This window comes from Streptomyces sp. NPDC048473, from assembly GCF_043200155.1.
Lineage (GTDB): Bacteria > Actinomycetota > Actinomycetes > Streptomycetales > Streptomycetaceae > Streptomyces.
This window is the reverse complement of record NZ_JBICXE010000047.1, coordinates 1-47,754: the sequence shown is the minus strand read 5'-3', so window position 1 is coordinate 47,754 and position 47,754 is coordinate 1. Positions and strand designations below refer to the sequence as shown.

General features: G+C 69.4%; 41 protein-coding genes and 3 pseudogenes. 27 read left to right on the top strand and 17 right to left on the bottom strand.

Annotation, left to right across the window (positions count from 1 at the left end):
* Positions 1–33: 33 nt before the first annotated feature.
* A complete protein-coding gene (locus ACGFU7_RS40205) occupies positions 34–270 on the bottom strand; it encodes a hypothetical protein (protein ID WP_393702927.1) in 237 nt (78 codons plus the stop codon).
* 62 nt (positions 271–332) lie between these two features.
* Between ACGFU7_RS40205 and ACGFU7_RS40200 the strand changes: the two genes are divergently transcribed.
* Positions 333–689: a hypothetical protein gene (locus ACGFU7_RS40200; protein WP_393702925.1), complete on the top strand. Its 357-nt coding sequence runs from the start codon at positions 333–335 to the stop codon at positions 687–689.
* Between the two features lie 673 nt (positions 690–1,362).
* Here ACGFU7_RS40200 and ACGFU7_RS40195 read toward each other — a convergent pair.
* Genes ACGFU7_RS40195 through ACGFU7_RS40185 form a run of 3 tightly spaced genes read right to left on the bottom strand, consistent with a single transcriptional unit; the run spans position 1,363 to position 7,237 of the window.
* A complete protein-coding gene (locus ACGFU7_RS40195) occupies positions 1,363–6,084 on the bottom strand; it encodes a putative T7SS-secreted protein (protein WP_393702924.1) in 4,722 nt (1,573 codons plus the stop codon).
* Positions 6,084–6,731: a hypothetical protein gene (locus tag ACGFU7_RS40190; RefSeq protein ID WP_393702922.1), complete on the bottom strand. Its 648-nt coding sequence runs from the start codon at positions 6,729–6,731 to the stop codon at positions 6,084–6,086. Before ACGFU7_RS40190 ends, ACGFU7_RS40195 begins: the two co-directional genes overlap by 1 nt.
* Entirely contained in the window at positions 6,728–7,237 is a 510-nt protein-coding gene (locus ACGFU7_RS40185; protein WP_393702920.1) for an SseB family protein, read from the bottom strand. Before ACGFU7_RS40185 ends, ACGFU7_RS40190 begins: the two co-directional genes overlap by 4 nt.
* 220 nt (positions 7,238–7,457) lie before the next feature.
* On the opposite strand from ACGFU7_RS40185, the gene ACGFU7_RS40180 reads away from it, so the two are divergent.
* The gene (locus tag ACGFU7_RS40180; protein ID WP_393702919.1) at positions 7,458–8,054 is read left to right on the top strand and encodes a hypothetical protein; all 597 of its coding nucleotides are present in this window, start codon (positions 7,458–7,460) and stop codon (positions 8,052–8,054) included.
* 55 nt (positions 8,055–8,109) lie between these two features.
* On the opposite strand, the gene ACGFU7_RS40175 is transcribed toward ACGFU7_RS40180, so the two are convergent.
* The 3 genes from ACGFU7_RS40175 to ACGFU7_RS40165 all read right to left on the bottom strand — a co-directional run bounded on the left by ACGFU7_RS40175 (position 8,110) and on the right by ACGFU7_RS40165 (position 9,711).
* Positions 8,110–8,448: a hypothetical protein gene (locus ACGFU7_RS40175; RefSeq protein ID WP_393702917.1), complete on the bottom strand. Its 339-nt coding sequence runs from the start codon at positions 8,446–8,448 to the stop codon at positions 8,110–8,112.
* Positions 8,449–8,485: 37 nt separating this feature from the next.
* Positions 8,486–8,776 carry a hypothetical protein gene (locus ACGFU7_RS40170; protein ID WP_393702915.1) on the bottom strand — a complete coding sequence of 97 codons (291 nt, stop codon included), beginning with the start codon at positions 8,774–8,776 and terminating at the stop codon, positions 8,486–8,488.
* A 662-nt stretch (positions 8,777–9,438) separates the two neighbouring features.
* Entirely contained in the window at positions 9,439–9,711 is a 273-nt protein-coding gene (locus ACGFU7_RS40165) for a hypothetical protein (RefSeq protein WP_393702913.1), read from the bottom strand.
* 209 nt (positions 9,712–9,920) lie between these two features.
* On the opposite strand from ACGFU7_RS40165, the gene ACGFU7_RS40160 reads away from it, so the two are divergent.
* The 3 genes from ACGFU7_RS40160 (at position 9,921) to ACGFU7_RS40150 (ending at position 12,684) form a co-directional block, all read left to right on the top strand.
* On the top strand, positions 9,921–10,517 hold the full coding sequence (locus ACGFU7_RS40160) for a helix-turn-helix domain-containing protein (RefSeq protein ID WP_393702912.1): 597 nt from the start codon (positions 9,921–9,923) through the stop codon (positions 10,515–10,517).
* Positions 10,518–10,633: 116 nt separating this feature from the next.
* Positions 10,634–11,449, top strand: a complete 816-nt coding sequence (locus tag ACGFU7_RS40155) for an SAM-dependent methyltransferase (protein ID WP_393702910.1) — start codon at positions 10,634–10,636, stop codon at positions 11,447–11,449.
* Positions 11,450–11,520: 71 nt separating this feature from the next.
* A complete protein-coding gene (locus ACGFU7_RS40150) occupies positions 11,521–12,684 on the top strand; it encodes a serine hydrolase domain-containing protein (RefSeq protein ID WP_393702908.1) in 1,164 nt (387 codons plus the stop codon).
* A 27-nt stretch (positions 12,685–12,711) separates the two neighbouring features.
* Here the strand turns inward: ACGFU7_RS40150 and ACGFU7_RS40145 are convergent, their stop codons facing one another.
* Positions 12,712–13,191 (bottom strand): GNAT family N-acetyltransferase, encoded by a 480-nt coding sequence (locus ACGFU7_RS40145; RefSeq protein ID WP_393702906.1) that lies wholly within the window; start codon positions 13,189–13,191, stop codon positions 12,712–12,714.
* A gap of 50 nt (positions 13,192–13,241) precedes the next feature.
* Here ACGFU7_RS40145 and ACGFU7_RS40140 point away from each other — a divergent pair, with 50 nt between their 5' ends.
* Positions 13,242–14,057: an exodeoxyribonuclease III gene (locus tag ACGFU7_RS40140; RefSeq protein WP_393702905.1), complete on the top strand. Its 816-nt coding sequence runs from the start codon at positions 13,242–13,244 to the stop codon at positions 14,055–14,057.
* Positions 14,058–14,126: 69 nt separating this feature from the next.
* Here the strand turns inward: ACGFU7_RS40140 and ACGFU7_RS40135 are convergent, their stop codons facing one another.
* Entirely contained in the window at positions 14,127–14,777 is a 651-nt protein-coding gene (locus ACGFU7_RS40135) for a MerR family transcriptional regulator (RefSeq protein WP_393702931.1), read from the bottom strand.
* A gap of 168 nt (positions 14,778–14,945) precedes the next feature.
* On the opposite strand from ACGFU7_RS40135, the gene ACGFU7_RS40130 reads away from it, so the two are divergent.
* From ACGFU7_RS40130 to ACGFU7_RS40115, 4 genes are all read left to right on the top strand, one after another.
* Positions 14,946–16,472 (top strand): flavin-containing monooxygenase, encoded by a 1,527-nt coding sequence (locus tag ACGFU7_RS40130; RefSeq protein ID WP_393702904.1) that lies wholly within the window; start codon positions 14,946–14,948, stop codon positions 16,470–16,472.
* The gene (locus ACGFU7_RS40125) at positions 16,469–17,419 is read left to right on the top strand and encodes an alpha/beta fold hydrolase (protein ID WP_393702902.1); all 951 of its coding nucleotides are present in this window, start codon (positions 16,469–16,471) and stop codon (positions 17,417–17,419) included. The genes ACGFU7_RS40130 and ACGFU7_RS40125 overlap by 4 nt, the downstream gene beginning before the upstream one ends.
* Entirely contained in the window at positions 17,416–18,309 is an 894-nt protein-coding gene (locus ACGFU7_RS40120) for an SDR family oxidoreductase (RefSeq protein WP_393702900.1), read from the top strand. The genes ACGFU7_RS40125 and ACGFU7_RS40120 overlap by 4 nt, the downstream gene beginning before the upstream one ends.
* Positions 18,310–18,394: 85 nt before the next feature.
* Positions 18,395–18,589 (top strand): hypothetical protein, encoded by a 195-nt coding sequence (locus ACGFU7_RS40115; protein WP_393702898.1) that lies wholly within the window; start codon positions 18,395–18,397, stop codon positions 18,587–18,589.
* A 315-nt stretch (positions 18,590–18,904) separates the two neighbouring features.
* On the opposite strand, the gene ACGFU7_RS40110 is transcribed toward ACGFU7_RS40115, so the two are convergent.
* Positions 18,905–22,243, bottom strand: coding sequence for a S41 family peptidase (locus ACGFU7_RS40110; RefSeq protein WP_393702897.1), 3,339 nt, complete (start codon positions 22,241–22,243; stop codon positions 18,905–18,907).
* Positions 22,244–22,414: 171 nt separating this feature from the next.
* Here ACGFU7_RS40110 and ACGFU7_RS40105 point away from each other — a divergent pair, with 171 nt between their 5' ends.
* Together ACGFU7_RS40105 and ACGFU7_RS40100 are read left to right on the top strand one after the other, a co-directional pair.
* Positions 22,415–22,987 (top strand): TetR/AcrR family transcriptional regulator, encoded by a 573-nt coding sequence (locus ACGFU7_RS40105; RefSeq protein WP_393702895.1) that lies wholly within the window; start codon positions 22,415–22,417, stop codon positions 22,985–22,987.
* Positions 22,988–23,106: 119 nt separating this feature from the next.
* Positions 23,107–25,317 (top strand): MMPL family transporter, encoded by a 2,211-nt coding sequence (locus ACGFU7_RS40100; protein WP_393702893.1) that lies wholly within the window; start codon positions 23,107–23,109, stop codon positions 25,315–25,317.
* 184 nt (positions 25,318–25,501) lie between these two features.
* Here the strand turns inward: ACGFU7_RS40100 and ACGFU7_RS40095 are convergent, their stop codons facing one another.
* A complete protein-coding gene (locus ACGFU7_RS40095) occupies positions 25,502–25,864 on the bottom strand; it encodes an SsgA family sporulation/cell division regulator (RefSeq protein ID WP_393702892.1) in 363 nt (120 codons plus the stop codon).
* A gap of 182 nt (positions 25,865–26,046) precedes the next feature.
* Here ACGFU7_RS40095 and ACGFU7_RS40090 point away from each other — a divergent pair, with 182 nt between their 5' ends.
* The 5 genes from ACGFU7_RS40090 (at position 26,047) to ACGFU7_RS40070 (ending at position 30,662) form a co-directional block, all read left to right on the top strand.
* Complete coding sequence (locus tag ACGFU7_RS40090; protein ID WP_393702890.1) at positions 26,047–27,105, top strand: energy-coupling factor ABC transporter permease; 1,059 nt, start codon at positions 26,047–26,049, stop codon at positions 27,103–27,105.
* A gap of 1 nt (position 27,106) precedes the next feature.
* Positions 27,107–27,868: a cobalt ECF transporter T component CbiQ gene (gene cbiQ / locus ACGFU7_RS40085; protein ID WP_393702889.1), complete on the top strand. Its 762-nt coding sequence runs from the start codon at positions 27,107–27,109 to the stop codon at positions 27,866–27,868.
* Positions 27,865–28,635, top strand: coding sequence for an energy-coupling factor ABC transporter ATP-binding protein (locus tag ACGFU7_RS40080; protein WP_393702888.1), 771 nt, complete (start codon positions 27,865–27,867; stop codon positions 28,633–28,635). The genes cbiQ and ACGFU7_RS40080 overlap by 4 nt, the downstream gene beginning before the upstream one ends.
* 66 nt (positions 28,636–28,701) lie before the next feature.
* On the top strand, positions 28,702–29,865 hold the full coding sequence (locus tag ACGFU7_RS40075; RefSeq protein WP_393702929.1) for a serine hydrolase domain-containing protein: 1,164 nt from the start codon (positions 28,702–28,704) through the stop codon (positions 29,863–29,865).
* Positions 29,862–30,662, top strand: coding sequence for an SDR family NAD(P)-dependent oxidoreductase (locus tag ACGFU7_RS40070; RefSeq protein ID WP_393702886.1), 801 nt, complete (start codon positions 29,862–29,864; stop codon positions 30,660–30,662). The genes ACGFU7_RS40075 and ACGFU7_RS40070 overlap by 4 nt, the downstream gene beginning before the upstream one ends.
* 178 nt (positions 30,663–30,840) lie before the next feature.
* Here ACGFU7_RS40070 and ACGFU7_RS40065 read toward each other — a convergent pair whose 3' ends face one another.
* The 4 genes from ACGFU7_RS40065 to ACGFU7_RS40050 all read right to left on the bottom strand — a co-directional run bounded on the left by ACGFU7_RS40065 (position 30,841) and on the right by ACGFU7_RS40050 (position 35,855).
* Entirely contained in the window at positions 30,841–31,692 is an 852-nt protein-coding gene (locus ACGFU7_RS40065; RefSeq protein WP_393702884.1) for an EamA family transporter, read from the bottom strand.
* A complete protein-coding gene (locus ACGFU7_RS40060) occupies positions 31,689–32,186 on the bottom strand; it encodes a YbaK/EbsC family protein (protein WP_393702882.1) in 498 nt (165 codons plus the stop codon). Before ACGFU7_RS40060 ends, ACGFU7_RS40065 begins: the two co-directional genes overlap by 4 nt.
* A gap of 114 nt (positions 32,187–32,300) precedes the next feature.
* Positions 32,301–33,938 (bottom strand): penicillin-binding transpeptidase domain-containing protein, encoded by a 1,638-nt coding sequence (locus ACGFU7_RS40055; RefSeq protein WP_393702880.1) that lies wholly within the window; start codon positions 33,936–33,938, stop codon positions 32,301–32,303.
* Positions 33,939–34,088: 150 nt separating this feature from the next.
* A complete protein-coding gene (locus ACGFU7_RS40050) occupies positions 34,089–35,855 on the bottom strand; it encodes a dolichyl-phosphate-mannose--protein mannosyltransferase (RefSeq protein ID WP_393702878.1) in 1,767 nt (588 codons plus the stop codon).
* A 53-nt stretch (positions 35,856–35,908) separates the two neighbouring features.
* Here ACGFU7_RS40050 and rsmI point away from each other — a divergent pair, with 53 nt between their 5' ends.
* The 6 genes and pseudogenes from rsmI to ACGFU7_RS40020 all read left to right on the top strand — a co-directional run bounded on the left by rsmI (position 35,909) and on the right by ACGFU7_RS40020 (position 40,819).
* Entirely contained in the window at positions 35,909–36,805 is an 897-nt protein-coding gene (rsmI, locus tag ACGFU7_RS40045) for a 16S rRNA (cytidine(1402)-2'-O)-methyltransferase (RefSeq protein WP_093893252.1), read from the top strand.
* Between the two features lie 158 nt (positions 36,806–36,963).
* Complete coding sequence (locus ACGFU7_RS40040; protein WP_393702876.1) at positions 36,964–37,353, top strand: hypothetical protein; 390 nt, start codon at positions 36,964–36,966, stop codon at positions 37,351–37,353.
* Positions 37,354–37,386: 33 nt separating this feature from the next.
* Complete coding sequence (locus ACGFU7_RS40035) at positions 37,387–38,253, top strand: TatD family hydrolase (RefSeq protein WP_393702875.1); 867 nt, start codon at positions 37,387–37,389, stop codon at positions 38,251–38,253.
* Between the two features lie 174 nt (positions 38,254–38,427).
* A pseudogene (locus ACGFU7_RS40030) lies at positions 38,428–38,892 on the top strand (ubiquitin-like domain-containing protein); the annotation flags it as partial.
* 71 nt (positions 38,893–38,963) lie between these two features.
* Positions 38,964–39,929: a 16S rRNA (adenine(1518)-N(6)/adenine(1519)-N(6))-dimethyltransferase RsmA gene (rsmA, locus tag ACGFU7_RS40025; protein ID WP_393702873.1), complete on the top strand. Its 966-nt coding sequence runs from the start codon at positions 38,964–38,966 to the stop codon at positions 39,927–39,929.
* Positions 39,926–40,819: a 4-(cytidine 5'-diphospho)-2-C-methyl-D-erythritol kinase gene (locus tag ACGFU7_RS40020; protein ID WP_393702871.1), complete on the top strand. Its 894-nt coding sequence runs from the start codon at positions 39,926–39,928 to the stop codon at positions 40,817–40,819. The genes rsmA and ACGFU7_RS40020 overlap by 4 nt, the downstream gene beginning before the upstream one ends.
* Positions 40,820–40,831: 12 nt before the next feature.
* Here the strand turns inward: ACGFU7_RS40020 and ACGFU7_RS40015 are convergent.
* Positions 40,832–41,092: pseudogene (locus tag ACGFU7_RS40015) on the bottom strand (Txe/YoeB family addiction module toxin); the annotation flags it as partial.
* Positions 41,089–41,340, bottom strand: a complete 252-nt coding sequence (locus tag ACGFU7_RS40010; protein WP_393702869.1) for a type II toxin-antitoxin system Phd/YefM family antitoxin — start codon at positions 41,338–41,340, stop codon at positions 41,089–41,091. The pseudogene ACGFU7_RS40015 and the gene ACGFU7_RS40010, both read right to left, overlap by 4 nt.
* Positions 41,341–41,474: 134 nt before the next feature.
* Between ACGFU7_RS40010 and ACGFU7_RS40005 the strand changes: the two genes are divergently transcribed.
* From ACGFU7_RS40005 to ACGFU7_RS39990, 4 genes and pseudogenes are all read left to right on the top strand, one after another.
* Positions 41,475–43,292 (top strand): ABC-F family ATP-binding cassette domain-containing protein, encoded by a 1,818-nt coding sequence (locus tag ACGFU7_RS40005; RefSeq protein ID WP_393702867.1) that lies wholly within the window; start codon positions 41,475–41,477, stop codon positions 43,290–43,292.
* Positions 43,293–43,400: 108 nt separating this feature from the next.
* Positions 43,401–45,161 (top strand): PQQ-binding-like beta-propeller repeat protein, encoded by a 1,761-nt coding sequence (locus ACGFU7_RS40000; RefSeq protein ID WP_393702865.1) that lies wholly within the window; start codon positions 43,401–43,403, stop codon positions 45,159–45,161.
* Between the two features lie 244 nt (positions 45,162–45,405).
* Positions 45,406–47,274, top strand: a complete 1,869-nt coding sequence (locus ACGFU7_RS39995) for a PQQ-binding-like beta-propeller repeat protein (protein WP_393702863.1) — start codon at positions 45,406–45,408, stop codon at positions 47,272–47,274.
* Between the two features lie 64 nt (positions 47,275–47,338).
* Positions 47,339–47,754: pseudogene (locus ACGFU7_RS39990) on the top strand (hypothetical protein); the annotation flags it as partial.

Here is a 47,754-nt window from a genome sequence, read left to right as displayed (position 1 = left end):
CTCCGCCACACCGGCCGCGACTACCACCGGCCCCTACGAGCCCTCGGTCTCACGTGACGAACCCAGACAGATCTCGATCATGCAATGACCCTGGCGGGCAATGCCGCGCTCGGCGTACATGGCCAGACCGGAGAGAGCCAGCATCACTTTCGGGACTGGATATGGGACGGAATCGCAGGTCGCGGCGGCCACCATGCGAACGCCATCGGCGACCAAGGGCCACTCCGATGGCTTTTCCAACGGCTGGTAGCCGAGGATCGCGCCGCTCATAGCCGTCTCCAAAGGAACGCACCACGAAAAAGTGGCTACACAAGTGGCCACCTGTTTCGTGAGTGTGCGGCCTTGCCTCCTACGCACGGCTGGCGCTGGAGCGGGTCGCGGCCCACATCGCGGAGCTTGCCGCGGCTTCAGGCCCGCGCACGGTTCTCCTCGCACACCGGGCCGGGCTGGTCGCTCGCTACTGGGAGGTGGGAGGCCGGGAGCTGTTGGTCGCGCTGCAGAACGCGGCCGGACACCCCGCCGTTGCCCCGCATGGTCTGTGGCTGCTCGTTCCCATGGAAGATCCTGAGGCTTCACCGGCTCTGGACGGCCGCACGGTGGACGTGGTGGACCGGGAGACCCAACGAGTGGTGCTCGACGGGTTGTTCCTGAAGGAGCTGAAGTCAGGGATGTGGGAGAAGACGGACTGACCGGGTGCCTGGTCCGGAGGCTGCTGTGCTGGGTGTGGGCCGGGCCGGCAGCTTCCTGGCCATGCGTCCACAGTGGTGCAGTCAGCCGGGGGCTGACGCTCCACACGTCACCATGTTCCAGCTATTCGCCGCGTTCCTCGTGATCATTGCTGACCGGGACGGGCCCCCTTGTTCCTGATGCGCAGTACTCCTGAAATCACCCTGGTTGATATTCTGCAGGAAGGGAGCGCTCGGAATATTGGAGAACTCACTGTACGACTCATCGCATGCCAGGCATCAGGGGAAGTTATCCGCGTCGCTACGCGCCGCCGACCGGAAATATCGCCACGGCCGCCAGCGCGAGCCAGACTGCCCGGTAATCGTGCTGAAACCGCGACAGTCATGAGCGAACAGCGAGATTCAGGGAACTTCCGAGAGGATCGAACCCCGGCCCAAATTTCCTACGGAGTTTCCGGTAAGGGACACCCTGGCAGTGCCCGGCGGATCAAAAAAGTCGACATTTTGTCTGTATCGTTCAATCCTTGTAAGTGTGATGTTCGAGTCGGCATGCGCATCCTCGGTGGTGTCATCGGATGCGAATACCTGGCCGATGCGGGCGATGCCAGCAATGCATCTCACGGTGCAAACGCCACCCTGGTCATCCGCACGTTCAACCTCGTAAATCTGCAGCCTGCTAGGTCCGTCCATGCTTGTACGCCTCCGCAACGAACTGTGATATTTGTTCTGGTGAGAGCTTGGGTACGTCCCATTCTAGCGCGTCAGTTATACCGCCAATGCTGTGTATCTTGGGCACCTGTATTCCCATTCGGTTAAGAATATCTGCGGCTGCACTAGAGGGAAGCTCGATGCTGGCAAGCTTGGATAGCTGCGACGCAGGCAGGCCTACGGCAACCTCGGCTTCGGCTCGAATAACACCCCGCTCAAGCGGTACGCCCTCGAGGGCGCTGCGTGGGAAGAGTTGGACTATTCCTTCACCGAACTGATCCGAGTGCCTGGCGAACAGAGTGGCGACTCCGGGGTCCGTTGACGTGGGAGTGTAGCCGGACGCCTGGGTTCCGTCGCTGGCGTTGTATCCGCGAGTTGTTCCACGGAAGAGATGTTCCTCTTCGGGGCAGCCGAAGAGGCCGTAAGGGTCGATCGAAGCGTGCGGGTTTGACACGTAGACCGTAGGATTGGGCGCCGGGGCGAGCCCAAGTGGGTCCGGCGTAAGATATTGCGCAGTTTGTGGATCATAGTATCGGTGAAAATTATAATGAAGTTCACTCTCGGGATCAAAATACTGCCCCGGAAAGCGAAGTGGCGTGTATGCGGTGCTGTCGATCGGCCAGGAGGTGGCCCCCCATAGTGTGCTCCGCGCGCGCCACGCGAGGGCTCCGCATTCGTCTACCAGTTCACTCGGGCTACCAACAAGATCGGTGATGATCGCGAAGAATCGCTCATCGATGACCTTCTGTGATGAATGGGGCGCAAAAACGCGTTCCTGCTGACTCATCGGCCGCAAGCCATCGTGATCCCACGTCAGTGCTATGACGTTGGACGAGTCGTTGGCCTGGGTGATTTGTTCGCACAGGGTGGGGCCATCCCAGGTGAAGGTGATTTGTTCCAGGGCGGTATGCCCGTCCTTGCTCATCCGCTGTTTGGCCGTCCTACGGCCGAGGGCGTCGTATTGATAACGCCATACAACTTCGTCGGGTGTGGTTGCTGAGCGCATGCGGCCCTCAGCGTTCCACTCGTACCGCCACGTATCGGGTTTGCGAGAGAGGCGGGTCTTCTGGCGGAGGGTGATGCGGCCGAGGGCGTCGTGCTCGTAGCGGGTGCTTCCCGCACGAGTGATCGTGGTGCCTGCATATTCGCGGGAGCCCCTGGCCGCTTGGCCGGGGTGCTTCGTCGGCCACGAGGCTTCGCTCTGGTTGCCGGCCTCGTCGTAGGCGTAGCGCTCGGTCCAGTCGGGGGCCTGGACCTCGGTGACACGGCCGACCGCGTTGAGGCCGAAGCTTTTGGATCCGGAGAGTTGGTCGGTGAGGCCGATCAGGTGACCATCGGCGCGGTACGCGTAGTCCCGGCGTTGCAGGCTCCGGCCCGACCCGGTGATCTGCTGACTGGCGAGACGGCCCATTGTGTCGAAGCGCGAGGTGAGACTGATGTTGTCGCCGATATGACGTGCTGTTTCCTGGCCTGTGGCGTCGTGTTCGAAGGCGAGGAGGCGTCCCGAGGTGGTCAGGGAGGAGCGTCGCCCTGCCGCATCGTAGGCCCACGTGCTGACGACACCGCTGGGGGTGGTCCGGCCGATGCGACGCCCGATCTCGTCGTACGCGTAGGTCATCGTTCGGTCGTTGACGGTCTCGGATCGCAGGCGTCCAAAGCGGTCGCGCAGGTAGGTGACGGTGGCGTCTGCGTTGACGGCTTCGGCGAGTTGGTCGAAGAGGTCGTAGGCGAAGGAGGTTATGGCTCCTGCTGCATCCGTGGTGACGATGCGGTCGAGGTCGTCCCGTTCGTAGCGGGTGGTCTGGCCGAGAGCGTCGGTGCGAGTGGTGAGACGACCCGCTGTGTCGCGTTGGTAGGTGAGGGAGCGGTTGTCGAAGTCGGACTCGGAAGTGAGACGTCCGGCTAGGTCGTAAACGTAGTCCCAGGTGCGGCCTTGAGGGTTGCGGACCTGGATCAGGCGGAGCTCGTGGTCGTACGCGAACTCGTAACGCACGCCGTCGGGGCCGGTGCGGGCGCTCATGAGGTCGAAGTGGGTGTACTCGAAGCGGGTGACAGCGCCCAGGGCATCGGTGTGGGTGAGGCAGTTGCCCTCGCCGTCGTATGTCCAGGACTGTGTGGTGCCGTCCGCGTCGGTGCGACGGGACGGTTTGCCCTCCACGGCCCATTCGAGGTGGGTTACCGCACCAAGGGGGTCGGTGAGCCGGACGGGGCGACCGAAAGCGTCCCTCACGATCCGGGTGATCGCGCCGAGGGGGTCAGTGATCTCGATGGGCAGGCCTGCAGCGTTGCTGCGGATGTGGGTCGTGTTGCCGAGCCCGTCCGTCACGGAAGTCGCGTGACCGGCCTCGTTATAGGTGGTGCGTGTCGCAGTTCCGGACGAGTCGGTGACAGTAATGCAGTTGCCGCGCTCGTCCCACTCCTGACGGACCACGGTTCGGTCCGGATTGGTGACGCGGACCGGCAGCCGCAGGTCGTTGTACTGCACCGTCATTCCCCGCCCGTCCGGGCGGACCGTCGAGGTCAGCTGGCCTGATCCGTCGTATGCGAAGCGGTTCGTGCGGCCGAGCGGATCGGTGCGGGACAGCAGTCGGTTGTAGTGGTCGCGTTCGAAGCGAGTGACAGCGTTCAGCGGGTCGATCTCTGCGACTACCTGGTAGCTGTCATTGACGACGTAGCGGTGGACGGCTCCACTACTGCTGGTGACGGTGGTGACACGCATCCCACTCGCCGGATCGGTACCGTCGTAGTCCAGGCGTACGGCCATGTGACCCGCGGCGCCGCCTTCGGCTATGCACCGGTCCTGATCGTCGTAGGCGTACTCGTACCGACTGCCATTGGTGTCGGCCCAGGAGGTGACCCGGCTACGCCCGTCGTAGGTGAACCGGAGTGGAAGACCCGAGGAGTTGACGACCTCGGTGAGATGACCGTCGGTGTAGCCGTAGCGGAGGATCTCCTGGTCGGTACCGTCCGGGGCGGCTCCTGCGAGGTGGAGTGCGGTGATTCGGCCTTCGCTCGTGGTGAGCTTCACGTGATAGCCGGCACCGTGAATGATCCCTGCTGGCGCTCCGGTCTCGTCGTATTCGAACTGGATCCAGTTGCCGTTGCGGTCATCGATCTGCACCAGCAGTGCGATGTCTCCAGAGCGCGGGCTGAAGTGCCGTATTCGGCCGCTGTCCGGATCGGTGATCGTGTAGTGGCCTGTTGTGTCCACGTCGAGGGGCCAGCGGGAGCCGTGACTCGGCATGACCGGCACGCCTGGCGCGGGGTGCGGGTAGGTTAGCAGCAGGCCGTCCTCACAGACGAAGACGATGCCCTGGGAATCGATCTCAAGTCGCTGGTCGGCCGTGGAGGACCAAGAGGGCCCGAACCAACGTCCCGCACGGTAATTGGAAGCGACCCGGCGACGGAAGACCAACGGGAGCCTTCCTGGCAGATCGATGTCCGTCTGCGGCAGGTACATCGTTCCCGTGGCCAGGTCGACCGGGTCCGTGGGGTCCTTCTCCACTCCCTTGTCGGGCTTTGATGTCTTCGCAGGATCGTCGACGCCCTTGCGTGCGGCGCTCTCCACTCCGTCCTTCAGTCCGTGGCGAGCGAGGCCCTTGATCAGGCCCCCGCCCTTGGTGCCGACCAGCTCGGGGAGAAGTCGGCCGATGAATTCGGAGGGGTCCCCCTTGGCGGCGTCCCAGGCGTTCTTCAGCGCGCGGTCGGGGTTGGCGGCGGTGGAGACGAGGCCGGCGAGCGTCATGTTGACGCCCTTGTAGTACTCGGCCGGGTGCGTCAGGTTGTACGGGTCGGTCGGGTTGACCGAGCGGACGAAGTTCACCAGTCCCGCGGAGGCCTTGATGACACCGCCGCCGACATGGGCCAGCTCGATGGACTGGCCGATCCCATAGTCGATGAGTTCCTGCTTGGCCCGGTCCAGGCCGGTGGGCTCCTTCGGAGCGTGCGCCAACGCGGCGGTGATCGCACCCTTGGCAGTTTCGGCAGCGTCGTTTCGCACCCGGCGGGCGCGCTGAAGGATCTCCTGCGCGTGCTGCCTCTTGGCTGTGCCCGGGTCGGAGAACTTTCCCGGATGCGGGAGGGGGTGGTCGGTGTTGCGGACCGCGTTGTACGCCTCCGCCTTCTCCTTGAAAGCGGCCGCCGCAGTCTCGTAGTCCTGCTTGCCCTCCTTGTACAGAGCGATCGCCTCACCGGCCTTGGCCTGCGCGCTGATGACCGTCCTGGCGAACGTTTCCAGGGCCGTGGCCGCGTCCTCGAATGCATCCGCCGCGCGCAGCCAGTCGGTGGGCAGCGTCTGGAACTTGGCGCGGAAGGCGTCGGCGGCCTCTCCCTTCCAGTGACCGGAGTCGAGCTTCTTCATCCCGCCGCCGACGAGGTCGAACGCCTTCTGGAAGTCGCGGAGGTTCTTCACCGCCGCACTGATCTTCTCCGGTCGGCCATGGATCAGCTCGTTCGCTTCCTCGGTCTGACCGAGCTGCTGTTCCCTGACGTCCGCACCCAGCGATGAGGCGGTCTCATCGCCCCAGTCCTCGACCTTGTCGGCCCACTCATCGGCACCGACCTTCTCCAGGCCCGAGCCGAGCACATCGGTGCCCTTGTCGATGCCTGTGCCGACGATCTCCTTGCCCTTGTCGACCAGATCGCCCGCACCGTCGTAGAGGGCGTCGCCCCACTTCCCCCAGTCCACCATCAGCGACTCTCCCCCCACCGCGGCTGCTCAGCCTGCTCGATCGTCTCCTGCGACGGATCAAGCTGCTCCCGCAGCCGCTCATCCGCCTCCGCCCGCACCTCAGGGTCCACCAGCCCGTTGCGCTCCATCGAGTCGAGTGCGGCGTCCTCCACGTCGTAGGCGGTGTTCTTCCAGGTCTGGTTCACCTCGTCCTGGGCCTGGCTCATCGACTCCCAGCTGTAGTCCGCGTTGTCGTACGCGGACTGGGTGCTGATCGTGTCCCAGCTCATCGCCTTGACCTCATCCTCGGACGCATGCGGATTCCCGTTCAAGGAGTTCACACCGATCTTGAACGAGTCCCTGACGTACTGCTCCTGCTCCGCATACGAACCCGCCGACAGGCCCACCCCGAGGGCGAAGCCGTTCCCCTTCTGCGTCAGGGCCCGCACACCCCACTCCCAGCGGTTGCAGAACGTCTCGAACTCCGACGTCAGCCCGCCATGCCCCAGCTCCAGCCCGGACAGTGCCAGATCCGAGAACCCCCGGCCCGTCGACGCTTCCCCGATCATGCCGAGCTCCTTCAGCTCCGCATGCGCCAGATCGATCCCTTTCGCGATCTCAGCCAACGCCTGGGGCGGAACTTCCAGGTCAGAACCCTCACCGCTCATTGAATCCCCCCGAGATCCACCGCAACCGCGTCCGGCACGATGCCCGCCACCGGCGGGAACAACATCCCGCCGCCCACACTGCCCGCATCCAGCGCAACCCCGGCAGGACCCGGCAGCAAAGGCACCATCACATCCAGCAGCCGTGCACCCAGAACGGTCTGATAGGTCCATTCCCGCCCGGCCTCACCACGGGCCAGCGCGAATCGGGCCAGCGCCGCCTCATCCGAGAACGCACAGATCCAGCGCACACCGTTCTGCTCCGCCGACCACAGATCACCGACCTCATCGAGCGGCACCAGCACCGCCGTTCTCCGGAACTCACCGAGCAACACGGCAAATTCGTGTCGAGCAGACGCCGTCGGGTCGACCTCCGGCGCTCTGGCGGAGGCCGTGCCCGACGCTGCACGCGGTGACGGCGGCACGTCGGGAGCAGGCCAGTCGGCCAAGTCAGAGATCTTTGAACGCAGGGCGTCCGCCCTGGCTATGTCATCCCCGTTGTCGAACACCCGTCGAATGGTGTCATGGTGCGCTTCCCGGCAGCAACGAACAGAAGTGGCCAGCCGGCCACTGTCCGGATCTGTGCCGGCTCCTCGTGTACGGGGCTCCGCAACGGGTCGATCCCCTTCACCGGCCGGTCGGTCGGACGGAGTGCCCCTGTAGTACGCCAGGGGTCCTTCTGTCCCGATTCCCCTTCCGCCCCGCGAAGATCGGCCTACGATCTGACCTGTGCCGGAACCCACCCAGCAACAACACTTCGCCTCGGCCGCGTCGCGTCACTTCCACGACGGCGACTACCTCCGCAAGGGCAGCCGTCTGCCCTCGGCCGACCACCTCTACGGGTTCGCCGCCGAGTGCGCGGTCAAGAGTCTGCTGCTGCGCTTCACCGAGGTGCAGATGGAACCCCTGGAGGGCGAGGAGAAGCCGTCCGCCAAGCCACGGGTCAGGAATCCGGACGACACCGGGGCGATCATCGAGTTCGGTCACGTCAACGAACTCGTGCGTGAGATAAAGCTGTTCGCGAGCGGACGGTCCGGCGCACCGCTCCACGCCCTGCTCGACAGCGATCTGCGGGCGTTCAGAAGGTGGAGTGTCGCGCACCGTTACCGTGACGGCGGTTGGCTCCACCCGGTCCCTCCTGAGACACCGGGGGCAGAGGAGGTGGCGAGCATGCCGAACGAGCATGACGACATGAGGTTCATGCTTTTCACGAGCAGGTGTTCAGGGGGTGATCGACCGAGCGGGATGACTGCTGGCCAGCCGGCGGGGCAGTTTGCGGTGGAGTCTCAGCTCGGTCCACACGGACGCGGAAAACGTTCGAGATAAGGGCTGGTCCGGTCTGGCCAGCTGTGCCGGCGGAACCGGATCCGATGCACCGTTGCTACTTCACATCTCTGGCCAGGACGGCGACCTTGCCCACTACTGTCGTCAGGACGTAGTTGGTCGAGCTACTGAAAGCGACACCGACGCCGGCTGGTATCGCCTTGGCCATCGCCTTCTGGGTGAAGGTGATGGACGCCCGCTTGAACAACTGCTTGATCGTGATCAAGGCGGGCCCTTTCAGGTACTGGTAGACCAACTTCTCGGCGATCTTCAGTACCGCTGCCTTACCACCCTTCGCCGCCATCTGTTCTGCCGAACCCGCCAACGCGAGGACGAAGGCGAGGTGCTTCTTGTCCTCACTGCTCAGCTCGGTCTCGTACACCTCAACCAGGCACATGCACATGTCGATCTGGAGCTTGAGTGTCGCGGCGATGTCAGTGACACCACCGCCCAGGACTGCGACCGCGGTCCCGCCCCCCCGGAATCACGCTCGGGGCTGCGGTGACCGCCCCGGCGGCTGCCGAAAGTTTGGAGTACCGGCCAATGATCTCGGCGGCGATCCGGCGCTTGTCCTCCAGGCTCTCGGGCTCCCGCTTGAACTTGGCCTCGAAAGTCGCTCGGTAACCACCCACTAGCTTGGTGGCCGACTCCGGTGTGATGGCGATCGTCTCGACGGCCTTCTGGAGCCGAGACGGTTCGAGCTCGTCCGCTGCGTGGTTCATCATTTGCCCCCAGATCCGCTGCACCTCACGAAAAGGACAACGTGCTCTGCGCGCAGCCTAGTGTGCACAGAGCCAATGGCATGTGCAGTCGCTTCCCGCGCTCGACTCCGCAAGTTCGGTCTCGCGGTGGGCCAGATCAGCGTGAGGAGGTCCTCACGCGACGCGGACCCCGGGCCGGGCGGCACAAGCACAGATGCTGCCCGACCAGCCAGCAACCTGTCACATGGTCAGGAAAGTTGCAGAAAACCGACCTCGCGCATGCTCTCCTTCGTGAGGCCATGGCCTGAGCAGTCGCCGAGCCGGGTCCTTGGGGCACAAACTGGCAGCGGGCGGACCGAACCACATCTCGGCAGACAACCCCGTACGAGGTCTGGCAGTCGCTCGACGACGTACACGATGCTGATTCTCTGCAGCCCGTCTGCGTCCCCACACGGGACGACGGCAAGATGCGGGCCGCTGCATGCACTTTGCAACCAGCTGGGAAATGATCTTCTCAGCCCTGGGAAGCCTCCGTGGGACGTCCCCGTTTTCCCAGCTCAGACCCTCCCGTGAACGCCCCACCGCACACACAAGATCCCGTCCGATCGAAAGATCGGGCGGGATCTTGTCGTTTCCGGGCCGTCCTTCCGCGACGAGCCCACGAGGGGCCGGAGCCTCACGGATCGTCAACGACGGCGAGCGGCCCACAGCCAGGTGATATCGATCGCCGCGATAGCGCCCCAGATCCAGCAGATGACGGCAACGCCGGGCGGTGCGAGCGCCGTTGCGAGGGCGCCGAGTGCGACCGTGCCCAGCACCACCCGGGCACTGCGCCCCGCGGTCAGGGATGCGCGCAGCGGCCCCGGCTCCGTCAGCCGGTCGGACAGGTAGGCGTCGAACGCCTCCGCGACCTGGTCGTCGATCTCGTCCCGCAGCCGGGCGTCCAGCGAGTCAGACATGGGCGGCCGCCCAGGTCGCTCCAGCTGTCGCCCGGAAGGCTGTCACCCCGGCTGTCGGTAACAGTCTTCCGGTCAGGTCTCTGCGCATCTCGGCCCCCGTGATTCCCGGCGCCCGGTGGCGCCTCCGGGACCAACGTAGCGATTGCAGAGATGTTCTGCAAACATTCTCTGCAATGATTGCAGAGAATCTCTGCACTATGCTGGTGGTCATGGTCGAGCGTCCCGAGAGGAGAGTGCTCACCGGTCCGGACCTCAAGGCCTTCCACAAGGCGCTGTCCAACCCGGTGCGCCGCGACATCCTGAGCTATCTCGGCGAACACGGCGAGGCGAACTCCACCAGCGTGGCCAAGGCCCTCGGCGAGTCCACCGGCACCACCAGCTATCACCTGCGCAAGCTCGCCGACCTCAAGCTGATCGCGGAGATCGAGGAGCGTTCCACCGGCCGGGAGCGCTGGTGGAAGTCGCTCATGACGAACATCTTCACGCCGCCCGGCCTGGAGATGACGGAGGACGAGCGCGAGGCCGCCGTGAAGATCGGCGCGCTCAAGATGACCCATGACCTGAGCCTGGTCGTGCGGGCGTACGCCGGGTACGACGCCTCGGCGGGCTGGAACCAGATCTACCGCGCCGGGCTGCGGATGACGAAGGAACAGGTCGCCTCGTTCGCCGAGGAGTACCGGGCGCTGCTGCACAAGTACGCGACCGAGCCCGGCGAACACCCGCCGGGCTCGCGCCAGATGGCCGTACGCCTGGTGGTGCTGCCCGACGACGGGCGCAGCGGTGCGCCACCGGCCGACGACGCGTGACGGCGGGGCCAACTACGCTGGTATTGCTCGCCCGTTCCGTGGGTCCTGCCGGGGGCGTTCCCGCGTCAGGCCGAGTTTTCAGCTGCTCGTGATTTCCCCGTACGGAGGAGTGTCCTGTGACGGCCGGAATGCCCAAGCCCCAGATCGACACCAGTAAGCCCCACCCCGCGCGCGTCTATGACTGGCTGCTGGGCGGCAAGGACAACTATCCGGTCGACCAGCAGGTGGGGGAGACGCTGCCCGAGGCGGCGCGGGGCAACGCGGCGCGGAACCGGGCCTTCATGCACCGGGCCTCCGCGTGGCTGGCACTGGGCGGGATCGACCAGTTCCTCGACATCGGCACCGGCATTCCCACGGCGCCCAATCTGCACCAGGTCGTCCAGGCCGTCGCGCCGACCGCCCGGATCGTCTACGCGGACAACGACCCGATCGTCCTGCGTCACGCGGAAGCGCTGCTGATCAGCAGCCCGCAGGGTGTCACCGACTACATCCACGCGGATGTGCGGCAGCCGAAGATGATCCTCGAACACGCCCGTGAGCTGCTGGACTTCAGCCGGCCCATCGCGCTGTCCCTGATCGCGCTGATGCACTTCCTGCCCGACGACCAGGACCCGTACGGCATCACCCGCACCCTGGTCGAGGCCCTGCCTGCGGGCAGCTTCCTGGTGTTCTCGCACGGCACGGCCGACCAGCATCCCGAACTGCGGCAGGAGACCGAGACCGCGTACAAGAAGGGGGCGATCCCGCTGCGGATGCGTACCCGGAGCGAGGTCGAGCCCTTCTTCGACGGCCTGGACCTGGTCGAGCCCGGGCTGGTGTTCTCCACGGAGTGGTACCAGGAGGAGCCGGCGCCGGCGCGGGAACGCAGCGGCTTCTACGTGGGTGTCGGGCGGGTGCGCCGAGCCGGGGGGAGTGACGTCCGGGACCGATGAGTCCGGGGCGGTGCGGGAGTCCTGCTTCTGAGCGCACAGGCTTCTGGACGCACCAGCGAGAAGGTGGACCGATGAGCAATCTGTACGACCTCCTGGAGAAGTACGTCGGCGGCGGATCGGCGCCGGGCGCCGTGGGCCTGGTGGCCCGTGGCGACCGGGTCGAGGTGACGGCGGTCGGCTCCGCCGATGCGGACGGCACGGCCCCGATGGCCAGGGACTCGATCTTCCGCATCGCATCGATCACCAAGCCCGTCGTCGCCGCGGCCGTCATGATGCTGGTCGACGACGGCCGGATCGCGCTGGACGACCCGGTCGGGCAGTGGCTGCCGGAGCTGGCGTCACCGAAGGTGGTCCGCACTCCGGCCGGCCCGGTCGACGACGTGGTCCCGGCCGCCCGGGCGATCACGGTCGCCGATCTGCTCACCTTCCGGGCCGGGTGCGGCTTCCCGTCCGACTTCTCGCTGCCGGTGGTCGGACTGCTGTTCAGCGAGCTGAAACAAGGACCGCCGCAGCCCCGGCTCATCGAGGCGCCGGACGCGTGGATGGCCACCCTGTCCCGCATTCCGCTGCTGCACCAGCCGGGCGAGGCCTGGCTGTACAACACCTGCTCCGACATCCTGGGCGTGCTGATCGCCCGGGTCTCGGGCCGGCCGCTCCCTGATTTCCTGGCCGAGCGGCTGTTCGAGCCGCTCGGCATGGCCGACACCGGATTCGCGGTACCGGCCGACAAGCTCGACCGGTTCACCAGCTACTACCGGTCCGGCCCGGAGGGCGGCGGTCTCCAGTTGGTCGACGCGCCCGACGGGCAGTGGAGCAGCGTGCCGGCGTTTCCGTCCGGTGCCGGCGGGCTGGTCTCGACCGTGGACGACTGGTACTCCTTCGCCCGGATGCTGCTCGCCGGGGGCAGTGCCGACGGGAGCGACGACGGGCGCCGGGTGTTGTCCGCAGAGTCGGTGCGGCTGATGACCACCGACCATCTGACCCGGGCACAGCGCGACGACAGCACGCTGTTCCTGGAGGGGCAGGGCTGGGGCTTCGGCGGCTCGGTCGATGTCGAGGCCGTCGACACCTGGAACGTACCGGGACGCTACGGCTGGGTGGGCGGCACCGGAACGGCGGCGCACCTCACCCCGTCCACCGGCACGGTCTCCGTCCTGCTCACTCAGCTGGAAATGGCCGGACCGACCCCGCCCGCGGTGATGCGGGAGTTCTGGCGGTACGCGGCCGAGGCCTGAGGCCCGCCCGCGGCCGCCGCCCGCGGACTACCGCAGCGGCTTCGCGAAGCAGATGCTGCTTTCGTACGTGCGGTAGTGGCCGAACTTCTCGCACGGGGTGTAACCGCTGGATGTGTACAGCGCGATCGCCTCGGGCTGCTTGTCCCCGGTCTCCAGCACCATCCGACTACGGCCCGCCGCCCGTGCGTCGGCCTCCAGGGCGGCCAGTATTCGGCGCGCCAGCCCGTTGCCGCGTCCCTCGGGGACCACGAACATCCGCTTGATCTCGGCGTCGCCGTCGGAGTAGCCCTTGTCGTTCTGTTCCTGGGAGCGCCAGCCGCCGGTGGCGACCGGGAGGCCCTGCGCATCGTAGGCGAGGAGATACAGGCCGTTCGGCGGCTCGAACATCGACGCGTCGAGCGGTGTGACATCGCCCTCGTCGCCGTACCGCGCGGCGTATTCGAGCTGCACCTGGTCGTTGAGTTTGACGGCATCGGCGTGATCGAAGGGCCGAGGGTGGATATTCATGCGGGTAATGGTACATGTATGCGGCATGCGGGTGTCGGTATCGTGCCGGGATGCTCACTGTGACCACCGTCAATGTAAATGGGCTCCGCGCCGCCGCCAAGAAGGGCTTCGTCGAGTGGCTGGCCCGGACCGAAGCGGATGTGATCTGCCTGCAGGAGGTGCGGGCCGAGCCGCAGCAGCTGCCCGACGAGGTGCGCGAGCCCGAGGGCTGGCACACCGTGCACGCACCGGCTGCAGCCAAGGGGCGGGCCGGTGTCTCTCTGTGTACGCGGCGGGCGCCCGAGCGCGTACAGATCGGGTTCGGCGGCTTCGGGGATGCCGGGAGCGAGGAGTTCGATACGAGCGGCCGCTACATCGAGGTCGACCTGCCCGGTGTCACGGTCGCGAGCCTGTATCTGCCCTCCGGCGAGGTCGGCACGGAGAAGCAGGATGAGAAGGAGCGGTTCATGGCCGCGTTCCTCCCGTATCTGAAGGGCCTCAGGAAGCGGGCCGCGGCCGACGGCCGTGAGGTCGTGGTGTGCGGCGACTGGAACATCGCCCACCAGGAGGCCGACCTGAAGAACTGGAAGGGCAACAAGAAGAACTCCGGTTTCCTCCCTGAGGAGCGGGAGTGGCTGACCCGGGTCTTCGACGAGGCCGAGTACGTCGATGTCGTACGGGCGCTGCACCCGGAGGAGGAGGGGCCGTACTCGTGGTGGTCCTACCGCGGGCGGGCCTTCGACAACGACACGGGCTGGCGGATCGACTACCAGGTGGCGACGCCGGCACTGGCCGGGCGTGCGGTGAAGGGCTGGGTCGAGCGGGCCGCGACGCACGGCGAGCGGTGGAGCGACCATGCGCCGGTGACGGTGGTCTTCGACCTGTAGCTCGACCTGCTGGGCGGGTGGGCTGATGATCGGGGGCCTGATCGGGGGGTCTGAGCCCGTCCTGTCCCGTCAGGAGGCGGGGCCCCGCGGCGGGCGGTCGGTGTTCTCGCGGCGCAGGCGGCGGTCCAGGGCCATGGAGAGCTCGGCGTCCATCACCGCGCGGGCCAGTGGGCGGAGTTGGGGCGGCTCCGGTTCGTCGCTGTGGGCTTCGAGGACGCTCACGAAGAGTTCCGCGAGCGCGTCCGCGTGCTCGCGGACCCGACGGCCGGCCGAGAGCACCGTGGCGAGCGGCACGCCCTCCCGTACCAACTCCGCCGACACCTCCAGGAGGCGGCGGCTGATGTGGACGATCTCGTCGCCGTCGGTGGCCAGATAGCCCAGGTCGAGGGCGCCGGCCAGATTCTCCGGGGTGACCTCGCCCTCGAAGTAGTCCGCGAGCTGTTCCGGAGTGAGGCGGACCGGGGTCTCCTCGGTCGGTTCGCCCAGGCCCAGTACCTCGGCGACATCGCGGCCGCTCTCGAAGGTGCGGGCGAGATCGGCGATGCCGGTGAGGGTGTGGCCGCGCTCCAGCAGGCCCGCGATGGTCCGCAGCCGGGCCAGGTGGTGGTCGTCGTACCAGGCGATGCGCCCCTCGCGGCGGGGTGGCGAGATCAGACCGCGCTCCCGGTAGAAGCGCACGGTCCGCACGGGGATGCCGGCCTCCTCGGCCAGCTCCTCCATCCGGTATTCACGGTGCTCGCGTCCTTCAGCCACACCCGCACCCTATGTTGTACCGCCGGTAACTTTCCCTCGTCGCACCCCTACCCATCGGTACGGAGCTGTTCTACTCTCCCAACAATGCCAGTGATTGCTGGCAGAGTCGTGTGACGTACCGCGGGAGGCGGCAGCATGGCCCAGCACGAGCACGTACGAGTGGCGGTGATCGGATCCGGATTCGGGGGCCTCGGGGCCGCGGTCCGGCTGCGCCGCGAGGGCATCACGGACTTCGTCGTCCTGGAACGGGCCGACTCCGTCGGCGGCACCTGGCGCGACAACAGCTATCCGGGCTGTGCCTGCGACGTACCGTCCCACCTCTACTCGTTCTCGTTCGCACCCAACCCCGAGTGGCCGCGCACCTTTTCCGGGCAGGAGCACATCCGCGCCTATCTGGAGCATGTCGCGGACACCTTCGGACTGCGCCCGCACATCAGGCTGGGACATGAAGTGATGACGATGCGCTGGGAGCGCGACGAGCTCCACTGGGTCATCGAGACCGGTAACGGGGCCGCATTCACCGCCGATGTCGTCGTCTCCGCGACAGGCCCTCTCTCCGACCCGAAGACGCCGGACATCCCCGGTCTCGACGCCTTCCCCGGCAAGGTCTTCCACTCGGCCCGCTGGGACCACGACTACGACCTGACCGGCAAGCGCGTCGCGATGATAGGCACCGGCGCCTCCGCCATCCAGATCGTTCCCTCGATCCAGCCGAAGGCCGCCAGGCTGACGCTCTTCCAGCGCACCCCGCCGTGGGTCATGCCGCGCATGGACCGCAGGATCAGCGGCGCCGAGCGCTGGCTGCACCGCACGCTCCCCTTCACCGGCACCGCGCGCCGCGGACTGCTCTGGGGCATAAGGGAGTTGCAGGTCAGTGCCTTCACCAAGCGGCCGAACGAGCTGGGCGTGGTCGAGAAGATAGCCAAGTCCAACATGGCGCGGTCCATCAAGGACCCGGCGCTGCGGGCCAAGCTGACCCCCTCGTACCGCATCGGATGCAAGCGCATCCTGCTCTCCAGCGCCTACTACCCGGCGCTCGCCCAGCCCAATGTGGAGGTGGTCGCCTCCGGTCTGGCCGAGGTGCGCGGCTCCACGGTCGTCGCCTTCGACGGTACGGAGACCGAGGTCGACGCGATCATCTTCGGCACCGGCTTCCATGTGACCGACATGCCGGTCGCCGACCGGGTGGTGGGCGCGGAAGGCATCACGCTCGCCGAGTCCTGGAAGGACGGCATGCAGGCGCTGCGCGGTGCGAGCGCGTCCGGCTTCCCCAACTGGATGACGATCATCGGCCCCAACACGGGACTCGGGAACTCCTCGATGATCCTCATGATCGAGGCCCAGCTGAACTACATGGCCGACTATCTGCGCCAGCTGAACGTGCTGGGCGGCCGCGTCGCACTCGACGCGCGGGCCTCGGCGGTCGGGGCCTGGAACCGCCGGGTCCAGGAGCGGATGAAGCGCACCGTGTGGAACACCGGCGGCTGCAACAGCTGGTACCTGGACGCCAATGGGCGCAATACGACGGTCTGGCCGGGCACCACCTCCGAATTCCGCAAGGTGACGCAGTCGGTCGATCTCGCGGAGTACGAGGTCGTCCGGGCGGCCGCACGCACGCGGGCCGGTTCCGAGGCGGCCGTCGCCGAGGAGGTCGTGGGATGAGCCGTCTGCTGCGGCGCGACGACGCCCCACCGGTCCCCGCGCGCGAACTGACCGCGATCTCCGCCGACGGCGCCCGGATCCATGTCGAGGTGCACGGGCAGGACAGCGCCCCCGCGGTGGTCCTGTCGCACGGCTGGACCTGCAACACCCATTTCTGGGCCGCGCAGATCCGGGACCTCGCGGTGGACCACCGGGTCGTCGTCTACGACCAGCGGGGCCACGGCCGTTCACCATCGGTCGGCCGCGAGGGGTACGGCACGGACGCCCTCGCCGACGACCTCGAAGCGGTGCTGGCCGCCGCCCTCGCACCGGGCGAGAAGGCCGTGCTCGCCGGGCACTCCATGGGCGGCATGACGATGATGGCCGCCTCGCGGCGGGCCGGGCTGCGTGAGCACGCGGCGGCCGTACTGCTGTGCAGTACCGGCAGTTCGCGGCTGATCGCCGAGTCGCTGGTGGTGCCGTTGCGGGCCGGGGCAGTCCGTACCCGGATCACCCGCGCGATTCTCGGGGCGCGGGCCCCGCTCGGGCCCGTCACGCCGGTCTCCAGGCGGATACTCAAGTACGGCACGATGGGAGCGGGTTCGGCCCCCGAACGGGTCGAGATCTGTGCCCGGATCGTGCACGCGTGCCCGCGGGCGGCCAGGGTTGCCTGGGGGCATGTCCTCGCGGAGCTCGATCTCGACGCGGGGGTACGGGAGTTGCGGGTGCCCACGGCGGTGATCGCGGGTACGGAGGACCGGCTGACGCCGCCCGTGCACGCCCGCGCCATCGCGGCGGCGCTGCCCGACTGCCTGGGTCTCACCGAGCTGGCGGGCATGGGTCACATGACACCGGTGGAGGCGCCGGAGGCGGTCACCGCGAAGATCCGGGAGCTCGTCACCGCGTACGTCCCGGCGGACGGCGCGGACGGTGTGGACGGTACGGCCGAGAAGGAGGATGTCGCATGAACGGCAGGCGGAGTCTCGAAGGACAGGTCGTCGTCGTCACGGGCGCGGCGCGTGGCGTGGGCGAACTGCTGGCGCGCAAGCTCTCGGCGCGCGGCGCCAAGCTCGCGCTCGTCGGTCTGGAGCCGGACGAGCTCAAGAAGGTCTCCGAGCGGCTGCACTCGGAGAGCGACCACTGGTTCGCGGACGTCACCGACCACGAGGCGATGGCGCGCGTCGCCGAGCAGGTCAAGGAGCGGTTCGGGAAGGTCGACGTCGTCGTCGCCAACGCCGGAGTCGCGTCGGGCGGTCCGTTCGTCGACTCGGATCCGGAGGCGTGGCGGCGGGTCATCGAGGTCAATCTGATCGGTGGCGCGGTGACGGGGCGGGCGTTCCTGCCGGTACTCATGGAGAGCCGCGGGTACTTCCTGCAGATCGCCTCGCTCGCGGCGATGACGCCGGCGCCGATGATGACCGCGTACTGCGCGTCCAAGTCGGGTGTGGAGGCGTTCGCGCACAGCCTGCGGGCCGAGGTCGGCTACCGCGGGGTGAAGGTCGGAGTCGGCTATCTGTCCTGGACCGACACGGACATGGTGCGGGGCGCCGACGAGGACGACGTGATGCGGGAACTGCGGCAGCGGCTGCCCTGGCCGTCGAACCGTACGTATCCGCTGGGCCCGGCGGTCGACCGGATCGTGGCCGGTATCGAACGGCGGTCCGCGCATGTGTACGCGCAGTGGTGGCTGCGCGGGATGCAGTCCGTTCGGGGCTGCCTCCCTGCGGTGATCGGTGTCGTCGGGCAGCGCGAGATGCGGCGGTTCGGGTCACGGCTGGAGGGCGTGAGCAAGGGACTCGTGGGCGCGGGAGGCGCTGCGGACCAGGATGCGCGGGCGGTGCGTACGCAGAGTAAGTGATCGAAATGCGGTGAATGTCGGGGCGTGTAACTCTGGTCGAGGCCCTTACGGGCCGTCCCCCACGCACCCACTAGGAGTGAACAGCATGGGTATCGCAGACCAGTTCAAGGACAAGGCGCAGGAGCTCGCCGACCAGGCGAAGAAGAAGGCGAACGAGGGCCGTCAGGAGGGCCGGGAGCGGACGCAGGACGCGTCCGAGCGGGCCTCGAAGACGTCGCAGCAGGGCCGTGACAAGGCCCAGGGCGCGACGCACGACGTCCGCGAGAAGTTCGACCGCTGACGCGATTCGCGACTCTGCGCGTTGTCTGTGAGGGGCGTGCCCGGGTGACCGGGTGCGCCCTTTCGCGTGGCGGGGGTCGGGAGGGGCTTCTCCCCGGACCCCGCGCCTCAAACGCCGGCGGGGCTGGTTTGACCGGGGCTCCGCCCCAGGCCCCGCGCCTCAAACGCCGGCGGGGCTGGTTTCGTCTCATACGCCGGCGAGGCTTATTTCAGCGAGCATTGGCTGGATTGCGCGCCGTACGCGGCACAATCAAGCTCCTCCGACGATTGAGGAGCCGGGGTCCGGGGGCGGCGCCCCCGGAAGCGGTTCGCCGGTCTACCTCGGTGGCAGCGGGGGGCGTTGGCGGTTCGGGACCGAGTCGTATGTCGGAGGGGTCGCCGCCGGGTGCGCGGCCAGGAGGTCCAGGGCCACCCGTACCGCGTCGTCCAGCACCGCGTACCGGCCCTCGGCCCAGTCGAGCGGGGTGCGCAGGGCCTCCAGGTCCGGTTCGACGCCGTAGTTCTCCACCGACCAGCCGTACACATCGAACCAGGCCGCGTTCATCGGCACCGTGATCACCGTGCCGTCGCCCAACCGGTGCCGGCCGGTCATGCCGACCACGCCGCCCCAGGTCCGCTGGCCCACCACCGGGCCAAGTTTCAGCAGGCGGAACACGGCGGTGATCATGTCGCCGTCGGAGGACGTCGCCTCGTCGGCCAGGGCGACCACCGGGCCCCGGGGGGCGTTGGAGGCGTACGAGACCGGCTGGGCGTTGCGGGTCAGGTCCCAGCCGAGGATCGTGCGGGTGAGCTTCTCGACCACCAACTCGCTGATGTGGCCGCCCGCGTTGCCGCGTACGTCGACGATCAGGGCCGGACGGGAGACCTCCATGCGCAGGTCCCGGTTGAACTGGGCCCAGCCCGAGCCGCCCATGTCGGGGATGTGCAGATACCCGCACTTGCCGCCGCTCAACTCCCGTACGACTTCACGGCGTTTGGCCACCCAGTCCTGGTAGCGCAGAGGCCGTTCGTCGACCAGGGGGACGATCGCGACCCGGCGGGAGTGGGCCTCGCCACCGGAAATCAAGGGGCCCGAAGGGCCTTCGTCAGAAGGGTGGTGGGGGGAGACGGGCGGGCGGAAGGTCAGCTCGACCGTGGTGCCGCCCGCCGCGGCGAGGAGGGGGTACGGGCCCGTCACCGGGTCGACCGGGCGGCCGTCGATATGGGTGAGGACCGCGCCCGCTCGGATGCCCGTACCGGCCAGCGGGGAACGGGCCTTGGAGTCGGAGGAGTCGCCGGGCAGGATGCGCCGGATCGTCCAGTCGCCGTCCCGGAAGACCAGGTTCGCGCCGAGCAGCCCGATCGCCCGCTGGTAGTGCGGCGGGCCTTCGTTGCGGCGGGCCGGTGCCACGTACGCGTGCGAGGTGCCCAGTTCGCCCAGGACCTCGCGCATCAGATCGGCGAACTCGTCGGGGGAGGCGACCCGTTCGACCAGCGGGCGGTACTGGTCGAGCACGCCGTCCCAGTCGACGCCGCACATGTCCGGTTCCCAGAAGTACGAGCGGATGATGCGGCCGCCCTCCCCGTACGCCTGCCGCCACTCCGCCCCCGGGTCGACCTCGTGCAGGATGCGGCGCAGGTCGATATAGACCGTCGAGTCGCTGTCGCCGATCTCGGTGGCGGGGACGGCGCGCAGCTCGCCCTCGTCCATGACGACCAGGCGCGTCGCGTCGCCGCTGACCGCGAACCAGTCCAGATGGCCGACGAGTTCGGTCTTCCTGGCCTTGGAGATGTTGAAGTGTTCGAGCGTGGGGCGGCCGGACATGTCCGCCGGGTTGGCGAACGTCTCGCCGAGCGCGCCCGAGATCGGCCAGCGCAGCCAGACGAGCCCGCCGCCGCTCACCGGATGAAGGGCCGAGTACTTCGACGCGGAGACCGGGAACGGTGTCACCCGGTTCTCCAGCCCCTCGAACTCGACCGTGACCGTCGACGGCCCCTCGCCCGTACCGGCGTCGGGAACGTCGTCCGCCGGATCGAGACCGCCCGCCGCCGGGCGCCCCTCCGGCGACAGGGCGAACGGGGAGGGCGTGGCCGAGGAGAGCGGCACCAGGTACGGGCGGCAGCCCAGCGGAAAGGAGAGGTCCCCGGTGTGGACGTCGTACACCGGGTCGAAACCGCGCCAGGAGAGGAAGGCGAGGTAGCGCCCGTCGCCCGTGAAGACGGGATTCTCGTCCTCGAAGCGGCCGTTGGTGACATCGGCGATCACCGGAGCGCCGGACCCCAGGATGCGCGCCAGCTTGATCTGGCGCAGCGAACGGCCGATCCCGGGGTGCGACCAGGCCAGCCAGGCGCCGTCCGGTGAGAACGCCAGATCGCGGACCGGTCCGTTGACGGAGCGGATCAGCTCGGTGGGCTCGCCGGTGGACTCCTCCTCGTCCGTGTCCAGGAGCAGCAGCCGCCCGTCGTTCGTGGCGATCGCCAGGCGCTCGCCGTCCGGGTCGGCGATCAGCTCCTGGACCCTGCCGACCTGTCCGGAGGCCAGCCGGCGCGGCTCGCGGTCGCCGCTGGCGCGCGGCAGGTAGGAGATCTCGATCGCGTCCTCGCCGTCCGCGTCCGTGACGTAGGCGACCTGGCCGCCGCTGCCGAGCATCTCGGGCAGCCGGACCCGGACCCCCGGGGTGTCGGTGATCGTCCGGGCGGGGCCGTCGCGGTGGGTGAGCCAGTACAGGCTGCCGCGTACGGTGACGGCGCTGGCCCGGCCCGTCTCGTCCACGGACAGCGAGTCGACGTTGCTGGCGGCCGGCACCTGGTACGGACGCCGTCCGGCGCGCGGCCCGCCGAGCCGTACCTCCAGCTTCCGCGGCACCGCGTCCGGCGCCAGGTCGTCCACCAGCCACACATCGCCCGCGCACTGGTAGACGACCCGGTGGCCGTCGCTGGACGCGTGCCGGGCGTAGAAGGCGTCGTGGTCCGTATGGCGGCGCAGATCGGTGCCGTCGGGCCGGCAGGAGTAGAGATTGCCGACGCCCTCGTGGTCGGAGAGGAACGCGATCCGGCCGCCGACGAACATGGGTGAGTCGAGATTGCCGCCGATGTCCGGGAGCAGCCGCTTGCCGTGCAGCCACAGCCGCCCCATCGCGCCGCCCCGGTACCGCTTCCACGCGGCCGGCTCGTGCGGCGGCTTGCCGGTGAGCAGCAGGGTGCGCCGCTCGCCGTCGATGTCGGCGACCGCGAGGTCGGAGACCGGCCCCCAGGGCAGCTTGCCGCCGGGGCTGCCGTCCGTGGGGACGCTGTACGCCCAGGAGAAGTACGAGAACGGCTGGTTGTGCGAGGACACGGCAAGGATCTGGGAGGCGTCCCCCGGATCGGGGGTCCAGCCGCAGACCCGGGCGTCCGTCGATCCCCAGTAGGTGAGCCGGCGCGCCGGGCCGCCCTCGACCGGCGCGAGATGGATCTCGGGATCGAGGCTGCGCCAGGTCGTGTACGCGATACGGCTCCCGTCGGGGGAGAACCGTGGATGGCTGACTCTGGTCCGGTCGACGGTCACCCGCCACGCGCGGCCGGGCCGCTGCCCCTCGGCGGCGAGGGGAGCGACCCAGAGGTCGTCCTCGGCCGCGAAGCAGAGCAGATCCTCGTGGAGGTGCGGGAAACGGAGATACGCGACGTCGTCACTCACCCTTCAATGCTTTCCGCGCGAGAGGGCCCCGGCAACTTGTGGTGCGGAACACAAGCGAAACGATTTCGTTTCGCTGGGCGGGCGAGGTAGCGTCGATGTGTACGAAACAGTTTCGTTCGATGGACTGCTGTACGAGAGTCACGAACGGAGATGCGAAGAGGAGGTCGACACATGGCGCGCACCCGGCTCACGCCCGAGCGTGAGAGCGAGCTGTACGCCGCCGTGCTCGACCTGCTCCGCGAGGTCGGCTACGACGCCCTGACCATGGACGCCATCGCCGCCCGCACCCATTCCAGCAAAGCCACCCTCTACCGCCAGTGGGGGAGCAAGCCCGAGCTGGTCGTCAAGGCCCTGCGGCACAACAAGCCGGTGTCCCTCGCGGAGATCGACACCGGATCGCTGCGCGGCGACTTCCACGCCGCACTGAGCCGTACGGACGACTGCCAGATGGAGAAGAACTCCGCGCTGATGCGGGGTCTGAGCCATGCCGTCCACGACAATCCCGATCTGCTCCAGGCCCTGCGCGAACTGCTGATCGAGCCGGAGATGACCGGCCTCAACACGCTGCTGCGCCGAGCCGTGGACCGGGGTGAAGTGCGTCCGGACCATCCGGCGCTGAAATATGTATCGCACATGCTGATCGGTGCCTTCACCGCTCGGCAGCTGGTCGAGGACCGCGCCGTCGACCAGGCGTTCCTCACCGACTACGTCGACTCCGTGATTCTCCCCGCTCTCGGAGTCTGACCCCTCCCGTCCCCTTCGCACGGCCCCTCCCCAAGCCCCACCTGACACGCCGCTCTCGTCGTCGGGCTGGTTCCTCACGCCCTTTTCCACTCACACGACCTGACCGGGAGTACGCCCCCGTGGCCACATTCCTCTACAAACTCGGACGGCTCGCCTTCCGGCGCCGCCGCTATGTCGCCCTGATCTGGGTGGCACTGCTGGCACTCGCCGGATTCGGCGCGGCGTCCGCGTCCACCGCCACCTCCAGCTCCTTCTCGATCCCGGGTACGGAGGCGCAGAAGGCCTTCGACCTGCTGGAACAGCGCTTCCCCGACTCCAGTGCCGACGGCGCGACCGCACGGGTGGTCTTCAAGGCCCCCGACGGCCAGAAGATGACGGACCCGGCGAACAAGGCCGAGGTGAACAAGCTCGCCGGCGAGCTGAAGTCCGGCTCGGATCAGATCGCCTCGGTCACCGACCCGTACACCGGCAACGCCGTCAGCAAGGACGGCTCCACGGCGTACGTCTCCGTGTCCTACAAGGTCAACTCGATGGAGCTGACCGACGCGACCCGGGACGCCCTTCAGGACACGGGCCACACGGCGCAGAAGAGCGGGATGACCGTGGAGATCGGCGGTGACGCGCTCCAGGTGATGCCGGAGACCGGGGCCACCGAGATCATCGGTGTCGCGATCGCCGCGGTGGTGCTGGTCATCACCTTCGGCTCGCTGATCGCCGCCGGGCTGCCGCTGCTCACCGCCCTGATCGGGGTCGGCATCGGTGTCTCGACGATCACGGCACTGGCGAACGTACTCGACCTGGGCTCCACCACCTCCACCCTCGCGATGATGATCGGCCTCGCGGTCGGCATCGACTACGCGCTGTTCATCGTCTCCCGCTACCGCGCCGAACTGGCCGAGGGCCGGGAGCGCGAGGAAGCGGCCGGACGGGCCGTCGGCACGGCCGGTTCCGCGGTCGTCTTCGCCGGTCTCACCGTCGTCATCGCGCTGGTCGGCCTCGCCGTCGTCAACATTCCGATGCTGTCGAAGATGGGCTTCGCCGCGGCCGGCACGGTCGCGATCGCCGTCCTCATCGCGCTCACCCTGGTCCCGGCCATGATGGGCTTCGCGGGCAAGCGGGTCATGGGACGCAAGGCGCGCAAGGCCGCCGAGGCTTCGATCCGGCCCGAGGCGAAGCCGAACATGGGCACCCGCTGGGCGCGGTTCGTGCTGCGCAAGCCGGTGTGGGTGCTGCTGGTCGGAGTCATCGGCCTCGGCGCGATCGCCGTCCCGGCCGCGTCCCTGGAGATGGGCCTGCCCGACGACGGCTCCCAGCCCACCAGCACCACCCAGCGGCGCGCCTACGACCTGCTCTCCGACGGCTTCGGCCCCGGCTTCAACGGGCCTTTGATGGTCGTCGTCGACACCGCGAACAGCTCCGACGGCAAGACCGCCGCCAAGCAGGTCTCCGACGAGATCTCGGGCATCCCGGGCGTCGTCGCCGTCACTCCGGCCCAGTTCAACAAGGCCGGCGACACCGCGATGATCACCGTCATCCCGAAGGACCGGCCGAGCTCCACCGAGACCGAGAACGTGGTCCACGCGATCCGTGACTCGGGCAAGGACATCAAGTCCGACACCGGCGCCGAGGTCCTGGTCACCGGCTCCACGGCGATGAACATCGACTTCTCGCAGAAGATGAACGACGCGCTGCTGCCATACCTGGCGCTCGTCGTCGGCCTGGCCTTCCTGCTGCTGATGGTGGTCTTCCGGTCGGTGCTGGTGCCGCTGAAGGCGGCCCTCGGCTTCCTGCTCTCGGTCGTCGCGGCCCTGGGCGCGGTCGTCGCGGTCTTCCAGTGGGGCTGGCTCGGCTCGCTCTTCGGCGTGGAACAGACCGGCCCGATCATGTCCATGATGCCGATCTTCATGGTGGGTGTGGTCTTCGGTCTCGCCATGGACTACGAGGTCTTCCTCGTGACCCGGATGCGCGAGGCGTACGTCCACGGCGAGAAGCCCGGCCAGGCGATCGTCACCGGCTTCAACCACGGCGCCCGGGTCGTCACGGCCGCGGCCGTGATCATGATGGCGGTCTTCTCCGGCTTCATCGGCTCCAGCGAGCAGATGATCAAGATGATCGGCTTCTCGCTCGCCATCGCCGTCTTCTTCGACGCGTTCGTCGTCCGGATGGCGATCGTGCCCGCGGTCCTCGCCCTGCTCGGCAAGCGCGCCTGGTGGCTGCCGCGGTGGCTGGACCGGCTCCTGCCGAACGTGGACGTGGAGGGCGAGGGGCTGCGCAAGGAGCTCGGCGAGACGCCCGACGCCGAGGGCGAGCGTGAGCTGGCCCGCGTCTGAGCCGGGCCCGGCCCGTGTCCGAGCCGCACGGCCCGGGCCGTAGAGCCTCCGGGGTCCGCGTCTGAGCGGAGCGCGGCCCCGGATGCGCCGGTTACCTGTGGGGACGGGGGACCGGGGCAATGACAGAAGCCCCCGTGCGAGCGGCACGGGGGCTTCTGTCATGCGTGTGCGTCATGCGTGTGCGTCATGCATGGGTGTGTGTCATGCGCGCGGGACCGGCGGTCTCGTCGTGTGTGCGGTGCAGAAAGTGGATCAGTGGCGCGTTGTCGAACTGCACCACCTCCACGCCCTCCTTCGAGTGGAGCTCCACGACCAGTTGCGTCCGTCCGCACGGCCACACCCGGATGCCGCCGCGCTCGGCGGGGGAACGCAGCCCGCGCTCCAGCAGATCGCGGCCGAACGCCCAGTCGGTGCCGCCGGGGAAGGCGACATGGACGGTACGCGGGTCGTCGTCGGCGTCGTACAGCAGATCGACCGGCACCGCCGGGAGGTCAGGGGTGTCATTGACGAGCCAGGCTTCGACCTGTTCATGGATCACGGGGGGCATGGGTCGACTCCTCCTCTATGTACCGCTTTGCCATCCAATGTCCCACGTTTTCCGCAATGAGCGCGGCGAGGCCAGCTGTGACGCACCCGCTCTTGCGAAGGGTTTGCAACAAGGCCCTATCATTGAGCGGTTCACGACACCGTCCGCAGCAACGCAGGATCGCAGGAAGCGGAGCCTCCCCCATGCACGTACCCGACGGATTCATCAACGCACCCGTCTCCGCCGCCGCCGGAGTCGTCGCCGCGGGTGCGGTCGCCGTCAGCCTGCGGGGCGCCCGCCGGGAACTGGATGAACGCACCGCGCCGCTGGCAGGTCTCGTCGCCGCGTTCATCTTCGCCGTGCAGATGCTGAACTTCCCGGTCGCGGCGGGTACCAGCGGGCATCTGCTGGGCGGGGCGCTCGCCGCGATCCTGGTCGGGCCCTACACCGGGGTGCTCTGCATCTCCGTCGTACTGCTCATGCAGGGCATCCTCTTCGCCGACGGCGGCCTCACCGCGCTCGGCGTGAACGTGCTCGACATGGGCATCACGACCACCGTCGTCGCGTACGCCCTCTTCCGCGGGCTGGCCGGCGTGCTGCCGCGGACCCGCCGCTCCATGACGGCCGCGTCCTTCGTCGCCGCCCTGGTCTCCGTACCGGCCGCGGCCTGCGTCTTCACGTTGATCTACTGGATCGGCGGCACCACCGACATCCCGATCGGCAAGGTCTTCACCGCCATGGTCGGGGTCCACGTCCTCATCGGTATCGGCGAGGCCGTGATCACCGCGCTGACCGTCGGTGCCGTCGTCGCCGTACGCCCTGATCTGGTCCACGGCGCCCGAGGACTGACCGCCCCGCTCAAGCTCCGGGTCGACGGTGAGCTCGTCGACGCTCCCGCCCGGCAGCCCGTCGCCCCGGTCGCCGCCCGCTCCACCCGCGGAATCTGGGCCACCGGCCTGGTCACCGCCCTCGTCCTGGCGGGCTTCGTCTCCTTCTACGCCTCCGCGAACCCCGACGGACTGGAGAAGGTCGCCGCCGACCAGGGCATCGACAAGAAGACCGAGAAGCACGCCGCCAAGGACTCCCCGCTCGCCGACTACGGCGTCAAGGACATCTCCGACGCCCGGATCTCGGGCGGCCTCGCCGGAGTGATCGGTGTCGGTGCCACGATCGTGGTCGGCAGCGGAGTCTTCTACGTGGTCCGCCGCCGTCGCACGCCGGACGCGCCCGCCGGTACCCCGCACACCAAGGAAGCCGTCTGACATGGGCGCAGGTCATGCACACAGGCTCTACCGGCACGGGCACTCGCCCGTCCACGACCTGCCGCCGCACTGCAAGCTCGCCGCCGCCTTCTGCTTCGTCGTGGTCGTCGTCTCGACGCCGCGCGAGGCGGTGTGGGCGTTCGCGCTGTACGCGGTACTGATCGGCGCCGTCACCGCCCTCGCCCGCATTCCCGCGGGCTTCCTGCTCAAGCGGTTGCTCATCGAGGTGCCGTTCGTCGCGTTCGCGCTGCTCATGCCGTTCGTGGTGCCCGGTGAGCAGACCCACGTCCTCGGCCTCTCCGTCAGCGTCCCCGGCCTCTGGGGCGCCTGGAACGTCCTGGCCAAGGGCACCCTCGGCGTCGCCGCGTCCGTGCTCCTCGCCTCCACCACCGAACTGCGCTCGCTGCTGCTCGGCCTCCAGCGGCTCAAGCTGCCGCCGCTGCTCGTCCAGATCGCCTCCTTCATGATCCGGTACGGCGATGTGATCACCGACGAGATGCGCCGGATGTCGATCGCCCGCCGCTCCCGCGGCTTCGAGGCACGCGGGATACGCCAGTGGGGTGTCCTGGCCAAATCGGCGGGCGCGCTCTTCATCAGGTCGTACGAGCGCGGCGAACGCGTCCACCTCGCGATGGTCAGCCGCGGCTACGCCGGTTCGATGCCGGTCATCGACGAGGTGACGGCCTCCCGCACCCAGTGGGCGTATGCCTCGGTACTCCCCGTACTCGCCCTCGTCATCTGTCTGCTGGGATGGACCGTATGAGCCTGCCCACCGCCCCCGCGCCGTCCCTGGAAGTCAGCGGCCTCGCCTACGCCTACCCCGACGGCCACCAGGCGCTCTTCGGGGTGAACCTGACGGTCGCCCGGGGCGAACGCGTCGCCCTCCTCGGCCCGAACGGAGCCGGCAAGACCACCCTCGTCCTCCACCTCAACGGCATCCTCGACGCCGGTGCGGGCACCGTCCGGGTCGCCGGTCTCCCGGTCGAGAAGCGCAACCTCGCCGAGATCCGCCGCCGCGTCGGCATCGTCTTCCAGGACCCCGACGACCAGCTCTTCATGCCCACCGTCCGCGAGGACGTCGCCTTCGGCCCCGCCGCCTCCGGGCTGCGCGGCGCCGAACTGGAGGAACGCGTCACCGAGGCCCTGCGGCAGGTCGGCATGGAGGAGTACGCGAACCGGCCGCCCCACCACCTCTCCTTCGGCCAGCGCCGCCGCGTCGCCGTCGCCACCGTCCTCGCCATGCGGCCGGAGATCCTCGTCCTGGACGAGCCGTCCTCCAACCTGGACCCGGCCTCACGGCGTGAGCTCGCCGACATCCTGCGGATCCTGGACGTCACCGTGCTCATGGTCACGCACGACCTGCCGTACGCCCTGGAGCTCTGCCCGCGCGCGGTCGTCCTGAGCGAGGGCGTCATCGCCGCCGACGACCGTACCCAGGATCTGCTCTGCGACGAGGAGCTGATGCGCAGCCACCGTCTGGAGCTGCCCTTCGGCTTCGATCCGCGTTCCGTGTCTGTGAACATGGGGTGACCCGCCACGCGTCCTGCCTGCGGAGGGATGCACCATGGGGGGATGAGCGGGAGCGCAGGAGCAGGTGTGGACGTACGGGGCACGGTGGCGGCCGGATTCGAACCGGTCCGGGATGCTTTCGTCCGTAACTTCGAGCAGCGCGGCGAACGCGGCGCGGCCGTCGCGGTCTACCGGGACGGGCGCAAGGTCGTCGATCTGTGGGCCGGTACGAGAGACGTCGACGGCGTCGAACCGTGGGCCGTCGACACCGTGCAGATCGTCCGCTCGGCGGGCAAGGGCATCGCCGCCGCCGTACCGCTGATGCTGCACCAGCGCGGCCAGGTCGACCTCGACGCCCCGGTCGGCACGTACTGGCCGGAGTTCAAGGCGGCCGGCAAGGAACGTGTGCTCGTCCGCCACCTCCTCGCCCACCGGGCCGGCATCCCCGCCCTCGACTGCCCGCTGACCCCCTCCGAGGCGGCCGACGGGATCTCCGGACCGCAGGCCGTCGCGGCCCAGCGCCCCCAGTGGGAACCCGGCGCCGACCACGGCTACCACGCCCAGACCTACAGCTGGCTCATAGGCGAACTGGTGCGCCGGGTCACCGGCCGCACCGTCGGCCGCTGGATCGCCGAGGAGATCGCGCGCCCGCTCGGCCTGGACTTCTGGTTCGGCCTCCCGCCGGACGAGGCGCACCGGGTGGGCCGGATCGGGCCCGTCGAACCGTCGGCCGACGCGGGCAACGGCGGCGCCCTGCGGATGCGGCCCAAGCGGTCCGTCGTCGAGGCGTACCGCGACCCGGAGTCCCTCACCCGCCGCGCCTTCGGGGCCATCGACCCCCTCCCCGACGAGAACGACCCCGGCTACCGGGTGGCCGAACTCCCCGCCTCCAACGGCATCGCCACCGCCCGCGCCCTGGCCCGCTGCTACGCCGCGATGATCGGCCCGGTCGACGGCCACCGCCTGTTCGCCCCGGCCACGCTCACCCTCGCCCGCACCGAGGAGTCGGCGGGCCCGGACCGGGTCCTGGTCGTCAACACCCGCTTCGGCCTCGGCTACATGCTGCACGGCCCGGCGGCCCCGCTGCTTGCCCCCGGCTCGTTCGGCCACCCCGGGCGGGGCGGCTCGCTCGGATTCGCCGACCCCGAATCCGGTATCGCGCTGGGCTATGTGACGAACGGTCTGCAGAAGGGAGTCACCGCCGACCCTCGTGCCCAGGCCCTGGTCAGGGCAGTACGGTCGGCGCTATGACTCCTCCTTCCTCTGCTGGTTCACGGTTCGACGGATACGGCGTACTCATCACCGGAGCGGGCCAGGGCATCGGTGCGGCCGCGGCCCGCCGGCTGGCCTCGGAGGGCGCGCGCGTCCTGGTCACCGACCTGGACGGCGACCGTGCCGGACGCACTGCCGCGGAGATACGCGAGACGGGTGCGACAGCCGAATCGCTGCCCTGCGACGTGGGCGACCGGGCCGCGGTCGAGGCCGCGGTCGCGCACGCCGTCGCCGCCTTCGGCTCCCTCGACGTGCTGGTGAACAACGCGTACGCCTGCACCCCCGACACCCCGCTCTTCGAGGACGAGCCCGACGAGGTCTGGCAGCGCGACCTGGACATCACACTGAGCGGCCCCTACCGCTGCGCCCGCGCCGCCCTCCCGCACCTGGTGGCCTCCGGCCGGGGCGCGATCGTCAACATCGGCTCGGTCAACGGCGAACAGGACTTCGGCAACCACGCCTACAGTGCGGCCAAGGCGGGCCTGGGCAGCCTGACCCGCACCCTCGCGGGCCATGCGGGGCCGCGCGGCGTACGCGTCAACCTGGTCGCACCCGGCACGATCCGCACGGACGCCTGGGCGGGCCGCGACGCGGAACTGTCCCGGGTGAGCGGCCTCTACCCGCTCGGCCGGGTCGGCGAGCCGGACGACATCGCGTCCGCCGTCGCCTTCCTCGCCTCGCGCGACGCGGCCTGGATCACGGGGACGACACTGCGCGTGGACGGCGGGCTGACCGCGGTGAACTCGGGCTTCCGGCAGGCGGTTTCGCAGGAGTAGGGGCCGCCCGCGTGTGAGGCGCCCGGGGCCCCGCCCGCGTCGGTGGTGCCCCGGGCCCCGCCCGCGTACGTGGCGCCGCCGGCCCCCGCCCGCGTACGTGGCGCCGCCGGCCCCCGCCCGCGTACGTGGCGCCGCCGGCCCCCGCCCGCGTACGTGGCGCCGCCGGCCCCCGCCGTACTCAACTCGTGTGCAGCATCAGCCCGATACCGACCACCATCAGCCCCGCCGCCGCGATGCGCGGCGCGCCGAACCGTTCCTTGAAGAACACCGTCCCTATGGCCGCGCCGACGATGATCGACGACTCGCGGAGCGCCGCGATCGGGGCCAGTGCCGCCTGCGTCTGGGCCCACAGGACGAGGCCGTACGCCACTACCGACAGGACCGCCCCCAGCAGCCCGCGCGCGACGAACGGCTTCAGCTGGGCGGCGAGTTCGCCCCGGCGGCGGTAGAGCGCGTAGACCGGGATGGCCATCCCCTGCAGGATGAGCAGCCAGGCGATATAGCCGAGCGAGGTGCCGGAGGCGCGTACCCCGACCCCGTCGACCGTGGTGTATCCGGCGATGGTCAGACCGGTTGCGACGGCGGCGAGCAGCGCCGGCCAGTCCGGGCGTGTGCCGGAGCCCCGGATGCCCCAGAGGGCGAGCCCGACGAGCCCCACCGAGGCCACCGCGACGCCCGCCGTGGCCCAGGCGTCGGGTCGTTCACCGACGAACACGGCGGCAAGGACGGTCACCACCAGCGGGGCCGTGCCCCGGGCGATCGGGTACATCTGGCCGAAGTCGCCCAGGGTGAACGAGCGCATCAGCAGCAGCATGTACGCCACGTGCAGCACGGCCGAGGCGAAGAGATACGGCCACGCCCCGGCGGCCGGGAAGGGAACGAAGCAGGCCAGCGGCACGCAGAACAGCAGCCCGCATCCGGAGATCAGGGTGAAGGAGAGAAGCTGGTCCTTGACCGCGTGCGCGATCGCGTTCCAACTGGCGTGCGTGACCGCGGCGATCAGGACGGCGAACGCGACCAGCGGCGTCACTGGGACTGCTCGCGCACATCCACCACGGTTCCGCCGGCGTGCCCGATCAGCGTCTTGGGGTCGAGGGGGAAGACGGTGTGCGGGGTGCCCGCCGCCGCCCACACCACATCGTGGTCCAGCAGACCGCGGTCTGCCAGCACCCGGGTCCTCGTACGGTGCCCGAAGGGCGGCACGCCACCGATCGCGTACCCGGTCGTCTCCCGGACCAGGTCGGCCCCGGCCCGCTTGACCTTCCCGGCCCCCAGCTCCCTGCGTACGAGCTCGACATCGACGCGCGAGGAGCCGTCCACCAGGACCAGCACCGGGACGCCGTCGGCCTCGAAGATCAGGGACTTGACGATCTCGCTGAGCTCGCAGCCGATCGCGGCGGCGGCCTCGGCGGCCGTAGGTGTGGCCTCCGGGAACCGGCGGATCTCGACCTGTAGCCCCAGCTCCCGCAGGGCCTCGGCGAATCGGGGATGGGCTTCGGCAGCGGTGGTGTCGGGAGTGCTCATGGCCTGCACGCTAGCGAACGCGGTACGGGGCACGCGACGGGGTTCCACGCACGCGGGACCACCTTGCCGTCCGCCACCCCTCCGATCGCGCCCACGGCCCCGCGGGCGGACGCCTCACGACCCCGCTCGCAGTACCGCCGCCACCACCGGTCCCGCCGCGTCCCCGCCGTGGCCGCCGGACTGGACGACCGCCGCAGCGGCCAGGTCGTTGCTGAAGCCGGTGAACCAGCTGTTGGACGTGGCCTGGCCGTCCACCTCCGCCGAGCCCGTCTTGGCACCCTTGTCGCCGCCGACCGAGGCCATCGCGGCCCTTCCGGTGCCCCAACTCGCGGTCTGGCGCATCATGTTGGTGATCTGCTGGGAGACGGACGTGGGCAGCGACCGGGAGGCGGTGGCGAGCTGCCGGCCGTCCAGGTCCCGGTCCACGAGGATCGGCTGGCGGAAGGTGCCGTTCTTCGCGGTGGCGGTGATGGACGCCATGTTGAGGGCGTTCATCTGGATCGTGCCCTGACCGATGTACTGGGCGGCCGCCTCGCCTTCGGTCTCCTCGGGCACGCTGCCGTCGAAGGACAGGATGCCGGTCTTCCAGTCCAGGCCGATGCCGAAGACGTCGCGGGCCTCCTTGGCGAGCGCCGCGTCATCCTTCGCGTCGTCGATCAGCTTGATGAAGGCGGTGTTGCAGGACCGGGCGAAGCTGGTCGTCAGAGTGCCGTCGGGAATGGAGAAGTCGTCCAGGTTCTTGAAGGTGCGGTTGTAGTACGTCGCGGTCGGCGGGCACTCGATCTTCTGGTTGGCCGAGGCGAGGCCCTTCTCGATCAGCATCGCCGCCGTCACGATCTTCATCGTCGAACCGGGCGCCTGCTTGCCCTGCATCGCCGCGTTGAATCCGGTGGCCGGATTGTTGGCGACCGCGCGGATCGCGCCCGTGGACGGCCGGACCGCGACCACCGAGGCCTGGCTGAACTTCTTCACGGCCACCTCGGCCGCCGCCTGGGCGTCCGCGTCCAGTGTGGTCCGCAGCTTGCCCGGCCTGCCCTTGGTGAGGGTCAGCAGGGTCTTGTCCGGGCCGCCCGCGTCCGCGCTCTCGATCCAGGTCTCGATGCCCGCGGTGCCGCCGGCCTTCTCCCCGTACTTCTCGCGCAGTGCGTCCAGGATCGGCCCCAAGGAGGGGTACTTCTCCTTGGTGAGCACCCTGTCGTTGTGGTCGACGGCCTCGATCGACGGGGTCGACGCCTCACCCGTCCTGAGCGACGCACCGGCCGTCAGATCCGGGTGGATCACGGTGGGCGCCCAGTCGATCAGGGGCCTGCCGGTGGTCAGGCCGCGCACCACGGTCAGTTCGGAGGAGTACGACCAGGGCTTGGACTTCCCCTCGAACGACACGGTCGCCTTCACCCTGTACGGCACCTTCGTGCCGACCGCCGGGCCCGGAGTGATCACCGCCTTGGTGACATGGGCGCTCTCGCGGTAGCCGGTCAGCGCCGGTTCGGCCTCGGCCGCGTTGTTGGTGAGCCGGGACGCGGCGGCCGCGTCCCCGCTCGCCCAGGCCTTGAGGAACTTCTTCGACGCGTCGTCGATCTCCGCCTTGGTGACCGGCCCCGTCTTCACCTCGGCGGAGGCGGACTTGCTGTCCGTGCCGTCGCCGCCACCGCCGTTCAGGCCGTTCAGGACGTTGTACGCCCCGTAGCCCACCCCGCCGACCACGACCGCGAACGCTCCGCCGACTATCGCAACCTTCGCTCCACTGCGCATCACTGCAGTCCCCCTCCCCAGGAGTTCCCCTTGAACGCGTTCAAGGGGATGCTGCCGGGCACACTACGGGACGGTGGTGACAGTCGAGATGGTTGTTATAGGAACGCGATACGTGGGGCATGAATATGCCGGCAAATCAAGGTGTGCCGGTCAAATCCAGGTATCCAGCCACATTCGGTTCCGCCAGGACCCGTCGGGAATGGGCGTGCCCGTGTAGATGGGCCAGAAGTAAATGAAGTTCCAGATGATCAGCAGCACCAGCACGCCCGCCGCGATCGCCCCCAGCGTCCGCCGCCGTTCCCCCGACGGATCGCCGGTCACCAGGCCCAGTTCCCGTTTGGACCCGGTACCTGCCGCCGGACCCAGCATCGCGCCGATCATCATCGTGACCGCCAGACACAGGAACGGCACGAACACCACCGCGTAGAAGAGGAAGATCGTCCGCTCCTGGTAGAGGAACCAGGGCAGCCAGCCCGCCGCCACACCGCAGGCGATCGCCCCCGCCCGCCAGTCGCGCCGGAAGAACCAGCGCCACAGCACGTACACCAGGGCGAAGCACGCCGCCCACCACAGCAGCGGCGTCCCGATGGCCAGCACCTCGCGGGAGCACTTGCCGGTCTCCGAAGCCGCGCAGCCATGCTGCTCCGCCCAGAAATAAGAGACGGGCCGGCCGAGCACGATCCAGCTCCAGGGATTGGACTGGTAGGTGTGGCCGGACGTCAGATTCACATGGAATTCGTAGACCTGGTACTCGTAGTGCCACAGGCTGCGCAGCCAGTCCGGCAACCACGTCCAGCTGCCGCCCCTGCCGTCGGTCTCGGCCCAGTTCCGGTAGTAGCCCTTGTCGGTGACGATCCAGCCGGTCCAGGAGACGAGATACGTGAGGATCGCGACCGGGACCGTCGAGACGAACGCCGGCAGCAGATCCCGCTTCAGCACCGCCGTGTACGGGCGGACCGCACCCGCGGTCCGTCGCGCGCCCACATCCCACAGCACTGTCATCAGACCGAAGCCGACCAGGATGTACAGGCCGTTCCACTTGGTGGCGAAGGCCAGCCCCAGCATCAGGCCGGCGGTGAGCCGCCACGGACGCAGGCCCAGCCGCAGATTCTCCGCGACCCCGGCATCCGGGCGCAGCACACCCTCCTCGTCGACCGGCAGCGCGGCGGCCAGGCGGCGCCGCGCCCAGTCGCGGTCGATCAGCAGAGCGCCGAACGCCGCCAGCACGAAGAACATCAGCACCAGGTCGAGCAGCGCGGTGCGGCTCATCACGAAATGCAGACCGTCGAAGGCGAGCAGCGTGCCCGCCAGGCACCCCAGGAACGTCGAGCGGAACATCCGCCGCCCGATCCGGCACAGCATCAGCACCGACAGCGTGCCGAGCACCGCCACCATGAACCGCCAGCCGAACGGCGTGAAACCGAAGATCTGCTCACCGATCCCGATGATCCACTTGCCGACCGGCGGGTGCACCACATAGCCCGGATCCACCGGGACGTGCACCCTCGACGGATCGTCCAGGATCAGCTTGTCGATGTCCTTGGGCCAGTTGCCCTCGTACCCCTGGTTGATCAGCGCCCAGGAATCCTTGGCGTAGTACGTCTCGTCGAATATCAGCGCGTGCGGACTGCCCAGGTTCCAGAACCGCAGCACCCCGGCGACCAGCGCCACCAGCAGCGGACCGCCCCAGGCGGACCACCGCACCAGGCGCTCGGCCAGGGGCGGGGAGATCCCGAGCACCGCCCACAACTGGGCGCCGGGCCGGGTGTACGGCGGAACCAGCCGTTCACGCAGCCCGATTCCGGGCCGGGGCGAATGGCCGAAGCGGCGCAGCCGCTGCTGCCAGGAGGCCGGCTCTTCGCCGTGCGGTTCCCCGGCGTCTTGGCCCTGCCGGGCTTCGGGCGCAGTACTCGTCACCGCGCCATCGTAGGGAACGCATCTGTGCGAGTGCTGTCGCCCGTGCTGGGAGGATGACTCATGTGACTGGAACGACTGGAACGCTGGTACTCGCAGGAACCCCCATCGGCGATGTGGCGGACGCCCCGCCACGCCTCGCCGCCGAACTGGAGACGGCCGATGTCGTCGCCGCCGAGGACACCCGGCGGCTGCGCCGCCTCACGCAGGCGCTCGGCATCCACACCACGGGGCGGGTCGTCTCCTACTTCGAGGGAAACGAGTCGGCCCGTACGCCCGAACTCGTCGAGGCACTGACCGGCGGCGCCCGCGTCCTGCTGGTCACGGACGCCGGGATGCCGTCCGTCTCCGACCCCGGCTACCGGCTCGTGGCCGCAGCCGTGGAGAAGGACATCAAGGTCACCGCGGTCCCCGGCCCGTCCGCCGTGCTCACCGCTCTCGCCCTGTCCGCGCTGCCCGTCGACCGCTTCTGCTTCGAGGGCTTCCTGCCGCGCAAGGCGGGTGAACGGCTCGGCAGACTGCGCGAGGTCGCCGACGAGCGCCGCACCATGGTCTTCTTCGAGGCTCCGCACCGGCTCGACGACACCCTCGCGGCGATGGCCGAGGTCTTCGGCGCCGACCGCCGGGCCGCCGTGTGCCGGGAGCTGACCAAGACGTACGAGGAAGTGAAGCGCGGCCCGCTGGGCGAGCTGGCGGTGTGGGCAGCCGAGGGGGTACGCGGCGAGATCACCGTCGTCGTCGAGGGCGCGGCCGACTCCGGACCCGAAGAACTGGACGCCGCGGAGCTGGTACGCAGGGTGCAGGTGCGCGAGGAGGCGGGGGAGCGGCGCAAGGAGGCCATCGCCGCTGTCGCCGCAGATGCGGGGCTGCCCAAGCGCGAAGTCTTCGATGCGGTCGTCGCGGCAAAGAACGCGGCGCGAACCGGTCCGGCGGAGGGCAAAGGACTGTCGTAAAAGGCAAAGCACGAGCCGCGCACCGGGCCTTTCTGCCACGAGAAGGCCAAAACCGCTCCAACAGTCGACAGGGCTTGATGCGCTCCCGCCGGTAAGGGCGTCCACTGGACCAGGGACGCATTCTCCGGAGTGTTTGTCCGGCGGACAAAGGAGCGGGCATGAGCGAGATCGCAGCAACCACCGTGCATGAGGCGTATGCCTTCGCCTGCATGAGGTGCGGATACGGCTGGGAGCAGGCCTTCGAAATAGAGCACCACGTCGACGGTTCCAACAAGGCTTTCGTCATATACAAGGCGGACGGGGAACGGGTGCCCTCCCCCCTTTCCCAGCCGACCTGCACGAACTGCGGCGGACACGTGGTCCGGATCATGGGGGCCGGACGGGTCTCGACCGTCCAGCAACTGCTCCACAACCCCGAGCCGACGCGGCCGGCGATCAAGGACACCGACGCCCGGGAGGGCGAGGCCGTGGCCGTCACCGTCGCACCCGCAGGTGCGGAGCACCACTGGCACCTGTCCGACCTGCTGCACCCCTTCCACCGAAAGTAAGGCCACCGGCGCGGTCCTCGTACGATCGTCGTCATGAGCCGTACCGAAGCCCCGCCGCTGCCCGAACCCCTCCGGGTACCGGTCGCCGATTCGCACACCCACCTGGACATGCAGGACGGAACTGTCGAGGAGGGCCTGGCCAGGGCCGCGGCGGTCAATGTGACCACCGTGATCCAGGTGGGCTGCGACGTGGCCGGTTCGCGCTGGGCCGCCGAGACCGCCGCCGCGCATACGAACGTGCACGCGGCGGTCGCCCTTCACCCCAACGAGGCGCCGCGCATCGTGCACGGCGACCCCGACGGCCGGTCGCGGCAGGGGGCGCGTGAAGGGGGCGGCCGGGCGGCGCTGCACGAGGCCCTCGCGGAGATCGACGCGCTGGCCGCACTCGACCACGTACGCGGTGTCGGCGAGACCGGGCTCGACTGCTTCCGTACCGGCCCCGAGGGCATGGCCGCGCAGGAGGAGTCCTTCCGGGCCCACATCGAGATCGCCAAACGGCACGGCAAGGCGCTCGTCATCCACGATCGCGAGGCGCACGCGGATGTGCTGCGCATCCTCGCCGACGCGGGCGCCCCCGAGCGGACCGTGTTCCACTGCTACTCCGGCGACGCCGACATGGCCCGGATCTGCGCGGACGCCGGGTACTTCATGTCCTTCGCGGGCAATGTCACCTTCAAGAACGCCCAGCCGCTGCGCGACGCACTGGCCGTCGCGCCGACGGAACTGGTCCTGGTCGAGACGGACGCACCGTTCCTGACCCCCGCCCCGTACCGCGGACGGCCCAACGCGCCGTACCTCATTCCGGTCACGCTGCGTGCCATGGCGGAAGTGAAGGGCGTGGACGAGGACACCCTGGCGTCGGCCATCTCCGACAACACCGCTCGCGCATTCGACTACTGACCGGTACCGGCTCACTTTGGGTGACGCCATGTGGTCGGGCCGTTTTGGACAGTCACCGATGCTCCGCTATCGTCCCGGGCGCCATCAGGCGAGCCGGCCGATCGGATCCTCTGGAGCGTCGTGAGCCATTCGAAGGGCAGTCACCGTGCAGCACGCGGCAGGGAGCGCACGGCGGTGGCGCTGCCGCCCGCCCGTCTTCCGGCCGCCGTACCCGTGTCCGTACCGCTCCATGAGCAGCTGACGCTCGCCGCCTGGGCGGTCCACGCCCCGACCGTCGTCGATACGCCCCTGCTGTCCGGCCGGCCGGCCCTCCCCGGCACCACCGGCGGTCGGGCGGCGGCGCGCCGGGCCGCCCGACGGCGTCGCAAGGTGCACGTCCGCCCCGAGAGCCTGCGCCGCCTCGTCCCGCAGGCCCTCGGCGTCGCTTTCCTGGCCGGTGGCACCACCGCGTTCGTGGCCTGCGACAAGGCGGTGACGCTCGACGTCGACGGCACTCCCCGCACCCTGCACACCTTCGCGGACGACGTCGACGAACTCCTCGCCGACCAGGGCGTCACCGTTGCCGCCCACGACACCGTCACCCCTGCCCTCGGCAGCTCACTCGCCGACGGCGACGAGGTCGTGGTCCGGGCGCGGAGGTAACCGGGCGGAGAAGCCGTACGCGCCATGGGGGCGAGCCCCCGGCCTCGCCGCGGCCGTAGGCTTACCGGGTGAGCACCACTGAGCCCGATGCCCTCCTGGGCCCCGCAGACATCCGCGAGCTGGCCGCCAAGCTGGGCGTACGCCCGACCAAGCAGCGCGGTCAGAACTTCGTCATCGACGCCAATACGGTCCGCAGGATCGTGCGGACGGCGGAAGTCCGCCCGGACGATGTCGTCGTCGAGGTCGGTCCGGGGCTCGGCTCGTTGACCCTGGCGCTGCTGGAGGCGGCGGACCGGGTCGTCGCCGTCGAGATCGACGACGTACTGGCGGGTGCCCTGCCGGCCACGGTCGCCGCCCGGCTGCCGGGGCGCGCCGACCGGTTCGCCCTGGTGCACTCCGACGCGATGCTGGTCCGGGAGCTGCCGGGCCCGGCGCCGACCGCGCTGGTCGCGAACCTTCCGTACAACGTCGCCGTGCCGGTCCTGCTGACCATGCTGGAGCGCTTCCCGTCCATCGAGCGGACCCTCGTCATGGTCCAGGCCGAGGTCGCCGACCGGCTGGCCGCCAGGCCGGGCAACAAGGTCTACGGCGTGCCGTCGGTGAAGGCCAACTGGTACGCGGACGTCAAGCGGGCCGGGTCCATCGGCCGCAACGTCTTCTGGCCCGCCCCGAACGTCGACTCCGGTCTGGTGTCGCTGGTCCGGCGCACCGAGCCGATCGCGACGAGCGCGAGCAGGACCGAGGTCTTCGCGGTCGTCGACGCGGCCTTCGCCCAGCGCCGCAAGACGCTGCGGGCCGCCCTGTCCGGCTGGGCGGGCTCCGCGCCCGCCGCCGAAGCGGCCCTGGTCGCGGCCGGGATCTCGCCGCAGGCCCGCGGCGAGGCGCTGACGGTCGAGGAGTTCGCCGCCATCGCCGAGAACAAGCCGACGGGGGACGAGCCGGCGACGGACTCGTCGAGCGAGAGCAAGCCTGGCGCGGACGAGCCCGCCGGGAACAAGTCCCACGGGAACAAGTCCACCGGGAGTGGCGAGTGAGCGTCACCGTTCGCGTCCCCGCCAAGGTCAATGTGCAGCTCGCGGTCGGCGCCCCGCGCCCCGACGGCTTCCACGACCTGGCGAACGTCTTCCTCGCCGTCGGCCTCTACGACGAGGTCACCGTCACCCGCGCCGACGCGCTGACCGTCACCTGCTCGGGCCCGGACGCCGCGCAGGTCCCGCTGGACGCCGGCAACCTCGCCGCCCGCGCCGCGATCGCGCTCGCCGAACGCCACGGCATCGCCCCCGACGTGCACATTCACATCTCCAAGGACATCCCCGTCGCGGGCGGCATGGCGGGCGGCAGCGCCGACGCCGCGGCCGCCCTGGTGGCCTGCGACGCCCTCTGGGCCACCGGCGCCACCCGGGACGAAATGCTCGCCATCTGCGCGGAGCTCGGCAGCGACGTGCCGTTCTCCCTGGTCGGCGGCGCCGCCCTCGGTATCGGCCGCGGCGAGCAGCTGACCCCGATCGACGTCGGCGGCACGTTCCACTGGGTGTTCGCGGTCGCCGACGGCGGGCTCTCCACCCCGGCCGTCTACGGGGAGTTCGACCGGCTCACCGCGGGCACCGACGTCCCCGCACCGGAAGCCTCGCCGGCGCTCCTCGACGCCCTGCGCACCGGGAGCACCGATGTGCTCGCGAAGGCGCTCTCCAACGACCTGCAGCCCGCCGCGCTCTCCCTGCGCCCCTCGCTGGCCGACACCCTCGCCGCGGGCACCGAAGCCGGCGCCCTGGCCGCCCTGGTCTCGGGCTCCGGGCCGACCACCGCGTTCCTGGCGGCGGACGCGGAGGCGGCGCGGAAGGTGACCGAGGCGCTGATCACGTCGGGGACATGCAGGAACGCACGGGCCGCGGTTTCCCCGGCGCCGGGCGCCACGGTCGTCTGACACCGCCTGCCGCTACCGGCCGTAGTGGTAGCGGCAGGCGGCGATGCGGACCTCTTGGTCGACGACCTTGTAGATGAGCCGGTGCTCATCGGTGATGCGGCGGGACCAGTACCCCTGGAAGCCGTGCTTCAGGGGCTCTGGTTTGCCCATGCCCTCGTTCCCGTTCCGGGCGACGTCCTGCAGCAGTGCATTGATCCGCTTGAGGATCTTCCGGTCCTGTGCCCGCCACCAGACGTAGTCCTCCCGGGCCGACTCGGCCCAGACGAATTTTACTCGGCGAGTTCCCGTGCCATGCCCGCACCGGACTCCAGGCGCTCTATCGAGGCCAGCAGGCGGCGGGCGTTCTCGGGGCTTCGGAGCAGGTAGGCGGTTTCTTTCAGGGACTCGTACTCGTCGAGTGCGACGATCACCACCGGTTCGTGTCCGGCGCGCGTCACTATGACCTCCTCGCGGTCGTCGATGACCGCGTTGAGCGTCTCGGCGTACTTCGCCCGCGATTCGGTGTAGGTCATGGTCCGCATGGTCGCCTCCCAGCTGTACGTACAGAATTCTGTACGTACAGCTGGGAGGTGGAGGGCTGCAAGGGCGAGCGGACGTCCCGCCGCTGTCGCCCCGTACCCTGGGAAGTCGATCGATCCCCCGGGACAGGAGTGAAATGGCCGTCAATCTGGTCAATGTCGAGCAGGTCAGCAAGGTGTACGGCACCCGTGCCCTGCTCGACGGTGTGTCCCTCGGTGTGTCCGAGGGGGACCGGATCGGTGTCGTGGGCCGCAACGGCGACGGCAAGACGACCCTCATCCGGATGCTCGCCAGGCTGGAGGACGCGGACAGCGGCCGTGTCACCCACAACGGCGGGCTGCGCCTCGGCGTCCTCACCCAGCACGACTCGCTCGACCCCGAGGCGACCATCCGCCACGAGGTGATCGGTGACCTCGCCGACCACGAGTGGGCGGGCAGCGCGAAGATCCGCGATGTGCTCACCGGGCTCTTCGGCGGGCTCGCCCTGCCGGGCTTCGAGCACGGCCTGGACACCGTCATCGCCCCGCTCTCCGGCGGCGAGCGGCGCAGGATCGCGCTCGCCAAGCTGCTCATCGCCGAGCAGGACCTGATCATCCTCGACGAGCCGACCAACCACCTCGACGTCGAGGGCATCTCCTGGCTGGCCGGCCATCTGCGGGCACGCCGCTCGGCGCTCGTCTGCGTCACCCACGACCGCTGGTTCCTCGACCAGGTCTGCACGCGTATGTGGGACGTCCAGCGCGGCACGGTCCACGAGTACGAGGGCGGCTACAGCGACTACGTCTTCGCACGGGCCGAACGGGAGCGGATCGCCGCGACCGAGGAGTCCAAGCGGCAGAACCTGATGCGCAAGGAGCTGGCCTGGCTGCGGCGCGGCGCCCCCGCCCGTACCTCCAAGCCGCGCTACCGCATCGAGGCGGCCAATGAACTGATCGCCGATGTGCCGCCGCCGCGCGACACCAGCGAGCTGATGAAGTTCGCCAACGCCCGGCTCGGCAAGACCGTCTTCGACCTGGAGGACGTGACCGTCCAGGCAGGCCCCAAGACGCTGCTCACCCACCTCACCTGGCAGCTCGGTCCCGGCGACCGGATCGGCCTGGTCGGGGTCAACGGCGCGGGCAAGACCTCGCTGCTGCGGGCGCTCGCCGAGGCGTCCCGCACACAGGGCGACGCGCAGCCCGCCGCCGGGAAGGTCGTCGTCGGCAAGACCGTCAAGCTGGCCTACCTCTCCCAGGAGGTCGCCGAACTCAACCCGAACCTGCGGGTGCTGGAAGCCGTGCAGCAGGTACGGGACCGGGTCGACCTCGGCAAGGGCCGGGAGATGACCGCGGGCCAGCTCTGTGAGCAGTTCGGCTTCTCGAAGGAGAAGCAGTGGACCCCGGTCGGCGACCTCTCGGGCGGTGAGCGGCGCCGGCTGCAGATCCTGCGTCTGCTGATGGACGAGCCGAACGTTCTCTTCCTCGACGAGCCCACCAACGACCTCGACATCGAGACCCTGACCCAGCTGGAGGACCTCCTCGACGGCTGGCCCGGATCGATGATCGTGATCTCCCACGACCGGTTCTTCATCGAGCGGACCACGGACCGGGTGATGGCGCTGCTCGGCGACCGCGCGCTGCGGATGCTGCCGCGTGGGATCGACGAGTACCTGGAGCGCAGGCAGCGGATGGAGGAGGCGGCGACGCCCTCCGCCGCGCCCGCGGCGGCCAAGGAGAAGGCGGCGCCGGCCGCGACCGTCTCCCCGCAGGCCGCGCGTGCGGCGAAGAAGGAGCTGCAGAAGGTGGAGCGGCAACTCGACAAGATCTCCACACGCGAGACCACGCTGCACGCGCAGATCGCGGAGCACGCCACGGACTTCGAGAACGTGGCGAAGCTCGACGCGGAACTGCGCGAACTGGTCGCGGAACGCGACGAGTTGGAGATGCGTTGGCTGGAGCTGGCCGAGGACGCCTGACCGCTTCGGTGCGTCAGGTGTGACGGCTGGGGCTCGTGGGACGGGTGATAGAAAGAAGCCTTGCCCGGCGCGGAAGCCGGACCCGTCCGCACGAAGGGGGACGTGCTGATGACCCAGCCGCCCGGCCAGCAACCACCGCAGGGGGGCTTCGGGGCTCCGTACGATCCCCCGTCCGGTTCGTACGGCCCTCCCACGCAGCCGTCGGGCCAGGCCGCCGGTCCGTACGGGCCTCCCACGCAGCCGCCCGGTCCGTACGGGCCTCCCACGCAGCCGCCCGGTCCGTACGGGCCGCCGCCCGCCCAGCCCGGCCCGTACGGCGCGCCGTCGCAGCCGGGGCTGTACGACGCACCGACGCAGCCCGGTCCCTACGGTGTGCCGTCGCCACCGCAGCCCGGTGGCCCCGCGGGCAGCGGCGGCGGAGGGTTCTTCCGGGGCCGGCGCGGGGCGGTCGTCGGTGCCGTGCTCGCGGTGGTGCTGCTGGCGGGCGGTGGTGTCTGGCTGGCCACGAGCGGGGGCGACGGGACGAAGCCCACGGCGAAGAAGAGCGCCGACCCCGAGCCGGACGTCTCGTCCACCGGCAAGGGCAAGCCCGATGACAAGGGCAAGGACCAGGGGCCGAGCGACCTCCGCGGCGAGGCCGACGGGATCAACGCCAAGCGCAAGCCGGGCGAGGCGAAGGTCCTCTGGCTCCAGGAGGGCGGCGTCGACCTGCCGCGCAACGGCTCGGACGTGTACGGCCCCTGGATCGTCGGCGACACCGTCGTCAAGGCGATGTTCCACACCGTCTCCGGCTACTCCGTCGCCGACGGCAGCCAGAAGTGGAGCCTGCGCCTGCCGTCCGCCATGTGCGCGGCCCCCTCGCAGGCCACCGCCGACGGCAAGATCGTCCTCGGGATCCAGACCGGTCACGGCGACCAGGCGTTCTGCGACGCGCTCCAGATGGTCGACCTCACGACCGGCAAGGCCGGCTGGCACAAGACCTACAAGCGCCAGGGCGCCTGGGACGAGCTCTCCCACGTCGCGATGGCGATCAACGGCGACACCGTGACCGTGGGGCGCACCACCAGGACGGACGCCTTCCGGGTCAGCGACGGCAAGGTGCTCTTCGGGCAACTGCCGGGCAACTGCCAGCCGTTCGGCTTCGCGAGCGGCCCCGTGGCGATCGCCGCGGCCAGCTGCCAGACCGCGGCCGACGACCACAAGGAACAGCTGGTGGAGCGGATCGACCCCGCCACCGGCAAGGTCCTGTGGAAGTACAAGGTCAAGAAGGGCTGGGAGGTCGCGCAGTTCTACTCGGTCAGCCCGCTGGTCGTCTCCCTGAAGAAGGGGGACGAATGGGCGATCATCATGCTCAACGCGGACGGCACCTACCGCTCCCAACTGGTCGGCGGCGACGAGAACTACAAGACGCAGTGCGACACCGACGTGGCCTCCGACGGCAGGAACCTCGACAACTGCCTCGGGGTGGCGGCCGACGACAAGACGGTCTATCTGGCGAGCAAGCCAGGTGAGTCCGACCCCACGAACAAGGTCGTCGCCTTCGACCTGGCCAGCGGACAGACGAAGTGGAAGGCCGCCGCCCCCGCCGGGCAGACCCTGATGCCGATGCGGGTGGAGGGCGGCAGGCTGCTGATGTACCTGTCGGCGGCGAAGAACAAGGGTGGCGGCATCGCGTCCCTCCCGCCGACCGGCGGCACACCGCAGATGGTGGTGCGGCACCCGGCTGCCGGGGCGGAGGCCGAGCGCGCGCTCTTCGACACCCGGGTCGCCTACGTGAACGGGCGTTCCCTCCTCCTGAGCACGAGCCTCAGCGGGATCGAGGACGGGGACGAGAAGCGGGCGAAGTCGCTGGCGGTCTTCGGCAACTGACGGCCCGAGGCGTAACGGAGGCATCACGGGGCGGTTCTCCCTTGGGAACAGGGGGCGGACCGCCCCGTTGCCCGAGGTCTCGCGGGTGGTACAAAGAAGCCCCGCTCGACTGACGTAACGCCGCGGGATCCATGCCTGTTTCGCTCCTTTCCGGGAAGTTCAGGGGGTTTCGGCCCCGTGACGCTCCGCGGGATCGCGGGGGAGACCGGACCGGGCACCGGACCGCACGAAGGGGGACGTGCTGATGACCCAGCCGCCCAGCCAGCAACCGCCGCAGGGAGGCTTCGGCGCACCGCAGGAGCCGCCGCAGGGGAGTCCTCAGCCGCCCCAGGGTCCGCCGCCGAGCGGCCCGCCGCAGACCCCGCCGCCGCAGCCGCCGCCCGCTCCGCAGACCCCGCCGCCCGGCTACGGCTACCCGCAGACGCCCGGTCAGGCGCCGGGCCAGGCCCCCGGTTACGGCTACCCCCAGCAGCCCGGCCAGCAGCCCGGCCCGTACAGCCAGCAGCAGCCGGGCCCCTATGCCCAGCAGCCCGGCCAGTACAACCAGCAGCCGGGTCCGTACGGTCAGCAGCCCGGTCCGTACGGTCAGCCGACGCAGCCCGGTTACGGCTACCCGCAGCAGCAGTACCCCGGCGCACCGGCCCCCGGCGGCCCCGGTGGTCAGGGCGGCGGCAACTCCCCCAAGCGCAAGCCCGCGTTGATAATCGGCGCCGCGGCAGCCGCACTCCTGGTGATCGGCGGCGGCATCTTCATCGCCACGAGCGGGAGCGACGACGACAAGAAGCCCGTCGCGGAGAAGAGCGGCGACGCCAAGCCGAGCAGCTCGCCCTCCGTCAACGAGGGCAACGGCAACGGCGACGGCCGCGGGGCCGACGACGACCTCAACGCCGGGCGCAAGAAGGGCGAGGCGAAGATCCTCTGGCTGCAGAAGAACGACGTCGACCTGCCGGGCAACGGCGCGGATGTGTACGGCCCCTGGGTCGTCGGTGACACGGTCGTCAAGGGCATGTACCGCAGCGTCTCCGGCTACTCCGTGGCCGACGGCAAGCAGAAGTGGACGCTGAAGCTGCCCGCCGACCTGTGCGCGGCACCCTCGCAGCCCACCACCGACGGCAAGATCGTCATCGGGGTCGAGAACGGCACCACCGACAAGGCGGACTGCGCGGACCTGCAGATGATCGACCTCAACACCGGCAAGGCCGGCTGGAAGAAGTCGGTCAAGAAGGGCGGCCTCTTCGACCTGATGTCGGACATCTCCCTCGCCATCAGCGGTGACACGGTCACCGTCGGCCGCACCGGCAACTCCAACGCCTACCGGGTCAGCGACGGCAAGGAACTGTTCGGCAACCAGTCAGGCAACTGCCAGCCGTTCGCCTTCGCCGGCGGGCCCAAGCTGATCGCCGCCTCCAGCTGCCGCACCGACGACGTCGAGAATCCGCAGCACCAGATCCAGGAGCTCGACCCGGTCACGGGGAAGCCCCGGTGGACGTACCGGATCAAGCGCGGATGGGAGATCGACCGGGTCTACTCGGTGAGCCCGCTGGTGGTCTCGCTGAAGAAGGACAAGGAATGGAGCATCCTCGCGCTGAAGGAGAACGGCTCGTTCCGCTCCGGAGTCGTCAGTGACAAGGGCGACAAGTTCTCGCCGGACTGCGGCAGCGCCTTCGCCATCTTCGGCAAGTCCCTGGACGGTTGCACCGGTGTCGCCGCCGATGCCAACACGTTCTACATGTCGACCTCGCCGGACTCCAGCGGCACCGCCCGTACGAACAAGGTCGTGGCATTCGACCTGAACACCGGCAAGTCCAAGTGGAAGGCCGCGGCACCGGCCGACAGCATGGTGAAGCCGCTGCGCATGGAGGGTGGCAATGTGCTGCTCTACGTGGAGGCCGGATACAACAAGGGCGGCGGGATCGCCACCCTCGCACCGACCGGTGGCACGCCGCAGATGGTGCTGCGGCACCCGGTGTCGACGGCCGAGATCGAGAGCTCCTTCTACAACTCGAAGATCGTCTACGCGGGGGGCCGTTCCTTCATCGCGAGCGGGCGGGTCAGCGCGAGCAACGACGAGGAAGAGCTGCAGACGAAGACCATGATGGCCTTCGGCAACTGACGGCACACGCAGGCTTTCGACGGCCCCGACCCACCAACTCCCTTTCCCCAGAGGTACGTACGCCATGACACAGCCCCCCCAACCGCCCAACGAACCGCCCCAGGGCGGATTCGGTGCCCCGCAGGACCCCCCGCCGGGCGGATTCGGCGCACCGACCCCGCCGCCCGCCGACCCGTTCGGCAAGCAGCCGGCCACCCCGCCCGCGGGCGGATTCGGCGCACCGACCCCGCCGCCCGCAGGCGCTCCGCAGACCCCGCCGCCCGCGGGCCCGCCGCAGCAGCCGGGCCCGGGTTACGGCTATCCGCAGGGCCAGCCCCCGCAGCCGGGTTACGGCTATCCGCAGGGCCAGCCCCCGCAGCCGGGCTACGGCTACCCGCAGGGTCAGCCCCCCAGCCCGGTTACGGCTACCCGCAGGCGCCCGTGCCCGGCCAGCCGCAGCAGGGTTACGGCGTCCCGCAGGGCCTGCCGCCCGGCCAGCCG

Coding starts and splice junctions, on each gene's coding strand:
- ACGFU7_RS40205 (WP_393702927.1), bottom strand. CDS start 270: ATGAGCGGCGCGATCCTCGGCTACCAGCCGTTGGAAAAGCCATCGGAG.
- ACGFU7_RS40195 (WP_393702924.1), bottom strand. CDS start 6,084: ATGGTGGACTGGGGGAAGTGGGGCGACGCCCTCTACGACGGTGCGGGC.
- ACGFU7_RS40190 (WP_393702922.1), bottom strand. CDS start 6,731: ATGAGCGGTGAGGGTTCTGACCTGGAAGTTCCGCCCCAGGCGTTGGCT.
- ACGFU7_RS40175 (WP_393702917.1), bottom strand. CDS start 8,448: ATGTGCCTGGTTGAGGTGTACGAGACCGAGCTGAGCAGTGAGGACAAG.
- ACGFU7_RS40170 (WP_393702915.1), bottom strand. CDS start 8,776: ATGATGAACCACGCAGCGGACGAGCTCGAACCGTCTCGGCTCCAGAAG.
- ACGFU7_RS40165 (WP_393702913.1), bottom strand. CDS start 9,711: ATGTCTGACTCGCTGGACGCCCGGCTGCGGGACGAGATCGACGACCAG.
- ACGFU7_RS40160 (WP_393702912.1), top strand. CDS start 9,921: ATGGTCGAGCGTCCCGAGAGGAGAGTGCTCACCGGTCCGGACCTCAAG.
- ACGFU7_RS40150 (WP_393702908.1), top strand. CDS start 11,521: ATGAGCAATCTGTACGACCTCCTGGAGAAGTACGTCGGCGGCGGATCG.
- ACGFU7_RS40145 (WP_393702906.1), bottom strand. CDS start 13,191: ATGAATATCCACCCTCGGCCCTTCGATCACGCCGATGCCGTCAAACTC.
- ACGFU7_RS40140 (WP_393702905.1), top strand. CDS start 13,242: ATGCTCACTGTGACCACCGTCAATGTAAATGGGCTCCGCGCCGCCGCC.
- ACGFU7_RS40135 (WP_393702931.1), bottom strand. CDS start 14,777: ATGGAGGAGCTGGCCGAGGAGGCCGGCATCCCCGTGCGGACCGTGCGC.
- ACGFU7_RS40130 (WP_393702904.1), top strand. CDS start 14,946: ATGGCCCAGCACGAGCACGTACGAGTGGCGGTGATCGGATCCGGATTC.
- ACGFU7_RS40125 (WP_393702902.1), top strand. CDS start 16,469: ATGAGCCGTCTGCTGCGGCGCGACGACGCCCCACCGGTCCCCGCGCGC.
- ACGFU7_RS40120 (WP_393702900.1), top strand. CDS start 17,416: ATGAACGGCAGGCGGAGTCTCGAAGGACAGGTCGTCGTCGTCACGGGC.
- ACGFU7_RS40115 (WP_393702898.1), top strand. CDS start 18,395: ATGGGTATCGCAGACCAGTTCAAGGACAAGGCGCAGGAGCTCGCCGAC.
- ACGFU7_RS40105 (WP_393702895.1), top strand. CDS start 22,415: ATGGCGCGCACCCGGCTCACGCCCGAGCGTGAGAGCGAGCTGTACGCC.
- ACGFU7_RS40095 (WP_393702892.1), bottom strand. CDS start 25,864: ATGCCCCCCGTGATCCATGAACAGGTCGAAGCCTGGCTCGTCAATGAC.
- ACGFU7_RS40090 (WP_393702890.1), top strand. CDS start 26,047: ATGCACGTACCCGACGGATTCATCAACGCACCCGTCTCCGCCGCCGCC.
- cbiQ (WP_393702889.1), top strand. CDS start 27,107: ATGGGCGCAGGTCATGCACACAGGCTCTACCGGCACGGGCACTCGCCC.
- ACGFU7_RS40080 (WP_393702888.1), top strand. CDS start 27,865: ATGAGCCTGCCCACCGCCCCCGCGCCGTCCCTGGAAGTCAGCGGCCTC.
- ACGFU7_RS40070 (WP_393702886.1), top strand. CDS start 29,862: ATGACTCCTCCTTCCTCTGCTGGTTCACGGTTCGACGGATACGGCGTA.
- ACGFU7_RS40060 (WP_393702882.1), bottom strand. CDS start 32,186: ATGAGCACTCCCGACACCACCGCTGCCGAAGCCCATCCCCGATTCGCC.
- ACGFU7_RS40055 (WP_393702880.1), bottom strand. CDS start 33,938: ATGCGCAGTGGAGCGAAGGTTGCGATAGTCGGCGGAGCGTTCGCGGTC.
- rsmI (WP_093893252.1), top strand. CDS start 35,909: ATGACTCATGTGACTGGAACGACTGGAACGCTGGTACTCGCAGGAACC.
- ACGFU7_RS40040 (WP_393702876.1), top strand. CDS start 36,964: ATGAGCGAGATCGCAGCAACCACCGTGCATGAGGCGTATGCCTTCGCC.
- ACGFU7_RS40035 (WP_393702875.1), top strand. CDS start 37,387: ATGAGCCGTACCGAAGCCCCGCCGCTGCCCGAACCCCTCCGGGTACCG.
- ACGFU7_RS40010 (WP_393702869.1), bottom strand. CDS start 41,340: ATGCGGACCATGACCTACACCGAATCGCGGGCGAAGTACGCCGAGACG.
- ACGFU7_RS40005 (WP_393702867.1), top strand. CDS start 41,475: ATGGCCGTCAATCTGGTCAATGTCGAGCAGGTCAGCAAGGTGTACGGC.
- ACGFU7_RS40000 (WP_393702865.1), top strand. CDS start 43,401: ATGACCCAGCCGCCCGGCCAGCAACCACCGCAGGGGGGCTTCGGGGCT.
- ACGFU7_RS39995 (WP_393702863.1), top strand. CDS start 45,406: ATGACCCAGCCGCCCAGCCAGCAACCGCCGCAGGGAGGCTTCGGCGCA.